This window comes from Microcoleus sp. BROC3, from assembly GCF_036702515.1.
Taxonomy (GTDB): Bacteria; Cyanobacteriota; Cyanobacteriia; order Cyanobacteriales; family Microcoleaceae; genus Microcoleus.
Map to the genome: position 1 here is coordinate 211,873 of NZ_JAUBTQ010000001.1, position 57,671 is coordinate 269,543.

Genomic DNA, 57,671 nt, shown 5'->3' on the forward strand with positions numbered 1-57,671 from the left:
CGGAGTCGGAGTCGGAGTTTCTGTTGGAGTTGGTGTCGGTGTCGGAGTTGGCGTCGGCGTCGGAGTTGGCGTCGGCGTCGGCGTCGGTGTCGGAGTTGGCGTCGGCGTCGGCGTCGGTGTCGGAGTTGGTGACTCCAAGTCGTCATTTACGATCGTACCTATGCCCGTCGCTTTAGTAATAGTCGCATTGACAGCGGTGCTGAGGTTGACGTTAAATGTTTCGTCAGTTTCAAACTTAGAATCGCCGTTGACAGCAACAGTAATAGTTTTTGTCGTGTCCCCGGCATTGAAGGTGACGCTGCCTGCGGCCGCCGCGTAATCGCTATCAGCAGTGTTAGCAGTAACGTCTGACGTGGCGTAATTGACGGTGACGGGCAAGCTAGAAGCTGCTGATAGGGAGACGGCAAAGTTGGCGCTAACAGTGCCGGTATTTCCTTCGGTAACAACTACATCACCGATCGAGATAGGAGTATCATCATTGGTGATGGTAGCAGTGGCGGTGCTGGTGGTGACAGTCGAACTTTCCGGCGCTGGGGTCAAATTTGGGTTGCTGAGGGTGACGGTAATTGTCTCGTCAGGTTCAACTGCGGTTTCGCCCAAGACATCCACAGCAATAGTTTTAGTTGTTTCGTTGGCGGCAAAGGCGATCGTCCCGGAGGCGCTAGTAGCCCCCGCAGCATTGATAATATTGTAGTCTTCGCTGTTGGTCGCGGTACCAGCGATCGCATAATTTACTGTACTCGCTACCCCCGTGCCGCCGCTGCGAGTGACGGTGAAAGTGACGGGTTGAGTGCCGGAGTTGCCTTCTGTTAAGGAACCTGTGGCTGGATTTGTGAGTGCGATCGCATAAGAAATCGGGTCGTTGGCGGGTATAGTTAGGGTAGTTTGGTTAGTAGTTCCAGCAACGGCATTAATAATAGTACCGAAGTTGAAAACGGCTGTTTCATCATTTTCTGGGATGTCATCAGGATTGATAGTAACAGTGAGATTTTGGGTAAGGGCTGCACCACTGCTACCAGCATTAAAAGTGATAGAGCCAGGGGTAAAAGTGTAGTCAGAACCTGCGCCTTGGGTAGCCGTACCTGTGTTAACTAATGGTACGGTGACATTGGCAAGGGGAGTAGCGCTGAGAGTGACTGGGATAGTAACAGTATTAGCAGCAATTCCTTCTGTACCTGAGAAAGTGGGAGCACCAAAGTTAACTAGAATGTCGGGATATTCATAAGCACCAATGTCAACGATGCCGTTGCCGATGCGGGCAAAACCAGCACCTCGTTGATCGTTAGTTGAAACACCAGTGTTGTTGCCTGCGTTGAATGCTGGACTACCTGAGAGTAAGGCGCGAGTAAACGTGAGGCCGCCGTTATTAGCTAAAGCATCAAGTAATGGATCGATCTGGCTGCCAGCAGTGCCTACTTTATCGTTATTCGTGCCATTGGTAAACCCTGTACTGCCAGTGCTGTTGCCAATTAAGTTATTGCCTTGACTGACGAATTGCCCTGAAACGTCGGGATGTATGGTTCCGGCTGCTGTGTTATCAATGTTGGCAGCGATGATGGTATTTTTGACGTTAACTGTGCCGGCTTGCCTGAAGATTCCGCCGCCATTGTCATTAGCTTGGTTGTTATTATCGGCATCGGCGGTGTTGTTAGCGATCGTGCTATTGTTAATAGTTAATATGCTGCCACCGGGTTTGAAAATGGCACCGCCTTCAGCGTTTGCTGTGTTGCCAGAAAAGGTGCTGTTGGTGATGTTTGTGTTGGACGGGCTGCCGTCATAAATGGCACCCCCGCCTGCGAAAACGTTGGTGTCGCTAGCTTTATTAGCGGAGAAAGTGCTGCCCGAAATATCTAGATTGCCCTCTGTATAAATAGCGCCGCCGCCTTGGGATGTCACTTCGTTGTTGGTGAAGTTGCTGTTAGTGACTGTCATGGTGGCTTGGTTTCTGATCGCACCGCCGCCAAATCCGGTTGCTTTGTTGTTAGTGAGGGTGCTGTTGCTGACTGTCACCGTGCCATTATTGTTATAGATAGCGCCGCCACTCAGGGCCGTGTTTGTAGTAAATGTACTGTTGGTGACAGTTACGGTTCCACCTTCGGTTCTGATACCGCCGCCGCTGTTAGCTGCTACGTTAGTGTCGAAAGTGACATTGTTAACATTAACTGTGCCGCCGTTGTTAAAGATGCCGCCGCCTTGGTCGTCACCAGCGATTATCCCGTTAGCGTTACCATTTTTAATTGATAAATCGGAGATGTTGAAGGTGATGCCTGCGGCTGTGACGTGGAAAGCGCGATCGATTGTAGCGGCGTTAATTGTTGTGGCTTGACTTGCGCCTGTAATGGTGAGGTTTTTAGTGATGTCGAGGTCGCCTGTAGCACCTAAGTTTTCGCCTGTCCCCGCGATCGCTAGGTTATAGTTGCCAACAGGCAGAATGATGCTGTCGCCAGCCGCAGAGTAACGAATGGCTTCGCGCAAAGAGATGCCGCTACCTCCGCCTAAGATGCCATTATCTTCGTCGGTAGTGGTGGTGACGTTGATGGTAGGTAAAACACGATCGTAACTTGCCATCGCCTCTTGGGTGAATGCCAAAGGTGTCTCAATCGAACCAATTGTTACTTCTAAATCCCAGTCACCGCCTAATGCAGCACTTCCTGTCAGGTTTTTGGAAGCGGCGATGTCTGCACCTGTGAGTTGATTGAGGCGTTGCAAAAACGATCGCCCCGCTATCGGTGGGGCGATTTCTGCCGCCACGTTGCAACCGTACAGGAGGATATCGGCGTTAGGGGCTAATGCCTTTTTCCACTGCCCAAGTCGATCGCCATATTCGTCTAGGTTGTCAGAATTTAGCTGAATTGACCCCAGTTGCAAATTTCCAGGCCCGCCGTGAGAAACAATGTGAACGGCGGAAATATCCGTGTAGCTAGCTAATAACTCTGTAATTTGCTCGACTCCATCCCCCGCCCGATCGAGTATAAAAATCTCTTTCCTTGGTTCGGCGCTTGGTGCAAGGCTTTGATAATCTTCAACGGTTGGGTCAATGACAACTATTTGCGTAATTTTTTCCATGATCGATTTTCCTCGTAGATGCAAGGGAAATGGAGCTTAAAAGCCGCGATCGTCTTGCCAAAAGAATTCAAATTAATATTGACAAATAATCATTTGAATCCACTAGCTACGTTTGGGAAAGCTTGTAAAAGGCAAGATATAATATTTAAGTCATAAGCAGCTTAGAGTCTTACTAAGACAACACTTAGAGCAAATTTGTTCCCCATCGTAAAAAGTAGTCAGTAAATAGAGCGATCGACCCGATCGCGCATTCGAGCCCCGACTTCTTTAAGAAATCGGGGCTCTGGGCGTTCTGTTTTTTCAGGTGGGCTTACTTATTTGGAGATACTAGCGAGAATGCTTTCCATCTCAGAAAGCTCGATCGCCCCGGAGAAAGTTTTACCGTTCATAATAAAGAAGGGAGTCCCTTGAATGCCCAGTTGTTGAGCGAGTTGCACGTCTTTGGCAATGGCGGCTTCGGCAGCGGGGCTGTTGCGATCGGTGTTGAATTTATCTAATTTTAGATTGAGCTTTTGGGCGATGGATGCGTACAATGGTTCGCCTAACTGTTTCTGCCCTTCAAACAAAGCGCTGTAATATTCCCAGAATTTGCCCTGCTGCCCAGCAGCCCAAGCTGCTTTAGCTGCTGGCAGCGCTTGAGGGTGAATTGAAGTCAAGGGTAAATGCTTGTAAGCTAAAGTAACTTTGTCCTGGTGTTTTGCCATAAACTGCTTGACAGTATCGTGAGCGCGCGCGCAAAACGGACATTGAAAGTCAGAGAATTCTAAAAGTACAATCTGCTGCGAAGCTGAACCCGTGCTGGGAGAATCCCCAATCGCAGATTTGGGATTAGTTTTCATCTCCTGCAAAAATGATTCCTGCGCTGCTTTGAGAGACTGCTGCTGCTGTTGCTGGTACGCTTGTACCGAATCTAAAATTGCTTGCGGATTTTCGCGGATAATCTGCAAGACTTGCTCTTTCAACTTGGGATCGACTGAATTGCCAGCCGCTGACTGTGCGGGGGAACAACCGATAAATACCAGGCAACCTGCCAGGAGTGCAGCCAAGCAGAAGGCTTGCTGGCTGCGGAGTTTTCGCCAAATAGTGGATACGTTCATCTTTTTTTCTCATTCACGGCAACACTTAATCGTACATTTAATTTTGCGGAGTGTCAGGTATACCGCACTTTACTGTTGTGCAGCTATTTTTAGCTTTAAGCAATAATTAGTAATTCGTAATCGGTAATTGGCAAGGTTTTTTACTTACCCGAACAGCTAAGATCCCAATAATTAAGATTTAAACACTCTGGATTTAGTATTATAATCTTATGTTCCGTCGAAGGACTGCCATCAAAGATGTTTGTAGTGAGGACTAAAGTTTGAGTGAGTTTTATGATGACTAAAATCCTTCCTAAAAACGCGATCGCGGTTATTTTACTACAGGACTACATATAAAAGATAAAAGGGCGATCGCCCGGGCGATCGTCCTTTTATTTGCTGCACGTAGTATCAGCTTTGAAACTTGTGTGAGTCCGAGACTATTTGCGGTTGTTGAGCCATTTAGCAGCAACTATTCCCAAAATACCCGCCACAATTGGATTTCCCAAAAACTTCATCAAACTCGGCTGTTCTGCCAGCACTTCTCGGAAAATATCCGGGTGATTGTGATAGGTAAACGAGGCAAGCTTGGTAACATCGTCAGCATTCATCCGGCTGGCGTGGTGGGTAGAAAGTCCTAGCTGCTTTTCTAATTGCCGATCGTCCAATCCTCTCTTGCCTAAATGCTTGAAGAATTCCCGGGCCACGTCGTCGCGTTCGTTTGGCTTAATTTGGGCGATCGCCTTTTGCAATTCCGGTTCCAACTGCGCCGGCGGGAGGGAGTCGTGATTCAGAGAACGCCCGAATAATTGTTTGCGCTGATCGGGCGAAGTTCTCTGAGCAAAATCGTCAAAATTTTCGTACTCTTCACCGGTTGTCTCCGGCATTATTTCTCGATTTCCTTGGGCCAAATCGCTCATGATTTGACGCTTGTAATTATCGCTGCTACTCATGATAAATCTCTTCCTATCTACACAACTGTTCTGTGTCTACTTGAGATTGTTTCGGCTTCAAAAAACTGCGAAATATTAAACCGCCGCGCCCCTACCATTCAAGCTGGCTAACCAGGTCAAGACTTGTATTCAATTTGATTTGATTGCTGGTCGTACTTAGCCGTCAAAATCAGTTTTTTGTCAGGAGCATAAACCAAAACACTTACATCCTGATTTGGGAAATTGCGGTGAAAACCTTGTGCTAAAGATTTCGCCAAATCTTTCACTTCAGTCGGGCGGACTTGCGGAGTAATTACAACGCCCAATTTGTTATTGTCGCGAACGTAAGCATCCTGAACCAGGCCCTTAGCCGTTTTTGTTACCCATTGACCAAAATCTTGACCTGCGGCGGTATTGCCACGTTCTAGCTGCGCGTAATAACCCTGACTGCCGCCAATTGCTACAGGTACATCAGTCGGTTTTTGGGTTGAAACGCTGGGCGCGCAGGCAGTCGTAATAGCCAGCATTAAAACCAAGAGTAAGCCCGCAATTATTTTGCGACTCTGCTGCAATAAACTCACCTTTTTTTCCTCCGTTCAAAAAACATTTGGAATACTTGAAAGGGTCAGGTTGCTCGACCCTTTCAATTAGTATTAGGCTTAGTCTAGTTTCTTTTTGAGCTCATCTTTTACATCTTCGATCGCGTGACCAGCTTCAGCTTTTGCCTGCTTGGCTTTGCCTTCTGCTTTATCCTTCGGGTCGCCAGTAACATTGCCTAGGGCTTCTTGAGCTTTGCCTGCGATGTTGTCGCCAGTAGCCTTTGCTCTATCTTCAGTGCTCATTGGTTTCTCCCTATCTGTATCTAATTTGACGTTTTTTACTTAATAAACTCATCATAGGTAACTAGGAGCTGCGTTGCACTCTACCTCTAGGAAGAAAGAATGAATAAAAGATGAAGAGGGAAGATGGAAGAGTTATTTTTCAGTCTTGGACAGACTGCCACTTTCATACTTACCGGTTTTTTTTACCGTTGTTGCTGGCTGCAATGAAGTATTTATGTGAAAAAAAAATTTTTTAAATTATAATTTTTTTATTTAATTCTGCCTTCAAAAAGCGGGTGTGGACAAGACCGCATCTTACCCACACCCTAAAAAAATTCGTATTAGTTTTAATCAACCTTGTGATGACATTCTGTATCTATTTTGTGCTGAAGTTCTTCTTTCAACTGATCCACAGCCCGCATAGTTTGAGCATCTTTTTGTTTGTGTTCACAGAGGGCTTTTTCTGTTTCTTCGCCCAGCAATGTTTCCTTTGATTTTGGTAGCGTTACTTGAGTATCGCTGCCAGTGTGGGTCGCGTTTTCTTCAATACTCATTTGTCTTGACCCTATTGTTGGTAAAAGTTATTTTTAACAAGGCTAGTTACAACTTAACCTTATATTTAAGATAACGCTAATCACGAAGCCTTCCCTCTGCCTGAAGATAGATAGGGACTGGGTAATATTTTGTAACTTTAAACTAAGAGAAATTAAGGAGACTTCCATCTGCCGGAAGAAAGATATGGGAAAGGGATGAGTTCGTGAGTGTGTGAAATTCTTGATGACTCACAAGGCTATCCCGTGAATGAGTTGGGGAGAGGGGAGGAGCGGGAGGGCGGGGGATGGGGAGAATTTTTCTGCGGCGCGATCGCATTAAGTGGCAAATTTTGTTGGATGAGGCTCTTTCGACATCCGTAAAAGATGAAGAGAGAAATAGGCGACAGGTTAGTGCAGACTTAAGTCAGATGTAGCAGTTTGACCGTTAAAATCAACAGGGTGCAGCAATTGGCAAGTATGGTGGCGATCGGGTTAAATAATCTGCTAAACAAGAGTTAGCATCAAGGCTAATTTTCTGCGGAATCGAACTAAAATTTCTGTTATTAGTAATAAATTATCTAAAAACTTATGGGAGCAACGAGCAGTAACCCCCTCGAAACAGCCGGCCCGACTCGTGAGCCGATCAAAATAGGCGTTTTGCATTCGCTGACGGGCACGATGTCCATCAGCGAAATTTCTGTGAAAGACGCAACGCTGTTGGCTGTTGAGGAAATTAATGCGGCGGGAGGGGTACTCGGACGCCCCTTGGCAGCGGTTATAGAAGATGGAGCCAGCGATTTGCAGACTTTTGCTCAAAAAGCTAAGCAATTGCTCTTAGAAGCTCAGGTGGCGGTGGTATTTGGCTGTTGGACTTCGGCGAGCCGCAAGGCTGTACTGCCGATTTTTGAGCACGGCAGAGGGTTGCTGTTCTATCCGGTGCAGTATGAAGGGCTAGAACAGTGTCCGAATATTTTCTACACTGGTGCTGCCCCGAACCAACAGATTGTGCCTGGGGTGAATTACTTGCTGGCACAGGGGAAGCGGAAAATTTTCCTGTTGGGTTCGGACTATATCTTTCCCCGGACGGCAAATCGGATTGTGAAAGCTCAACTGGCGGCACTGGGGGGAGAGTTGGCGGGAGAAGTGTATCTGCCGCTGGGTTCTAAGGAAGTGGGCGAGGCGATCGCACATATTTTAGCAGTGAAACCTGATGCTATTGTCAACACTCTCAACGGCGACAGCAATGTGGCATTTTTCCAAAAGCTGCGGGAAGCTGGCTTGAAACCTGAGGATTTTCCGGTGATGTCGGTCAGCATAGCAGAAGAGGAAGTGCGGGCGATCGGGCCGTCCAATATTGCCGGACATTTGGTGGTTTGGAACTATTTTCAAACGGTGGATACACCGGAAAACCGTAAATTTGTCAAGGCTTATAAAGCCCGATACGGGGAAAATCGAGTCACGGATGACCCGATCGAAGCGGCTTATTTGGGCGTTTACCTGTGGAAGCAAGCAGTAGAAAAAGCTGGTTCGACAGATGTGCTTAAAGTCAGGGCGGCAGCTAAAAATATCGAGTTTGCAGCGCCGTCGGGCAAGGTAAAAATAGATGCCCAAACGCAGCATATCTGGAAAACAGTGCGGATTGGTAAGGTGAGGTTGGACGGTCAAATTGAGGAGATTTGGAATTCGGGTGTACCGGTGCAGCCAGATCCTTTTCTCAAGGGCTGTGCTTGGGCGGCGGCACTTGCTCCGAGGCCGATTTCTCTGGGAACTCGGGCGTCTTTGAGCGGGCTGTTTGTCATCTTGGTACTGATAACTTGGATGGCGGTGGGAGTGGGGTGGATGGGTTCTGTGGAGATGAAGAACTATTTGCTGACAATAGAGGCTGCCTCAGGTTCGGCGGCGGGGGTTTCCGAGGCAGCAATGGTGGTGCTGGTGCAGCAAACTCTCTTTGTGGCGAGCCGCACTCAGCACTGGCTGATGGGGGCTTTGGTTTTGAGTTTGATCGCGGGGATAGTGGCTTTTGTGTCGGTGTCGGCAATTATTCGGAATCTCGGCTTGCTGCGGGAAACTGCCGAACAGATGGCCAGCGGTGATTTGACGGCTCGATCGCCGGTGGTTTCTAATGACGCGATCGGCGTGCTATCTTCTACTCTCAATACAATGGCTCAGCAAATTAGCAGTTTGCTCAACGGTTTGGAAGTGCGACAGCGGCAGCTAGAGGAACGATCTCGCGAATTGGAAGTTGCTAAGAACGCTGCTGAAGCTGCCAACCGGGCGAAAAGCACTTTTTTGGCAAATATGACTCATGAGTTGCGGACGCCCTTGAATGCGATTATCGGCTACAGCGAGCTGCTGCAAGAAGAGGCTCTGGAACTCGGCGAAGAAGAGTTTGTGATGGATTTGGCAAGCATTAATATGGCAGGCAAGCAGTTGCTCACCATTATTAGTGACATCCTGGATATTTCTAAAATTGAAGCAGGAAAGGTGACTCTTTTCTTGGAGACTTTTGAGGTGTGGGATTTGATCGAGGAGGTTGTCACTACTGTTCAACCGACGCTAGGGAAAAATGGCAATACTTTGATCGTCAATTGCGATCGCAATATTGGCACGATCTACTCCGATTCGTCGAAGCTGCGGCAAGCGCTGTTGAATTTGGCGAGCAATGCTGCTAAGTTTACCGAGCGAGGCAAAATTACGATTAATGTTTGGAAAGAAGAAGGAGAAGTTTTGCCGATCGACAATTCCGAAGAACTCTCGGCAGATCCTTCTCGGTGTCAAAAGCCTTCGATCGTGTTTCAAGTCACCGATACCGGCATAGGCATGACTGAGGATCAGGTGTCAAGGCTGTTCGGAGCTTTCACCCAAGCGGACGATTCTACTACCCGCAGGTATGGCGGCACCGGTTTGGGGCTGACAATTAGCCGGAAGTTTTGCCAGATGATGGGCGGGGATATTACGCTTGAGAGCAAGTTTGATTGCGGTTCTACTTTTACGATCCGCTTGCCGATTGAGGTTAAAAGCCAGAAAGAAGTTGCGCCCGATCGAGAAATCGCAGAAATCCAGGCCGAGTCTTCTCTAGAGTTAGAGACGCGTGCAGCGGCGACAGCAGTGAAGCAAAAAGAAGTGCGATCCCCAGCGCTGGATCTGCCCGATGCTGCTACTGTGCTAGTGATTGACGACGATCCGGACGCCCGGGATTTGATCGCCCGGTGCTTGTCGAAACAGGGATTTCGGGTGCGATCGTCGGCTAGCGGTCAAGCGGGGCTTCTGTTGGCTAAGGAGTTGCTGCCGGATGCGATTACTCTGGACGTGATGATGCCGAGTATGAACGGCTGGGCGGTGCTGTCGGCGTTGAAAGCCGATCCGGATTTGACTGATATTCCGGTGATTATGTTGACTTTTTTGGACGACAAAAATCAGGGTTTGGAATTGGGAGCTGCGGAATATTTGGAGAAGCCTTTAGATTACAAGCGCTTTGCTGCTTTATTGAGCAAATATCAGGGTCTGGGGAAGTAGTTATTAGTCCATAGTCAATAGTCCTTAGAACTCTGAAATCTCAAAGGTGAACTGTTAAATTTTGTGAACTATTAACATTTATAGCAACTGCGAAGACGCTGAGGACGTTATTAATTGTTGAAATTATTGCTTGGATAGTTTTCTGCAGAAGGCCTTCTGCTATAAGTATTACCACTTACAAAAAAAAAATCAATAATATTTAATCGAGATCCTGCCAACGGCTCAGATACTGTTGTTGTAACTAAAAAGTGAGATTTTGTGGATTGAGTAGTTCGCTTTGGCAGCGAACTCAAATTCTTTGGCTAACCTGTGACCGCATTAGGAATAGAGATTTGCAGCGCTTTTGCGATCGTGCTTTTCCTGACCCAGTTGAGCTATTTAACAATGGCGAAAGGATTCTTGGCGTTGCTGAATCACGGTATGAAAATAGATAAGTTGGAAATTCCGAAGATGTTCTGACGCGCTTGTTTCATTTTTTGCAGATTGAGTCGTTCATACCATAAATCAGCAACGCCACTCTGGCGTTGGTTGAGCCATGGTTCCAGTGAAGGTAGGTTACGAAGGTCGATCGCCTGCATCGCTCGCCACAGTTGCATCGGGTGCTGCCGATTCTAGCTCCGGTGGCAGATGATTGGTAATGAAGGAACTCCAATGAGCTATCCCACCTGAATCAAATTGCATCTGCAAAATTGACGCATTCGGTACTCGAAATCCTCGCGAAAATCCCAAAAGCCGATTCATCGCAACGGCATCAATTACCGTTGGGTTAGCCAAAATCTGCCACAGCATTGCTTTGATAAAAAATCCATGTGAAAAGACAACTACAAAACCGGATTGTTGTTGTAACTGGTTCAGGGTACTTCGGACTCGTTCCATCAGTTGAACCAACGATTCGGCGTTGGTTCCATCGACATATTCAGGGTCGCAGCGGTCCCAGTAAGCTTTGCTCAGAGGTTTGCGATCCATGATTGTGGTTGGTTGGTCGAACTGTAGGCCCAGATAGGTAAATTCCTGAACTTGCCAAACCTCAACGGGTGTATGTGGAAATTGTTCAATCAATGGTTGAGCAGTGAGTTGTGTTCTCAGATAAGGTGAAGTCACAATCAAGTCTGGAGTTTGTTTAACGGCGGTTGGAATACATCTTGATTGTCGGTAGCCCAATTCACTTAAGGCATTTTCATGGGATCCAATAGTTGCAAACCCTGCATTGGATTGACTTTGACCATGACGAATAATCCAGATAGACACCGTTTGATATTCCCTCTCATTTAATGGGTAAAAATCTCTTCGCGTTGCTGAATCACGGTAGGAAAATATATAAGTTGGAAATTCCGAAGATGTTCTGACGCGCTTGTTTCATTTTTTGCAGATTGAGTCATTCATACCATAAACCAGCAACGCCGATTGTTAAAAATTGCAGGATTAAATAAATCACTTTAGACGATTCAATTGCTCGATCGCCTTTGTCAAGAACTTCTCTAAAAAAGCTTAATTAGTCATTAGTTAACAGCGAAAAACTAATAACTAATGACCAATGACTAACTAATCTAAGAAGCCCATTAATGTCGAGCTATCGTCAATTTCATTTGAGGCAATGGGGCGGTTTCCTCCCATTGTGGAGTAAACTTCATCAATGTGAAGAGTGCTGATTGCAATAGGGCGAGCACCGGACATACTGAACATTTCACTGACTTGCATGGCGCTGGAGCCGATCGGGCGATTGCCGAGTGTAGCAACCACTTCAAAGTCGCTGGATTCGACCGGGCGATTGCCTACAGTGCCGTAGGTTTCGCTGAGGTGCAGGGTGCTAGTGCCGATCGGGCGGTTCCCCGAAATCGAGACGGTCTCGCTGATGGTAAAATCGTCCGGGCCGACGGGGCGGTTGTCATGCATGAGTTGCGGCCGATAAAGTTGGATTCCTGTTGCTTTGGCATCCGTGGGTTCTGTCGCTTGGCTTTTGGAACCGCCTTTGCCGCGGCGGGCGATCGCTTTGCTTTTGCTTGTACCTGTACTGCTGGTATCCATAATTCTTTTCCTCGCTTATTTTGGGACGTTGATTGCTGGGTGCGGACAACTGCTTTTCTTGGCTTTCTGCTTGCTATTTCGGCCGATGATTAAAATAATATTACAAAGTCTAACTATTTTTTTAACGAAATTGCAGAATCTCTGCATTTTTGTTAAGATTTATGGGTAATAGCTACATTTTCCTATGGTAACTGCGGCAGCATCTTTTCAATTGCAAGCGCCCTTCCAGCCCACAGGCGACCAACCGCTAGCGATCGAGCAACTTGTCAAAGGCATCGAAGCTGGGGATCGATTTCAAACCTTACTCGGTGCCACAGGTACGGGCAAAACCTTCTCCATTGCCTCGGTGATTGAAAAAGTCGGCAGACCCACCTTAGTCTTAGCACACAACAAAACCCTGGCAGCTCAACTGTGTAACGAACTGCGAAATTTTTTCCCGAACAATGCAGTCGAATACTTTGTCAGTTATTACGACTACTACCAACCTGAAGCATACATCGCCGTAACCGATACTTTCATTGAGAAGACGGCAGCAATTAACGACGAGATCGATATGTTGCGGCACTCAGCCACGCGATCGCTCTTTGAACGCCGCGACGTAATTGTAGTTGCTTCAATTAGCTGCATCTACGGTTTGGGAATGCCTGCAGAATACCTGAAAGCGGCTATTCCTTTGCGAGTAGGAATGGAAGTCAACCAGCGACAAGTTTTGCGAGATTTAGTCAACGTTCAATACAGCCGCAACGACATAGATTTAGGCAGAGGTAAATTTCGCGTCAAAGGCGATGTTTTGGAAATTGGCCCCGCTTACGAAGATAGAATTATTCGCGTCGAATTCTTCGGCGACGAAATTGATGCCATTCGCTACGTTGACCCCGTAACAGGTAAAATTCTGCAAAGTTCAACGGCTTTAAATATCTATCCAGCGCGCCACTTTGTCACGGCCGAAGATAAATTAGAGGCTGCTTGCCAAGGAATAGAACTCGAATTAGAAGACCGACTGGCAGAATTTGAAAAACAGGGGAAACTATTAGAAGCTCAGCGGTTGGAACAGCGCACGCGCTACGATTTGGAAATGCTGCGCGAGGTAGGTTACTGCAACGGAGTCGAGAATTATTCGCGGCATTTAGCAGGGAGAAATGCGGGGGAACCGCCAGAATGTTTGATTGATTATTTCCCGAAAGATTGGATGTTGGTGATAGATGAATCTCACGTCACCGTGCCGCAAATTCGGGGAATGTACAACGGCGACCAAGCGCGCAAAAAAGTATTGATCGAACACGGTTTCCGCTTGCCCAGCGCGGCAGATAACCGCCCTTTAAAAGCAGAGGAATTCTGGGCGAAAGAAAATCAGTGCATCTTTGTTTCTGCTACGCCTGGGGATTGGGAAATGGAAATATCCGAAGGTAGAGTTGCAGAGCAAGTAATTCGCCCTACCGGAGTAGTAGATCCGACAATTTTTGTGCGCCCGACGGAAGGACAAATTGATGATTTGTTGGGGGAAATCAAGGAGAGAGTAAGTCGGGACGAGCGAGTTTTGGTGACGACTTTAACGAAGCGGATGGCGGAAGATTTAACCGAATATTTGCAGGAGAGGGCGATTAAAGTCCGGTATTTGCACTCGGAAATTCAGTCGATTCAACGCATCGAAATTATCCAAGATTTGCAGGATGGTAAGTTTGATGTATTGATTGGTGTTAACTTGCTGCGGGAAGGTTTGGATTTGCCGGAAGTTTCGCTGGTGGTAATTTTGGATGCGGATAAAGAGGGGTTTTTGCGATCGGGACGTTCGTTGATTCAAACGATTGGAAGGGCGGCGCGGCACGTTCAAGGACAGGCTATTTTGTACGCGGATAATTTGACGGATAGTATGGTTAAGGCGATCGACGAAACCGATCGCCGCCGGGGGATTCAGCTAGCGTACAATAAGATGCACGGGATTACGCCGCAGCCGATCGCCAAAAAGCGATCGAGTAATGCGATTTTGGCATTTTTGGACGTGTCGCGCAAGCTGAATTCTCAGCAGTTGGAGGAGGTTTACGAACAGGTAAACGAGTTATCTTTGGATGAGATTCCTCAGTTAATCGGGCGGTTGGAAGCGCAGATGAAGGCGGCGGCTAAGAAGCTGGAGTTTGAGGAGGCGGGTAAATTGCGCGATCGGATTAAGCATTTGCGGGATAAGCTATTGGGACATTAGACTTCTGATGAAAAGCAGAGTCTTGAGCAGGCAAGATGCCTGCTCCACAAGAATTATGCGAGACATAAATGAGCAAATTTCAATTATTTGATACAGTTAATTTAACCGAAGCAGTCGCCCTCGCTGATGGCGAGATTGCACCGCCAGAAACAGCCGGGGCAATTGTTGAGGTTTTCAAGAACGGTGAAGCTTATTTAGTAGAATTATTTGGCGGATGGGTGAAAGCGGAAGTTGACGGAGATTTTGTGCCTGCAACTCAGGATGAACCGGGCGCATTTATGGAAACGATTGGTGTTGAAACAGTTTATCCGCATCAGTTGCAATTAATAAAATCGGCCGACGAAATGATGGGGATTCGAGAGCATTTACTGTCGGTTTTAAATAATTTACCTGACGAGTTAGTGGCTGAAGTCTGCGATTTTGCGGAGTTTTTGCAGGAAAAACAGCAAAACGTGCGATCGCATTAAGCATTTAGGTGAAGTGCGATCGCCTTTTACCATTCTCCTATTTTATGGATGGAAAGGGCGATCGTACTTTCTATCAGCTTCCTAGTCTTTCGGCTGAATATTTGCGTTCCAACGAGTCGGCTTTTGATGAACCATTGTTATCCCAGGAATCTGACTCGTACTCCCATCCACGGTTTTTATCTTTCCGATCCTCATCTTCCGAGTGTAACCGTTCTAAGGTAGTCACTCTGTCTTTGAGTTTTTGCAGATCGCGGTGAATGTCCGATGATGTAAGCTCTTGACTGTTTGGGTGCGACCCATAAACCATACGGGCTATCTCCAAACCATGAGGATGAGCGAGCAGCTTTTCGAGTAGCGTTCGCGCGTGATTTTGTGGTATCATTGTTTTGCATAAATTAAATAACATCCAGAATCCTGAGAACGGCTTAATGCAGTTCAAGGCTACCCTTCTCGAATTCATGGTTTGCATAGAGCGTCCCTAACACCTCCAAGTAGTAGGGACGTTCTTTATTTATTATTAGCACATTAGCTGGCTAGTAGTCAACAAAATTTTGTGATAAGTTATGCTTTTTTTTTTGTTTATCCTGTGTTACCAGTACAGCAAAACGGGATAGAGAAAAACGAAACAGGATAGGAAATGAGATAGTAATTGAATGTGAGGTATTAATTAACTTAATTAAGAATTGAAACCGCAAAGCGGGTATTTAGCGTTAAATCCTGCATAGCCACAATTAACCTAAATCCCCATTAGGGATTGAAACAGCTTTATTCTCTGTCAAAAGCGCACAGGGATGCGTTTTTGAGTGGCAATTAACCTAAATCTCTATTAGGGACTGAAACCGATACATTTAGCAAGATGTGGGACGGAACTTTTAAAAATGCAGTTAACCTAAATATTTATTAGGGATTGAAACTTGTCCGTCATTATATTAAAAAAGGTCGCTCGCCCAAAACACCACCCGAACCAACTACTTACTCAATACCGCAGCATCCGTACTGCTAGCAAAAGCTGGACGAATAAATTCCTCCTTCTCTTCCAACGTGATGAAACCCTTATCTACAGCTAGCTGCATCACTTCCTGAAGAAAACCTCTGAGCACATCTAATACTTGAGTGCGATCGAACTCAAAATGCTTTTCCCAGCACGAAGTCCCACACTTGATCCAAGTGCAGTTAATCTTATTGTTGATCTGTACCAACATAATAGTGAACCAACTCTCACCAAAGTCTATTTCTATTGGTTTACCTTGCGATAGCTTCGCAATTTCCTGGGGAAAGTAATTGTCAATCATCATACAGATATCTGGATCTAAAAATACCTCTTTTTGAGCATCACCTATTTCTATGAAAACTTTATGGTTGTATTCAAAACAGAAACATCGCCATCCCATTTCAAAATGAGAAAGCTCTCCCAATGGATCTTCAGGAGGATCTGCGTAGTTTTCTAAGAAAAGCTCGGATAATTTAAAATTAAATTTTTGACTGCTATTCATCGCTGTTCATCCTAAACGATATAAAAACTTAATAAGTTGGGTTTCGTTTCGTGACCTCAACCCAACCTACTAATACCAAATTCGCGGTAAATTTTGCCTCTATTTCTTAGTCCGCGAAGGCGGAGTTTGTTGGTGTAGAAGCGGTTTCAACCGCCGAGAGAGCGAGGAATAAACTTACGGTGTCGGATTCGGATACTTAGCGTGCACCGCATCGATTTCCGCTATGATCTCCCGATCCAAATTCACCTCCAAACTACCGATATTTTCCTCCAACTGTTCGAGACTTGTTGCACCGATAATGGTGCTAGTTACAAACCAGCGCGATCGCACATACGCCAAAGCCATCTGCGCCGGACTTATCCCATGTTTCCCCGCAATCTCAACATACGCTTTCACCGCATCATTCAGATTAGTTTTATCGTAACGCTGCCCGAATCCCGCGAATAAAGCCAACCTAGAATTTTCGGGAATTCCATCCAAGTATTTACCCGTTAACAGCCCAAATCCCAAAGGACTGTAAGCCATCAATCCCACATTCTTAAAACGGCAAGTTTCTGCTAAATTTAGGTGAAATGTCCGATTGCTCAAACTGAAAGCATTCTGAATCGAAACAACTTTCGGCAATCCGTGTTTTTCCGCCAAGGTGCAAAACTCGCAAACTCCCCAAGGCGTCTCGTTACTCAAACCCAAATAGCGGATTTTGCCAGCTTTAATCAAGTCAGCAAATACCTCTAATTGTTCCAAAATCGGTACTGTTTCGTGCTCTTGGGCGATGTCGTAATCCGGCGCGCCAAATAGCGGGACGTAGCGATCGGGCCAGTGGATTTGATACAGGTCGATGTAGTCAGTTTGCAAGCGCTTCAGGCTGTCATTCAGGGCTTTTTCGACATTTGGGCGATCGATCTGATTTTTCCCTTCGCGAATCCACTTTAATCGAGAACTTCGACCCGCCACTTTAGTCGCTATAATGACTTTATCCCGTTGTTGTTTGACCAACCATTCCCCGATATATTCCTCTGTTTTGCCCTGAGTTTCCGCCTTTCCAGGGACGGGATACATTTCTGCCGTATCGATAAAGTTGATGCCTCTATCGATCGCAAAATCGAGCTGTTGGGCCGCTTCCTCAACGGTATTCTGCTGGCCGTAAGTCATCGTGCCCAAACAGATTTCAGATACTGATAAGTCGCTGTCGCCGAGTTTTTTGTATTCCATAATTGCGATTGCTTGCTGCAAAATTATCTGCTTCTATATTACCGAAAAAAAATCATTTATTTGCTGAGTCAAAAAAAGTACGTGAGGCGCAGCTCTTCCGTAAAAAATCTCCATTTCCCCTCTGCTACTGTGCGCCCTCTGCGGTTAAAATATTTTAAAAGCTATTTGCCCTTAAATGTTAATATAAATAATTAGGTTCCGATAGTTTATGAGTAAGCGCCCGCCAAAAGTTCCGTTTGTAAATCTCTCCCTGCAACACCAGCCAATCCACTCCCAAATAGCAGAAGCTATTGGAAAAATTATCCAGGAAGGAGACTTTATTTTAGGTCAATCACTGACAGAATTTGAAACAGCATTTGCAGCAGCTTCAGGAGTAAAATACGGCGTAGGAGTGGCTTGTGGAACAGATGCGATCGCTCTGGGACTCCAAGCTTGCGGCATTAATCCGGGCGACGAAATTATCATACCCGCTAACACTTTTATCGCCACCGCGATCGCCGTCCTCCAAGCTAAAGCTGTACCTATTCTTGTAGATTGCGACCCGGAAACTGCCCTGATTGACCTCACAGCAGCCGAAACAGCAGTTACCTCCAAAACTAAAGCAATTATTCCCGTACACCTCTACGGTCAAATGGTATCACCTGGGCAGCTTTTAGATTTTGCGAACCGCCACGATTTGATCGTATTTGAAGATGCCGCCCAAGCACACTTAGCCGAAAGAGAAGGATACCGCGCGGGTTCCATTGGGAAAGCAGCAGCATTCAGCTTTTATCCCAGCAAAAACCTCGGTGCTTTTGGCGACGGCGGGATGTTAATTACTAACGATGCAGAGCTCGCAGAAAAAATGCGAACTCTCCGCAATTACGGAGCACAAAGCAAATATTTACACACAGAAATTGGCACCAACAGCCGCCTCGACAATTTGCAAGCGGCCGTGCTCAATGTTAAATTACCTTACTTAGAAAAATGGAATCGCGATCGCACCGACGCTGCTCAACACTACAATACTCTACTAGAACCCCTGAAACACAAAGGCATTGTACCGATCGCCAACCACAGTAACAGCGGTCATATTTATCACCTCTATGTTATCCAAATTACTGAGGAAAGCTCGATCGACCGCAACACCCTTCAGGAAAAACTCGCCCAAGACGGCATCCAAACAGGTATACACTATCCCGTACCTTGTCACCTGCAACCCGCCTACCAAAACTTAGGCAATCGGGGCGACTTCCCCCGCGCAGAAACCCTGTGCCAACAAATTTTATCATTGCCAATGTATCCTGGATTGAGCAATACTCAGATCGAGCAAGTTGTTCGGGCGATCGTACTATCATTGAATTGCTAATTGTTCGTAAAAACTTATGCTGCAGGTGTTTCAAGCAGTAAGGTGCGGTTCTCAAAGCGTTTTTGTGGGGAATTAACAATTCTTTAACTGACAGTTCCAAACCGCACACCGTTGCGAATCCAGCGCGGCAACCTCAAAACTTCTCAAACCATGCACATCCAGCGCAGAATTCGCATTGTTTTCAAGCGATACCTCCTGGGGGAAGGTATCACCGTACTCCTAGTGCTGCTGTACGCCCCCCTGCTAGTACACTGGTACGACGGTTGGTTCAACAAAAACATCAGCATCGAACACGAATATTTCAGCCACGGACTAATTGGTTTGCCTTACGCTGCTTATATTGCTTGGATGAACAGAAAGTCCTGGCGCAGCTTGCCCAACTCACCGCATCCTTTGGGAAGCTTTTTGCTGGTACTAGCCACGCTTTTTTATCTGAGTCGCTTGAGCGATTTAGTAAATTTATCATTGCTAGTAATGTTGGTGAGCATTTGCTTATCTTTAAAAGGAATTCCCGGCTTGAAATTGCACGCGATGCCGCTTTTATTCGTATTTCTGGCCTCGCCAAACCACATTCCTTACCTCATAGAACCCTACGCATTGCCGTTACAGCACTTCATTGCTGAAACATCAGGCTTGATATTAATTAAGGTTGGTCTCAACGTGAGAGTGGAACAAATTTATCTGTACGTAAACGATCGCATTGTAGAAGTTGCTCCCCACTGTGCAGGCTTGAAAATGCTGTTTACCAGTCTTTACGTCAGCTTAATTCTGCTGGATTGGACAGGAGTTTGGCACGACCAAAAAAGAAGCCTTTTGTTTTTAGCAAGTACATCCATTATTAGCATCACTTCCAACATTTTCCGCAACACTTTGCTAACTTACTTTCACGGAACTGAGAGAGAGACGCTTTTTACTTGGCTGCACGCCGGATGGGGCGGAGACTTGTATTCTGCTTGTATACTAGGCTTATTGGTACTTATCCTCAACGGGATGGAAAAGTATTTCCCAAGCCAGTCTGTAAATTAGTGAAACAAATGATTTCAGCACGCAAACTACTGCGACGGTACCAATTATCTAAAATTTTGGTACTGGTGTTTTTGCTGGTACTGGTTGGGACAGTAGCAATTCCGGGCTACGGCACAGGAAGGTGGCCTTGGACAAACCCGCCAACCGTTGCCAACCTCAAGCAATTGAAAAGTTTGCGCCAAAACGGGATGACACTTCCCGGCTGGGAGGTGATCCGCATCCAGAATAACGTCCAAATTGGCGGTCACAGGTGGTTAGTTGAAGAAATTAAAAACGATCGAACAATTGCCCTTTTATTGCTGTTGCCTCAAAATGACCCCAAAAACCAGCCGCAGGTAGAATGGCTCGATATCGATGGATTTCATCAGTGGCAAACAGATTCTCATCGCATTTTGAGGTTTACAGTTAAATTAGCGCCAATACCCGACAAGCCACCGACTAATGTTGAGGCCCGGTTTTTCCGAAGCTGGACTCCCCAACAAACTTTTGCTGTCGTGCAGTGGTACGCTTGGCCTAACGGGGGTTCTCCAACAACCAGCCGCTGGTTTTGGGAAGACAGCATTGCTAGACTGTCGAACCGCCGCGCCTCTTGGGTTGCTGTCAGTATCATCCTTCCCATTCAACCGCAGGGCAGCATTAAGATAGCTCAACCCTTGCTCGAATCTCTCGGCGAAATTGTCCAGGCTAAATTAATAGCAGAAACTTTCTGAGTATAGTATAGTTTTGACGGCAATTTTATGCGGGGGATATTTGAATATTATAGGGAAGTTATCATACCCAATACCACGATTAAAACCCCTCTCCTCGGCAATTAAAATCCGTCTTATACTATTTTATATAGTCCTGGACGCATCAATACCAAAGAAACCGAGTTTTGACCATTTTTCAATGTCTGGATGCAGTATTTTCGCAATAAAAACCCGGTTTCTGACCGCCCGTGCGTCCAGGAATATTATACTAACAAAGCCCGCCCGCGCAGGTCAGAAAAATCAAGGGGGAAAATTCAACCGATTTCAGTTAATACCTGTTGAAAAAAACTCTGCAATTACAGGGAATATCCAAACCATTATTTCAGCAGTCATTTCCTATTGTAAAATCTCAAGGATCAAATGCTATAATTTGGGATCTCGAATAGAGATTTTCAGTTGAGATTTGCGGAGAGGAAACTTAAAAATCAACGAATCATTCAAAATAATACTCTTTTTAATCATCTCAAAATGCCGGAAAAATTCACAATTAAAAATCGCGTCGCTTTTTCCTTGGCAGGCCTGTATTCAACGGCTTGGACTATATCTTTTGCTGTTGTATTCTGGGGCTTTAACGGCAAAGTTTTTCCAGAAACGGCTTTAGCCCAATCTGTTGTTCCTAGTTCCGAACAGTTCGTGCCGCCACCGCCACTGCGCGTACCGCCACTGCCGCCTGCCAACTTCAACCGGGAAATTAACCCCGCTTTTCGGAATCGACCCTACCGCCTGGGCCCGGCAGACCAGATTTCTGTTCAAGTTCAGCGCTTCCCAGAGCTAGGTTTTACAGGTGCAATCAGCCCTGAAGGGGTAATTGTACTGCCGCTAATCGGAACAGTAAATGTGCGCGGTCTTACCGTGGAACAAGCGCAGCAGCGCCTCCGGGAGCGCTTTGGCCAATTTATCAAAAATCCTCAAGTCTCGGCTGCTTTGCTGGTTCAGCGCCCCGTAGTGGTGACGGTGACGGGGGAAGTCGCCAGACCGGGTTTTTATCCGCTGCAAACCCCCCAACTTCCGGCGGCTCTGGCTGCTGCTGCTGGGACTACTCCTACGGCGGAACTGCGCGCAGTGCGGGTACGGCGGACTTTGCCTGAGGGTGGTGTCGCGGAGCAAATTGTGGATATTTTGACACCGCTGCAAACTGGTATTGCTCCGCCGGATTTGCGTTTGGAAGATGGAGATGCGATCGTCGTACCGTATAAACAGGTTACGCCCGATCGCAAATCGGATCAAGATTTAGCATCCAGGTACAGCCTCGCTGCGGCCGCTGTCCCCATCCAAATCACTGTCACCGGAGAAGTCAGCAAACCCGGTTTTTACACGCTTCCGGCCGGTTCTGGTCGAATTTCGGCTGCTTTGGTGATTGCAGGTGGAGTCACGGGAAAAGCCGATTTACGGGCGGTGCGAGTGCGGCGCACCCTCGTGGACGGCTCGTCGGTGGAGGAACCCATCGACCTCTACACTCCCCTAGCAAAGGCTAACGATTTGTTCGATTTTCCTTTGGCCTCGGGAGATGTGATTGTCATCCCGGAATTGGACGCTAGTACCAAAAACCTAGACTATGACAAAGCTCTAGTTTCGCGGTCTACTTTGATTAAGCCCAGGATCTACGTTCGAGTTTTGAGTTACGCTAGTGGTGGTTTGACCTCGTTCTACCTAGAAAATGGCAGCAAGTTTTTGGATGCTATCAACAACTTGCCTGTTAATCTTGCTGACTTGCGGAAAATAGCCCTGATTCGGTTCGACCAAAAGCAAGGTAGAGCTATCAACCGTTCCCTAGATGCTAAAGCTGCGTTGGAGGGCAATGTTTCTCAGAACCCGATGCTCGAAGATAATGATGTGATTGTTATTGGTAGAAATTTGGTAGAGCGCATTGGTTATGTAATCAATACTTTTACTCGACCATTCCGCGATACTTTGGGATTTATTCTGTTCTTTGAGCAGTTGAGAAATGGGGTGACAAATCTGTTCGGGCCATCACGTAATGATAGGTAGTCATACTATTTTCGATTTTCGATTTTCGATTTTCGATTGGGAATGACTTATGCGATATGGGTTTAAATCACGGGCCGAAAGTTTTAAGGTTTTGGGGAATGGGTATCATTTGTCAGGAATCATTAGTTATCGTTAACAATTAGCCATCTAAAATCTAAAATCTAAAATCTAAAATCGTCATGACTTTATCCGTTGTTAAACGTTATTTAATTGCTTTCGACCAATACAAGTGGGTGGGACTGGCTACTCTCGCGGTGAGTGTGGGCGTGTCGGGAGTAGTGGCCCTGCAGCCAACTCCGCCGCCAGTTTACGTTGCTGCTGGTACGCTGGCCTACCGCAGGCCGAGCGTGATTTTTTCATCGACTACTACTAAAATTCAACAGGAAGGACAAGAAATAACGAAAGATATGCTGCTGGATAAAAGGGTGGTTGAAGCAGCAGCGAAAAAAGTAAATGTTTCTGCTAAAAAGCTGGCAGATAACGTGCAGGTAAAGATGCCGAGTAAGAATAATGACCCCAGCGCTTTGATTCAAGTATTGTACAAAAATGCCGATCGCAAAAAAGCAGAAGCGGTAGTAGAGGCGCTGATGAAGGAAATGGTGGCTCGCAGCCAAACTATTAATACTTCTAGACTGCGAGAAACCATCGCCCAAATTAACAACCGTTTGCCGAAAGTCACTCAGGATCTCAGAGAGACGGAACAAAAATTAGAAACCTACGAAAAACGACAAGGAGTCTCGATTTTAGCAGCTCAGAGCGGTGCCCTGCCGCAAGCGATTACCAGCAGCCAACAGCAGCAGCGGCAACTGCGAGTGCAGTTGGGAGGAATAGAAGCTCAAATTAACAGTTTGCAGGAGCGCTTGGGATTGAATGTGGAGCAAGCTTACGTCGCTCAAGCACTCTCTGCCGATCCAATTATTGCGCAACTGCGAGTGCAATTGTTTTCGATCGAATCTCAGCTCAAAATTCTCCGCACCGACTTGCAGGAGGAACACCCGAAAATTGTAGAATTGGTCAAACAAAAACAAGTTTTTGAGCAGCAGTTGCAGCAGCGCCAGTCTGAGGTGCTCGGCGGTAACGGGGTGGCCGCTCCGCTCAGAAGTGCCGATCGAATTCGGGTAGACTCTTCTTTAGACCCGGCCAGACAGCAGTTAGCTCAAAGTTTGATTGCTTTGCAAACGCAGCGCGATATGCTGCAACAGCAACTCCAAGGAATCGAGAAAACTGAACAGCTATTACGCCGGGAACACGCGACAATCCCCAACAAGCAGTTAGAACAAGCGCGGTTGGCCCAGCAAGTAGCCCTGAAAAAATCTCTCTACGATAAGATGCAGTCGGCTTTGGTAGATGCTGAGGCTGCGGTAGTTGAGACAACCGGGAGTTTGACAATCGCCCAACTTCCCAAAACTGATGACGTTGAGTCAAACAAGAGAGGTTTGCCGGTGATGCTGGCGGTGGGGGGATTTGTGGGATTGCTGCTGGGCGGCGGGTTGATATTTTTGTTGGGGATGCTCAACGGCAAGTTTTACAGTTGGGAAGAAGTGCGGGCGGCTTTGGTGGAAAAAGAGGTGCCGATACTGGCAGTTTTGCCTGAAGTGACGGTGTTTGATTCCTACGCCGATGAAATGCCTCTGGCCCTGGAGGCAAATTCTCCCTATTTGGAATTTTACGAGCGATTGCGCACTAATTTGCGGCGGATCGGGGACAAACCGGTGAAGGTGGTGCTGCTGACTTCGGCGGCCGGTTTGGAGGGGAAAAGTTTTAGCGCTTACAATTTGGCAATTGCGTCGGCTCGATCGGGTAAGCGGACTTTGTTAATTGAAGCAGATTTGCGATCGGCTTCTAACGTTGAATCTTTGAAAATCGCTGCCGATCCTCTGGCGGCGGTGGAACCTTTGCACTATTACGGCAATATTAGCGAGTGCGTTTTTTTGGTTCCCGAGGTAGAGAACCTATATGTGGTACCGAGTCCGGGCTTTTTGCGGCAGGCCTCTGCTGTACTTGAATCGAGCGAAATGCGGAGATTGTTCGACGATGTTCGCAACCGCTTTGATTTTGTGGTTGTGGATTCTCCGGCCTTGAGCGAGTGCAACGACGCGCTGACGCTGGAACCGTACACGGACGGTATGATTTTGGTGGCGCGGCCTGGTTACACTCTGTCTAGTATGTTGTCTGAAGCTGCCGAGCAGTTGCTGGAATCTGAGGAGGAGGAGTCGCATAAATCCGGGCCGCGGCTGTTGGGAGCGATTATTAACGGTGCTGATATTGCGGTGAAGTTCCGCAACGATATGGATGAATTCGAGTTGCCTTTAAGTGCGATCGGCGATCGGGCTATTGAAGTGCGATCGAGGCAATTACCGCAGCAGTCAAAGCCCAAAAACAAAGCTATTAATAGTAAATTGAGCTAATTTATGTGGCTCGATTCTGGTAAAGCAATCCTCAAGGAAATTTGAATATTTGAATATATTGTAGGGTGCGCCATCAGCAGCTTAAGCCGAAACCACCGCTAACAGTCAGTCGATTTTAGATTTTAGATTTTAGATTTTAGATTGAAGAATCTACTCCACAGATGAATCTGGGAGGTTGAACTTCGGTCTAAAATTTTGCGCCCTGGGCAACTCCGGTCTTCAAGCAAGTATCGGTTTTTGCGCGAGTTCAACAGTCAACAGTCAACAGTCAACAGTTAACAGTCATTACTTGAAAATGTGTCGATCGCACTATTGATTGGATTCCGGGCGTTTCTGGTGTTTGCTCTGGATAAACTGTTCCAAATCGGCGATCGCATCTTCAAAATCCGACAAATTAATTTTCGCAGGTCTAGTCTTCTTCGGCGGACTCGAAGACTGACTCGCAGACTTAGCCTGAGGCGGTGGAGATATAGGTTGTGCAGCTTGACTGCTGTTCGATTCTATAGAATCGAACAATTCATCAAGGGACTCAAAAAATGATTGAGCCGAGGCCCGGCGTAAATCTTTCTGGTAGTCGTCATCCGTCATAAGCCACTCCATAGACTCTAAAAGTTGCCAAAAAACTCTGCCCGCCCCGGCACGTGCAGACATCAAAACCCGACTAAAACAAGCAGGCGGACACAATTGAACCGGACGGTGCAATGCCTGCTGCTGAACTTGCTGCCCCAATATAAAATTCACAGCGAGCATTGTCAGCCTTCAAACTATATTTAACTCTACACCCGCCTACTGAGTGATTTGAGACTTGTGCAGACCCAGCTCAAAATCATCGACCCTGAAAAAATCTCAGTTACTGCTGTTTCGTTGTCTAATTAACCCTAGTCTAGTCGAGAATAAGGAGACAGGACTTATGCAACTATTACCGCTGTTCAAGGGTTGCGATGGCAACGCGCCACCTCGAAAGGACGGAGAGACGGTATTTTTTGCTTGAGTCCTAAGATTTCAAAGGCATTAGGAGATTTTAAGGTGACTCAGGGATTTGATTACGATTTAGCAATTATCGGCGCTGGCGTGGGCGGACACGGCGCGGCCATACACGCGGTTAGCTGCGGGTTGAAAGTGGCAATTATCGAAGCGGGGGACATGGGGGGGACTTGCGTCAACCGCGGCTGCATTCCATCGAAGGCGCTGTTGGCGGCTTCGGGGCGAGTGCGAGATTTGCGGAATGCCCACCACCTGAAGAATTTGGGAATTCAATTGGGAAGTGTGGATTTCGATCGCGGGGCGATCGCAAATCACGCTAACACTATTGTTAGCAAACTTCGCGGCGACTTGACCAACAGCCTCAAACGTTTGAACGTCGATATTATCCAAGGTTGGGGCAAAATCGCCGGTTCTCAAAAAATTACCGTCGAAACGGATAAAGGCGAGAAAACTATTACTGCCAAGGATATTATTCTCGCTCCAGGTTCGGTTCCCTTCGTCCCCCCCGGGATAGAAATTGACGGCAAAACTGTATTTACCAGCGACGATGCTGTCAGGTTGGAATCGCTGCCGAAGTGGATCGCAATTATTGGCAGTGGCTATATCGGTTTGGAGTTTTCGGATATTTACACGGCCCTGGGCTGCGAAATTACGATGATTGAAGCTCTAGATCAATTGATGCCGACTTTTGACCCGGATATTGCTAAGTTGGCAGAACGAGTGTTAATTGCACCCCGCGATATTGAAACAAAAGTTGGGTTGTTGGCGAAAAAGATTATTCCTGGTTCGCCGGTAATTATTGAATTAGCTGATTTCAAAACTAAAGAAGTTGTGGAAGTTTTGGAAGTTGATGCTTGTTTGGTAGCAACTGGTCGGGTGCCGGTGAGCAAGAATTTGGGGTTAGAAACTGTTGGCGTGGAAACGATGCGCGGTTATATCCCAGTTAACGATCTGATGCAGGTTTTGGCGGCGGGAGAACCGGTGCAAAATTTGTGGGCGATCGGCGATGTTAATGGCAAGATGATGTTAGCGCATTCTGCGTCTGCTCAGGGAATTGCTGCAGTGGAAAATATTTGTGGCCGTGCCCGCGAAGTTGACTATTTGAGTATCCCGGCGGCGGCGTTTACTCACCCGGAAATTAGCTATGTGGGAATGACTGAACCTGCGGCCAAAGAGTTAGGAAAAGCTGAAGGGTTTGAGGTCGGTTCTGTCAAGAGTTATTTTAAGGGAAATTCTAAGGCTATTGCGGAGGGTGAAACCGACGGTATGGCTAAGGTGATTTACCGGAAAGATACTGGGGAGTTGTTGGGAGTTCACATTTTCGGTTTGCACGCTTCAGATTTGATTCAGGAGGCGGCAAATGCGATCGCCCAGCGCGATTCTGTTAACAATTTAGCATTCCGAGTTCACACTCACCCGACGCTTTCGGAAGTGCTGGATGAGGCGTTTAAACGGGCGGCTGGAGCGGGTAGTCATTAATATGTAGGGGCTGTTTTCTTGTTTTATATCCCCGACTTGTTGAATAAGTCGGGGATTTCGGTATACTGTTTTAGGGCGGTGGTAGAGGAAGTTAAAGGTGATGAAAGTGCTCGCAATTGCATCTTTTAGCATTCTCCAGAACAGGCAAGATGCCTGTTCCACAAAGAGTAAGTTTTTTTGTTGGTGGGCATCCTGCGCGCCCGTCAAAGGCTTATTGAGGAATGACATTCCCTCTTTGCGAATGTTCCGCAATAAAGGCCCGTTATAGTGCGTAAATCGCTGTTCGTCCATAAACAGACAGCTAATGACTTCATCATTTTGGAGCGACAAATCGGCTCGAATGTGGCTGGTTCTTTTAATTTCTTCGCCTGGGTTTACTTGCCCTTTGAGGACGACTAAAATATCAATGTCAGAGTCGGGGCGTGCATCGCCTCTGGCTTGGGAACCGTAGAGCACCATTTGGGTGAGGCGATCGCCGTAGAGTTGCTCGAAGTGCGATCGTAATTGCGTCAGTATGTTTTTAAGTTTATCGTTAATGCTCATATTTTTTGTTTTAAATGATTGGAGGGCGATCGGACTTTGACTAATTCACTTAAGATTAGATATTTTTCAGGAACCACTGTTAAGAATTACCTCAGCAATGTCTTGGCGTGTAGCACCGAAGATAAGCAAGGTGCGAATCAGGAGATCCAGGGAAGTGGAAGGATCGCCAGCTTCCATTTTAGCAACTCTTGACTGGCTAGACTTAATTTTCTGGGCAAGCTCATGCTGAGTCATCTGTTGGCTAATCCGGTTTTGTTTGATGGCTTTACTCAGTGCAAGTTTCATTTCTATGAAAGCAATTTCTTCTGATGAAAGTCCGAGAAATTCCTCTACTGTCCCGATAGTCCATCCTGCTGCTTCTAAGCGTTGGCGTTTAGCTATGTCCATAAAATACCTTCTAGATTTAACTTGAAATTTCGTCGTATTGCTTCAAGCGCTTTTTACATTTTTCAATTATCGAATCCGGTGTTTTGTTCGTGGTTTTGTTAAATACATCCACTATAATAATAGCATCTACATCAATTCGATAAATGATGCGCCAATCCTTGCTTGTCTGTGAATCGGCTAGACGGATTTCGTGACAATGAGATCCGATGCTTGGCATAGGGCGAGAGAATGGCATGGATAGGCTTTCACCATCCTGTAGCTTTCGCAGCAGAAATCCCGCTTGAATACGCGCATCAGTAGAAAATGGCGGTGTTTTTACTTCCCCACTAAGCCAGACAAGGGGTTTGCTTTCCGAATCTACCATCTATATTTTGGGTTTTTTTAGATTTTATGTCAAATCAGACATATTGGCAAGGCAGCTTGCCTTATAAAGAGAAGGTCGATCGTACTTCAATCAGAATGTTGCAAATTTGGCTGACTTTTAGCAATAATAAAAGGAGATTCTAGGTCGATCGACCAGTTTTCATCAATAACTTTGAGATTGGGATCTAAAATTAGAGTCAGTTCGCCAATTTCATCATCTCCATGATCGCTAACTAAGTTGTTTTCGCCAGCCGATAAATTGGCTTTAAGTAAAAATTCAAGTTTAATCCAGTTAGAAGTGGAAGGGTTGTTGATGATATTCGTGCCGATCGATCGGGCGATTAACTCAGCCTGACTATAGTTTGTCTTATGAATGGTTGTCAAAGCGGTAAAAATTCCCTATGGTGTTGAATAAACAGAATTAGTGATACTCAAAAAAAGAGCGATCGCACTCTCAGTAAGGAAAGGGCGATCGCTCCTATTATATTACAAGCACTTTAGCCACCAGATGATGCACACATAAACAAGGTTTCTTTACTACCTCCCTTTTCCCCAGCCATACAACAAGCGAATGTTTGATTACCGTCTTCAGGCTTGGTGGGAGGAAATATATCTACTTTGAAAATATAATTGTTGGTTTCCTTTGGCAATCCCAGTAGTTCTAGGGAGTCGGTAAACTGAGTATTTTCAGCATAGTAAGCTAGTTGTTTTTTCTGACAAGTATTAACGTAAGTAATGCCCTCTACTTGTTTAGCTTTATTTATAAATTTCAACATTGCCCCCATAGATATAGTAGCGAGAATACCTATAATTATGATAACGACTAACAACTCTACTAGAGTAAAACCTGAGTTTTGCTTACGATAAAGCCGATAAAAAATTATTAAAATATATTCCATTTTACCTTAATTAAACAGTAAAATTAACTAGGCACAAAGAGTTCCTACTGGAAGCCCAGGTTCGTAGTAGGAACTTTTTCAGCCTTATAGATATTGGTATTTACCCTGATTGACTAACAATCATAAGAATGTTAACCGCGACAAGATGACGGTAAAATTACTGCCAAAACCATCGCCAACTGTAACATTTTGTGTCAAAGCTAAACCAAACAGACTGGCCCCATACATTGCTGACACCACGATGTTTCCATTGACAGAGCTTGTTCCTATCAGGAGGAGGTGAAGGTTTATCTTGGCTTCCCTGTGCTCGCCAATAATTACTATTGTCATTTTCCGTAAGGCGACCCAGATAAGTGTCTTTTCTAAACCAGGCAGCATCGGCTGGCTGAGTGTGAGAAAAAAGAACTACACTACCAACTAAGGTAGCCATCGCTATTTTACTAAGTTGCGCTGGTTTTATCATCAATTATGGTCTCCTATTTAAAGAATTAACCTTTGAACACTTTCTAATAATATTATTCAACTAAACTGTTAGAAATGCAAATTACAATATGTCAGAATAAGTAACTAATTTAGTCAGCCCAAATATCAGCCAATGTCATCTACTATTGCTAATGTCATAAAATGTAAGATATTTGTGATAATATGATATAAATCATTGACAAATCAAAGCAATGGACGTAAAAGATATATTGCAGTTTACAGATAGTCTATTTTTTTCCGAGACGGGTAAACATATAGATCGTCTGCAAGAGACAATTTTGAAAGGAACCTGGGAGGGGCAGAAATATAGCGAGATTGCAGAAGAAGAACATTGTACAGAAGGTCATGTAAGAAATGTCGCCTCGGAATTATGGCAAATTATTTCTAATGCTTTAGGTCAAGAAGTTAATAAATCTAATTGTAAACGTATATTACAAAGGTCTTATTTATCTATTCGTTCATCACCTTTTACAAATATTAGTAATGTTAATTTTTGCAATAATAGTAATATAAAAGACTCAGAAGTTATGAATAATGGCTCGCCTACCTCTCTCCAAGACACCCAACAAACCCCCAAACAGCCCCATATAGACTTAAGCAACGCACCCAAAATCTTCACCTTTTACGATCGCACATCCGAACTCGCCACCCTCAAACAGTGGATTCTCCACGAAAACACCCGCCTACTCGCCATACTAGGCATAGTCGGCATTGGCAAAACCGCACTCGCCGCACACCTAGTAGAACAAATCAAACATGAATTTGATTTCGTCATCTGGCGAAGTCTCGCCACATCTCCACCACAGCCAATACTTCAAACAAGTATCATTCAATGTTTCAGTAGGGGCGGTGCCCCCGTGCCCGCCCCAAATTCCGATGGCGTGGTTGTCCCAGAGAATGGGGCAACCACGGGGGGATTGCCCCTACTGGATTACTTGCAAAAATATCGCTGTCTGCTGATACTCGATGACGTACAAATGGTAAATAGCAGCGGACAACTCGCTGGCAATTACCAACTTGGATATGAAGATTACGGCACACTATTCAGACAGGTAGGAGAATTATCTCACAATAGTTGTTTAGTGTTGCTCAGTTCGGAAAAGCCTAGAGAAATTGCCGCATTAGAAGGCAAAAACCAGCCAGTGCGCTCATTACAACTCAATGGCTTAGGTGCGGTCGCGGGGGAAATTCTCAGAGAAAAAGGTTTAGCTGAACATGAAAAATGGTCTGAACTAATTGAACAATACAGAGGCAATCCCTTGTGGTTAAAAATAGTTGCGACAATGATTCAAGATTTATTTAACGGCAGCCTATCGGAATTTTTGTCTGACGATCCACTATTTTTAGGTGATTTAGAATCTTTACTGCATCAGCAATTTAATCGCTTATCCGAGTCAGAAAAACAGGTAATGTCATGGCTAGCGAGTGAAACCGCGCCAGTTTCCCTCTCAAAAGTGCCAGATAATCTGCAATTATCTCGATCGCAATTTTTGAAAGTTATGCAATCCTTGGGACGGCGTTCATTAGTTGAAAAAATCCCGGAGGGCGATCGCACATTTTTCACCCTTTGCCCGATACTAAAAGAGTATGTCAAAACTAACTATTCCCGCCCAAACATAGAAAAAGAAGCCCGATCGCCCTTTTAGTAAAATTGGGGTTTTAGCCGTTCGCACTTAAATTTGATAGAATTAGGTATCTGCAAAACATCTGAACGATCGCTAAATGCACGTTATCAGTCGCAAAAAATTAAGAGACTACTGCCAAAATCATGCTGATTCCTGCGAAGCCCTCGATGATTGGTACAAGATTGCTAGTCAAGCCAACTAAACTAAACTTATTGAAGTTCAAACTATTTATCCTCAAGCTGAAGCAGTTGGAAATTTTACAATTTTCAACATCCAAGGAAATAAATATCGCTTAATCGTAAGTCTTAACTATCAAAAGCAGATTGTTTATATCAAGTACATTTTGACTCATGCAGAATATGACAAAGACAACTGGAAAAATGACCCTTACTTTTGACTCCGACAGGTACAGCAGCCTGCTATCTCAATATCAACCTCGAATCATCAAAAATAAAGATGAAAACGCGACTTTTTTAGGAATAGTTGAAAACTTGCTCTCTCGGAAAAATCTAACTCCCGAAGAAGATACTCTGTTAGAACTTTTAGTCAAACTAATTGAGGATTATGAAGAAACTCACTATCAACTGAATGCTTCAACTCCCCACTCAAGACTTCTTCATTTGATGGATGCTAGAAGTTTAGAAATAGCAGATTTAGTAGAAATTATTGGCACAGTTGAGACGGTAACTGAAATCGTTAAGGGTCAGCTAGAAATTAGCAAAAAACAAGCGGAGGCTTTGGGAAAATTTTTTCATGTAAATCCGGGTTTGTTTCTGTTTGATTAATCGTAATAGAAACTTCTATCATAATAATAGATTGACACTTGTGACGATCGCCCTTTATCCCCATATCATGCTTCAAATCCGCCACCGTCCCCCCAGCACATCCGTCTTCGTAGTCTACTTAGGCCGATCGCACCGCAGCAGATTCAGCAACAATTTCTTCATCTTTGTCGCTCAAACCAGTTCCAAATTCAGTATATTGTCGCACTTGAGGATGCCTAAAACCGAGTACAATATCTTCTTTAGGAACACCTGCCGCCAGTAAATCAGTCGCCACTCCTTCTTCAGTATCATCATATTGAATCCAGATTTTATCGCCGATTAAATCAAGGTGGATTGGTGTGGCGTGAAGGTACTGGTTCTCATTCCAACCAATATCCAAAACTAAATAGCCTCCTCGTTCATCATCAAATAACATTTGAGAATGATAGCCATCAGGTATAGTATTGCGGAAGTTAGCGTGTTCCTGAAGTATGGTTTTGATAATTTCTTGGTATCTCAATCGGGTATCCATTGAATTATTGCCTCACTTTTTTTATCAAAAACAATCAGTTTAACTGTCTGATTTTTCAATAACACTTCCCCTAATTCTATAGTAAATACACTATTAAAAACCTCTTCATAAATAGCAAGATAGAGTTTTCTATCGCTCTGCATTTCATTAAGCACATGGCGGTAAAGAACGTACTGTCCCAAAGCCTGTTCCAAATCTTTTACATCCGAGCGTCCCACAAAACTCTTAACCTCAACAACAATTTTTTTGGTTCCTTTTTCCGCATTAATTAGACGCTCTGCACCCAAGTCTGCTGATAAACGCTTGCGACCAATCTGCATGGGAAATGGATCGTGAGTAATCGTCCAGCCATCCTTTTGTAGGGCACGCTTAACTGTATCGTGATAAATATCTTTAGCTGACACGCATTAGCACTCTGATTAGGAGGATTTACTGTAACCATTATATAATACGTTGAAACTTGTTACGATCGCCCTTTATCCCCCTATCATGCTTCAAATCCGCCGCCGTCCCCCCAGCACATCCGTCTCCGTACTCTACCTCAGCTACCAAATCGCCGTACCCGACGCCGAACCCCAGCACATCCTCGAAGAAATCGTCTGGCAAAAAGAAGCTGAAGTGGCCCAAAAGCGCGATCGCACTCCCTTATCCGAACTTCACAAAAAACTCCCCTTCGCACCGCCAACTCGCGACTTTCTTGCCTCCCTCAAAAACGGCAAAACCACACCCGCTATCATCGCCGAAGTTAAAAAAGCTTCCCCCAGCAAAGGCGTAATTCGCGAAGATTTCGACCCAGTGGCGATCGCCCTAGCTTACCAACAAAACGGCGCTAGCTGCATCTCCGTACTCACCGATGAAAAGTTCTTTCAAGGCAGCTTTGAAAACCTAGCTAAAATCCGTGCCGCCGTCGATTTACCCCTGCTTTGCAAAGAGTTTATTATTTATCCCTACCAAATCTATCTAGCCCGCATTCACGGCGCTGATGCTGTTTTGTTAATCGCCGCCATTTTATCTGACAAAGACTTACAATACTTTGTCAAAATTGTCAAGACTTTGGGCATGACAGCTTTAATAGAAGTTCACACTCTCGAAGAACTCGATCGAGTATTAACCCTAGAAGGCGTCAACCTGATCGGTATCAACAACCGCAACCTAGCAGACTTTTCCGTCAGCCTAGAAACTACCACTCAACTATTAGCCGATCGACAAACCGAAATCCAAGCAAAAGGCATCCTCATCGTCAGCGAGTCAGGAATCCACACTCCCGACGACTTAACTCAAGTTGCCAGCGCCGGAGCCCAGGCCGTCCTCATCGGCGAATCTCTAGTCAAACAGCCCGATCCGGGTGCAGCTTTAGCCTCGCTGGCCGATCGCCCTCCCAGCCTGTGAAAGGCGAGACCGCTTGACAAACCACCCTTAATTCTGATAAAAAATGATTAAGTAGGTAAATAATGAGAATTTCTAGCCTGCATCGACTCAAGCGCTTGACTGTAAAAAAATAGCACTCCAAGCTATATTGCAGAGAAACATTTTGCCAGAAAGCAATTAAATCTATTCTGTAAGCCTGTCGATCGCCAAATTAGCGCGTCCAACGCACCCAGCCCCGAATATTCGATCGGCAAAGCAGGGGTTGCTGTACGGTTAGAAAACAAATAAAAAATCGGGCATCTAATGTTCACCTGTGATGCCTCATGCAATTGCAGTGGGGTGTCGGTTCGCTGAGGTATATTAGCTTTCATGGAGCCAATCCCCCTTCCTTCGTACATTCATTATGAATTGCTACTTCAATTGTTAGAACGCAAAACGATGTTTGCTGTCAGTCCACAATCGCCGCAGCAGCAACAAGTTCACCAACTTATTATTACACTGCGTAAAGCCCTGGCCATTCAAAAGCAATTAGAACAAAGCTGCGAGCGATCGAACTTAGCGGTAGAACACCGCTGGTCTCTAAATGAAATTAACCACAAGGGAGTTAAAAGTTAAAAAAGTTAGAGTAGCGACGTGACGTATCGTATTTGATTTATTCTATATAACTCCCACAGAAAAACTTAGGACAATATCATGGACAACAAATTAATGCTGATGATTCCCGGCCCGACGCCGGTACCTGAAGCGGCCTTGTTAGCGATGGCAAAACACCCGATGGGCCACCGCAGCAAGGAATTTGACGCGATTTTTGCAGAATGTACCGAAAACTTGAAATGGCTGCACCAAACAAAAAGTGACGTGCTGAGTTTAACGGTTTCTGGTACCGGCGCGATGGAAGCTGGGATAATTAATTTCTTGAGTGGGGGCGATCGAGTTTTAGTCGGCACTAACGGCAAATTTGGCGAACGTTGGGCTGAAGTTGCCGAAGCTTACGGTTTAAATGCCGAAATTATTAAAGCCGAGTGGGGCCAACCTTTAGACCCCGAACACTTCCGCGAAAAACTCGAAGCAGATACAGAGAAGCAAATCAAAGCTGTCATCATCACCCACTCAGAAACCTCTACCGGCGTCCTCAACGACCTCGAAACCATCAACCGCCACGTTAAAGCCCACGGTGAAGCTTTAATTATGGTCGATGCCGTCACTAGCTTAGGCGCTGTCAATATTCCGATGGACGCTTGGGGAATCGATGTCATTGCTTCGGGTTCTCAGAAAGCTTACATGATTCCTCCAGGTTTGGGTTTTGTGGCCGTCAGTCCCAAAGCTTGGGAAGCTTACAAAACTGCGAAACTGCCCCGCTATTATTTGGATTTGGGTAAATATAGCAAAGACGCTGCCAAAAATACCACTCCTTTTACTCCCCCTGTCAATATGTTTTTCGCCCTGCAAGCATCACTGCAGATGATGAAAACAGAAGGGTTGGAAAATGTTTTCGCACGACACCAACGCTTAATGAAAACTACTCGCGCTGCTGTCAAAGCTTTAGGTTTGCCGTTGTTTGCTGCTGACGATGCCGCCAGCCCTGCGATTACTTCGGTTATGCCGCCAGCATCCGTAGATGCTCAAAAAGTGCGGACTTTGATGAGAAAGAGATTTGACATTGCTCTGGCCGACGGACAAGACCATTTGAAAGGTAAAATCTTCCGAATCGGTCATTTGGGCTTTGTGTGCGATCGCGATATTCTAGCAGCAATTTCCTCTTTAGAAGTGGTACTGCGAGAATTGGGTCATGAAGGCTACACTCCTGGTGCAGGCGTTGCCGCTGCTGCCAAGTTCTTGGCTGAATCCTAAACTCAGTTGTTAAAGGATTTTGGATTTTTGATACTCTCTAAAATCTAAAATCCTTTTAATATGCTTCGGATAACCAATCAAAGATTTTATCCAACTGTTCGAGAGTGACTAAACCGTATTGCCACAGAACCATCGGCAAGGAATTCGGGTCTTGATCGCGCTGCCGCTGTTTGTTATCGCCGACACGTTCGGCGACAGCAATTGACGCGGGCGAAATTGCCAAATCTTCTTGTAAAAATCGAATTAATCGAGTGTATGTAGCGGGTGCCATGTGATTTCACCTCTAAGTATAGGACACCATTTTCTGATGTGAACCTGATGTTTTTGATGAGTAATAAGCCAGTTTTAAATTTGTCTTGTTACGGTCGATAGCTTTTAAAACGCTATCAGCGGTTGAACTGCCAAACGTAATGCTGAGTGCGAGCGCACAAACTAACCTTTCCCAAAAAGTGAAAGGTTTTGCAATTTTGCTGATGTCGGCCCGATCGACTTGCGATCGCGATCGAACCTAAACTGAATACCTCGGCATCTTTGCAGCGCGAATCAGAATAAATTCTGCTACCTAAAACTACTAAACCAAGTTCAGAGTTTAACTTCATCTGCCAAAATGCAGAATCCGCAAATCTACTTCGGGAAAATTAGTTAGATATTTCGATCAAACCCGAAACTGCTACCAGAAGTTAAGTTTGCCAATTACCGCCAATTAAGTTGGCTCGTAGCATATTACTTTAGATAGGTTTAGTAGATTTAGCTCGATCGCCAGAACTTCCAGAGAATTTCTTTTCGTGTTGCTACACCTTGAGGCTGAGTATCGTCTCTCAGGATTGGTAACGAGTCGCTGACTCGTCTCATACCTGCGACCAACCATCTACAGCTTCCGGAAACAAGCTCAAGTCCTGACTGACTGAGATCGACATCGTAGCAAATCTTTGGGTGTTTGTACTGAATGTTACATTAATATCTTAACAAATTTAATCAATTTTTGTAAAGTTTCTAAATTTTCGCCGGTATTCCGAAGGTAGGGGGAGCTCTGGGCGATGCAAACCGGGGGATTGTGTCTGTCTCCAGGTTTTACTTACTGAAACAGTCCGAAGTTTTACTGGAAAAACTCGATTTCAATACGATCGCCCACTTTGACACCGAGTTCAGCAGCTCGCCCGCCCCGGAGTTCAATCACTCGATCGACAACTGTATCGGGCCCGTAGGTAGGACAAGGATCTTCAGTACAAGGAGGTGCAGAAACTTCGATCGCCTCAACCACCCCATCCCGCAGAAAAATCATATCCAGAGAAATCTTGCAATTTTTCATCCAAAAATTGACCCGCCGCGCCGCTTTAAACTCAAACAGCATTCCTCTGTCATCCGGCAAAGAAGTTCTGTACATTAAACCCATAGCCTGCTGTTCCACTGTTTTCGCCACTTCGAGTTCGATTGGGCGATCGGCTATCCGAGCTCTAGCAGAAACAGGCAGCACTTGACCCGATGTTGTCGCCGTCGGAGACTCAGCCGCCAAAATACCAGTAGCACCAGCATTCGCGACAGGTAAAGTCGGCGAACATCCCAGCAAAAATATACTTACTCCAATACCGAGCAAAGTAGCTAAATAATTCATATTGATTTTAGATTTTAGATTTTAGATTGGTAATTGACCATTGGACATTGGAACTAGCCAACAGTCAACAGTCAACTGACTGCTTCAAGCTTCTCGCATCACATAGCCAACACCGCGCACCGTCTGAATCAAACGCTTTTCGCCCTCATCTTCAATTTTGAGCCGCAGATAGCGGATGTAAACCTCAATTACATTCGACTCGCCCAAAAAGTCGTAACCCCAAACATTTTCCAGAATTTGTTCGCGAGTCAAAACCTCGCGGGGATGTTCCATCAAATACTTTAGCAGCTCAAATTCCTTCATCGTCAGGTCGATCGCCCGTCCATTGCGTAGGGCCCGCCTAGAGGCCAAATCCAAAACTAAATCGCCAAACCTCAATTGTTCGTTGCTGCTGTTATCCGGCTGCAAATACAGGCGCACCAACTGCAAAAACTCCTCAGTGCGGTAAGGTTTAAGAAAATAATCATCCGCCCCAGCTTCCAGACAAGCTACGCGATCGTCAACTGTATCGCGACCGACCAGTAGCAGCACCGGCACCCGATTGCCAATACTTCTGAGGTAAGAACACAGTGACAGCCCCGACTCAGCGCCAAGTATCCGGTCAATTACAATCAAAGCAGGCTGCAATTCACGGGCTAAATTTTGGCCGGTGGCGGTGTTAGAAGCTACTACGGGTTCATAGCCGGAGGATTTTAAGTCGAGACTCAAGTGTCCGGCGAGAACTTCGTCTGTTTCAACTAGCAGGACACAGGGATTGCGATCGAGAGTAATTGCAGCCATTGAATTGACCGGTGAAGACCATAACTGTTCTAGCACGTTTGAGGGTTGTTGACTGTTGACCGTGGTCAGTTGACTGTTGACTGTTGTCAGTTGACTGTTGTTTGTTGGCTGTTGACTGTTGTCAGTTGACAGTTGTTTTTTATTAGACTTCTCCTAAAAAGCAGATTTTGAACAGGCAGGATGCCTGTTCCACGATAATTATGGAAGATGTCTATTTGTTATGGGTTATTTGCGAGTTGCTACACATTATCAATTCCCAATTCTATAATGCCCCATGCCCCATGCCCAATTCCCCATGCCCAATTCCCAATTTAAATTATGACCATCATCGTATTCGGCAGTATCAACATCGACCTAGCAGCAAAAACTCCCCGGTTGCCACAGCCAGGGGAAACTATCATCGGTAGCAATTTTTTCACAGCAGGCGGCGGCAAAGGAGCAAATCAAGCCGTCGCCGCCGCCCGTCTCGGCACTTCCACCCACATCATCGGTCGCGTCGGCAACGATAAATTTGCTGAAGAATTATTGACAAATTTACAATCTTATGGTTTAAATACAGACAATGTATTAATAGACCAAAACACTCATTCAGGTGTGGCAATTATCGCCGTAGACGAGACAGGTCAAAATAATATTATTGTGATTCCGGGCGCGAACAATAATGTCGGTGAAGCAGATATCGAACGTCTCCAAAAACTGTTAACAGCAGCTACATCTTTGCTGTTACAGTTAGAAATTCCCCTGGAAGTTGTCCAAAAAGCTGCGAAAGCTGCTCGTCAAGCGGGGGTGCGAGTTATTCTCGATCCAGCACCGGCTAGGGCGGATTTGCCACTGGAACTTTATCCGCTAATTGACATTATCACGCCGAATGAAGTGGAAGCAAGCCAGTTAGTCGGTTTTCGGGTGAATGACACCGAAACAGCGATTGTAGCTGCCAAACAGTTGCAGGAGCGCGGCGTCAAGAATGTTATTGTCAAATTGGGCGATCGCGGGGCTGTTGCTGTTACTGCAGATGAAACGTTTTTTGTACCGGCTTTTGCTGTGGAGGCGATCGACACTGTGGCCGCTGGCGATGCTTTTAACGGCGGGTTGGCCTCCGCCTTAGATGCCGGTCTGTCCTTGTCAGAGGCGGTGCGGTGGGGCGCAGCAGCGGGCGCTCTGTGCACAACTAAAGTGGGTGCTCAAGGTGCTATGCCCGATCGGGCAACTTTTGATAAATTTTTGCAGAATTTAATTTGAATTTGTAAGGTGCGCCGCAGAGCACCCTACTTTAACTATTTTTATTTAATCGTCGTCTTTGAACTCTTTGGCTAAGCGATCGAGTCTGTCGTTCGTTTCTTTTGTAAACTTGAGTAACTGAACGCTGACAATCTCTGATGCTAACCCGCCAGCCGTGGTAACTGTTCCTTCTGGGATTTTTCCCGAAAACAACATTCCGATACCTAAAATACTCATAGAAGCACTTAACATTGTTAACCCAAGAGTCGCATTAAAACTGGATTTAGCTTGACGTAAACGTTCTCCAATGACATCACGCTCGATTTTGTCGGAATTATCAGAGGGCGATGGTTGGTTGTTTTTTAATTTCTTGTTAGGCATTGGTTTTATTTGAACTCTATAATCCTATGGAAATGCAAGGAAAGTTGAGTTCAAGGTTAAGATCAGTTGAGAAAGAAGGTTGAGGGAGTTGACTTTTGGTTGACTTGTAGTTGAGATTGGATTTATAATCACATTAATTTTCTCTGGAGGCATCATGGGGCGCTCGCTAAAAGTTTCTCCAGGGTACATAGAAAAAGTCAAATCGGCTGTAGGGCGCAACGGCTTCCCCAGTCAGAAGCTTTTGGCTGAGGAATTGGGATTATCCCTATCGACTGTCAAGAGCTTTCTGAGGGGAGATCCTGTTGATTATATAAATTTTGTTGAAATTAGCCAGAAATTGGGGTTTGAGTGGAAAACCATTGCGGATCAAGAAGTAACAGACTCCCAGTCCCCTCAGCCGAGATCACAACAAACCTGTGAGGACATTTCCCCCTTCATCACGGGCACTCCCATCACCCATCCGCGCTACTTTTTCGGGCGACAGAAGGAACTAAAACGCCTATTCGACTTACTGAAACGCCGTCCCCTGCAAAATGCTGCCATTATCGGCAAGAGGCGCACTGGCAAGACTTCTTTACTGCACTACTTGAAAAATATTACCACCACCCCAACAGAACAGTTGCGCCCCGGTCAAAAATCTGACTGGTTGCCCCATCCAGAAAACTATCGTTGGATTTTCGTAGATTTTCAAGATGTGCGACGGCAAAATCGGGAAGGGCTGCTGCGCTACATTTTAGAATCCCTGAAAATGTCAATTCCCAGCCCTTGCGACTTAGATAGATTTATGGATGTGGTTAGTAGTAATTTACGTCAGCCTACAGTCATCCTATTAGATGAAATTGGCGCAGGATTGCAGCGCTGTCCCGAATTAGATGATGGGTTTTGGGAGAGTTTGCGCTCTTTGCCAAGAGAAACCAATGGAAATTTAGGGTTTGTCTTGGCAACTCCAGAATCGCCGATCGACTTAGCACGTCGCACCGGACATAGTTCGCCTTTTTTCACTATCTTTGGATATACCGCAAATCTGGGTGCTTTGACTGAATCTGAAGCGCGCGAGTTCATAGCCAGTTTGCCCATGCCTTTTGCGGCTGAGGATGTCGAGTGGATTTTGAGTCAAAGTATATGCTGGCCTCTGCTGCTGCAAATCCTTTGTCGAGAACGATTATTTAGTCTGGAAGATGGGGAAATGGGGGATGATTGGCAGGAAGAAGGGTTAAAACAGATGCAGCCCTTCGATCATTTATTTAATCCTTTATTTGATCTACTTTTCTAGCGATCGTTATATTTATGAAACTACTCAAAATTAAGTAAGTAAAGCAATTTGATCGCAAGCCCTGCAATCAAGCAGATGCAGCAGGATTAGCTATTTTGCAGTTTTTGGCAGCACGAGGAGAAGGGGCAACAGTCAGCAGACTAACTATTTTGCAACACTTTCCCGATAAATACGATGCTCTCAATTTACTTCTGCAACGCGAATTGATTGAGGAAGTTAGTGAGGGCTACCGTTTCCAAGTTGAATTAATTCGCCGCTGGTTTGCATCATCTCTGTCTGTCCAGTAGTCTACGGCGAGATGAAGATATTGCCTGTAGGGACACAACAGTGTTGTGTCCTTCATAACTTTAACTACTTTAGCTTTAACCCTGCGGCCGCTGAATAATTGTTTCAACTACTCGCCGCTTGACTTTTGGATCGATACCAATCAGCCGCACGTATTCGCCGCCGTGTTCGGCTAAACAAGTTTCTAAAGATGCAACCACATCTTTTTCCTGTGCAGTTTTAATCGTCGCGCAACTTTGCCAAGAACCAGTCTTAAATCGGCGATTATCTGCATATTCCATGCCAATTTTGCAGCCTCTTGCTAATAACTGTTTTACTTGTTCCAATACCTCGGAACTCAGCCGCGCCGCATGACCGTTACCGACTTCAGAACTTGGCTCGACGTAAGCCTTATAATATTTGGATGACGGGTCGTTTAATTCACTTTGCGTTGGCCCAGCAGCAGGAGCATTGGGGGTTCCTTGAACGTTAAACAGGCGCGATTGGTTGTATTCATCTACTAAGCGCATTTCCTGAATCCGCTTTTGTTGGCCCACCATCAAACTGCCCATTTCTAATAAATGAGCGAGGCTGAAATTCGGGTTCTGGAAATCGGGCGCTGCTTCCAAAGTGTTTACCAAACGCTTGGAAACTCGCTCAATTCCTATTTTGTGAATGAATTCGCGGATTTGTTCGTCATAAATGCGCGATCGCAAAGCGCTAAAAAAGTCGATCGCCTGATCGGGAAAATGATCGACTAACCCCACAATCTCGGTTTTTGACAATTTGTCCGACTCAAAAATTCCCCCAACAATCCCAATTTTATCATCCCGGCTGGGTTCCCAATAAAACTTTTCCATCCGCCCGTCGCGAATCAGCGGCGCGTACAGCGTAGAAAAATCATTTCCGGTGACAATAATCGGCACTCGATCCAGAGGCGTACTGTCATAACTTCCCGGTAACTGCACATTAGTTGGATTATCAGCAATATTCATCAGAGTGGCATTGACCATCTGAGTATTGACAGTATATTGAGTAGTCGAATCGAACCTGCCAGCACCAGCATCCAAATCGTTAATAAAGATGGCGCACATCTCGCCGCGCACACGAATTTGCTCCGCAGCTTCCCGGTAGCGCAAGCGAATTAAACGCGCCGGATCTCCGGCATCCGGGCTTTCTAATTCCCCGCCAGATATCATCACCGGTTCAAAGCCCATCCGCCGAAAAACCAGTTCGGTTTGAAAAGTTTTGCCTTCTCCTTTGCGGCCATGAATTCCCAAAATTAGGGGGACTCTTACTCCGGGCAAATTTAAAAAGTTTTTAGTGATGTGCACCGCAACTTTATCGAGAAAGTTAGGAGAAATGTAATAACTCATCAGTAGATTTGTGAGGGATTAATTGAGGTTACTGTTATGATTTTATGACAAAACTAACAGCCTGCACCGCTAACCGGGATTTTTACCGTACAATCGAGGTCTACATATTATCTGTTAAGGAGCCATTCGTGAGTCCAGAAACTTTACTAAAAGAACCAATCGTGCAAGCCGAAGCCAGTCCCTTCAGTTCTGAGAGCTTCGACAACTATGTAATGTCAACTTACGGGCGTTTTGCGATCGCCCTAGAACGGGGCCTGGGCTGCCGCGTTTGGGATACCGAGGGCCGCGAATATCTCGATTTTGTGGCTGGTATTGCTACCTGCACTCTGGGACACGCCCACCCGGCAATGATTGCAGCGGTAACTCAGCAAATTCAGACCCTGCACCACGTTTCTAATCTTTATTACATCCCCGTACAGGGCGAGCTGGCAAAGTGGCTTGTAGACCATTCTTGCGCTGACAGAGCCTTCTTTTGCAACTCCGGTGCGGAAGCTAATGAAGCGGCAATTAAACTCGCCCGCAAGTACGCCCACGAAAAATTAAATATCTCGAATCCGACGATCGTTACCGCTGTTGCGAGTTTCCACGGGCGGACTTTGGCGACAATTACGGCAACGGGACAGCCTAAATACCAGAAGGGTTTTAGCCCTTTGGTTCCCGGATTTCACTACGTGCCCTACAACGATATTAGTGCGATCGAAAGTGCGATCGAGCAACTCGACAAAGACGAACGCCAAGTAGCAGCAATTATGCTGGAAGCGCTGCAAGGCGAAGGCGGAGTTCGCCCCGGAGATATCGCCTACTTCCAGCGCATTCGGGAAATTTGCGACGAAAAAGGCATTTTGCTGATTCTCGACGAAGTGCAAGTCGGGATGGGACGCAGCGGCAAATACTGGGGCTACGAAAACCTCGGCATTGAACCGGATATCTTTACGTCTGCCAAAGGATTGGGCGGCGGTATCCCGATCGGCGCTATGCTGTGCAAATCTTTCTGCGATGTATTTGAACCGGGAAGTCACGCCAGCACTTTCGGCGGCAATCCTTTTGCTTGCGCTGTAGCTTTGTGCGTGTGCCAAACTTTAGAACGGGAAAACCTTCTGGAAAACGTGCAGCAGCGCGGGGAACAGTTGAAAGCAGGCCTTAACAAGTTGGCGGCAGCATATCCGCATTTAATTGCCGAGGTGCGCGGCTGGGGTTTGATTGTGGGGATGGAATTGCAAGCTGACATCGAACTGACATCGGGCGATATTGTCAAATCTGCGATCGCCGCAGGAGTTCTGTTGGTTCCTGCAGGGCCGAAAGTGCTGAGATTTGTCCCGCCGCTGATTGTCACTGCCGCTGAAGTCGATCGAGCTCTGCTGGCAGTGGAATCAGCGTTGCGTTCTCAAGCGGTACAGTAAATCTAGTTAGTTGATTTTTGTTAGCTGTAGCGCTGAACCGGGCGATTGCCATATCTAGACGCACTGTTGCGACTAAACCCGGTTTCTTTCCAGATTTCTCGTTACCAAACCCAATAGTTTCCCAAAAACCGGGACTCTTAGCATAAGTCCGACCCGGGTAAGAGTAAACCTGCCCCTCCTGCAAGTCTGTCGGGGGTGTTGATGTGGAAAAACCCGGTTTCTTTAATCCCTGTACCTAAGTCTTAAAGTTAATAGACTCCGGGTTTGGGATTTTTAACGGCTGCGGAACGCCGATCGAGGCAAATACATCAAGATAAAATAGACTTGTGTCATCGACTCGAATATTCTCTGTGAAACCCGCCCCGAAACAGTGACGGCTCGTTAAACCGGGATTTTACCAAAGATTAACGCGAAAATATTATTAGCGATTGTAGGTGCTAGTCTCGCTATCTGCCTGTCTGTTGCGACTTTTGAATCCTGGTTTAACTGATGCCATCCTTTAATCTACAATCTCTCGGAGACTCGTACCTCCGGTTAGGGATTGAAATTTAAATCAGGAAGTGATTTAATTGCTGCACGGAAGCAGCTATCGGCTAAACACTCGACCGTGCTGGATAACCAGTACATTCGGTGAGAGATAGGCCCAGCAGGGCCACTGTTTGCCTCCGTTATTCCGGTCATCAGACCAAAGAGTCCTCTGGTCTCTGTCGCTCAATTTTAAACATCAGTATTTAGCTGTATGGAAGTGAGTTGAGCATTACAAGCCTGATTAACCTTGACTGCAAAAAAAATCACCTGAGAAATTCAGAGGGAGAGAAATCTCTACAATCAAAGGCCCTACCCGAAAGCGGGTCATCCCCGCAACAATATCGACAGCCCCTATCCTGTAATGCCAGCAGGTATGCCAGAAAAAATTATCACTTGTGGGGCCGGGAAGGTTTTTATTTGTATTCTTAGTCCGTTTGTGTCCAGTGAATTAGTGATTAGAGGCGTAGCGATCCTATCGTTAATAGTTCGGCGGAATGCACGATGGACGAACAGCGTCGCAAAACTGATGTTAATATGCTCCAAGCGCTGCTGGAAAATCCTGTGGACTCAGGAATAGATTTGATTTTGAGGACTGACTCAAAGTCGATCGACTGTGGGTTCGTAAAAACGCTTTATTTGGAAGATCTGGCACTGACGCGAGAAAGTTTGCTGAAAGCTGCAAAATTTTTCCAAAGGGCGATCGCACCCTTAGAAGCTGCAAAGGGCAATTCTCAATTGCCCGCAACCGGGACAGCATATCTGGCTTTTTTAGCAGAAGTCTTGCAGGCAGTGGCGCGCGGCGCTGATTCGCAGCACGTGTACCCGTTGCTGAGAAGCAATTTAGACAAACTCGACCAGAATTTCGCACAACTGCTGCGCTGCTGGGCAACTTTGGTGCTCCCTGCTGCCAAAGAATCGGAAACCAGGCGCATTGCAGCCCTAATCGGCAATCTGAGCAACAAAATTGGGCGGTTTCCCCTCGGCAGCAAGGCTAATAACTTGGAAATCGAAATTGCCGGTTACGAAACAGTTGCTAAGGTGTTTACCCGCAAAGATTTTCCGCAAGAATGGGCGGTGATGCAAAACAATCTGGGCAACGCTTACAGCGATCGCCCCAAGGGTGATAAGGCTCAAAATATCGAACAGGCGATCGCTTGCTTTGAAAATGCCCTGCAAGTGCGCACTCCCGAACAGTACCCGGAACAGTGGGCGACGCTGCAAAACAATCTAGGCAACGCTTACAGCGAGCGCCTCAGGGGAGATCCGGCAGACAATCTAGAACAGGCGATCGCCTGCTATGAAAAGGCGCTGCGAGTTCGCAGCCGCGAGGCTTTCGGGCAAGAGTGGGCGAGCACTCAAAACAATCTCGGCCGCGCTTACAGCCGCCGGCTGCAGGGGGACAAAGCCCAAAATCTGGAACAGGCGGTCGCTTGCTACCACAATGCTTTGCAAGTCTACAATCGCAAGGTGTTTCCCCGGCGTTGGGCCACGACTCAAAATAATTTGGCAAATGCTTACTGCGAGTTGCTGCGGGGCAACCGAGCTGAAAATCTCGAATACGCAGTTACCTGCTATCAGAGAGCTTTGCAAGTGCGGACTCGGGAAGCTTTTCCGCTGCAGTGGGCGACGACTCAAAGAAATTTGGGCCGGGTGTTTGTCGATCGCATCAAAGGCGATCCGGTGGAAAATGTGGAAATGGCGATCGCCTGCTTTCAAAATGCTTTACAAGTCTACACCCGCATCAAATTTCCCGAAGCCTGGACTTCGATCCAAACCTACCTAGGCAGGATCTACAGCCTGCGGGTGAAAGGGGAAAAAGCCGAAAATATCGAAATGGCGATCGCCTGCTTTCAAAATGCTTTGCTCTTTTGCAACCGCCAAAAATCTCCCGAACGCTGGGCAATGCTGTGCGCCTACCTCGGCCGCGCTTTCAGCGAACACGTGAAAGGGGAAAAAAACCGCAACCTCAAAAGCGCGATCGCCTGCTATCAAAATGCCGGCCAAGTCTACACCAGACAGGGATCTCCCAAGCGCTGGGCAATGCTGCAAATTTATCTCGGTAGGGCTTTTTCCGAACTGACGAAGACGGAAAACTCGTCCCACCTGGAAAGTGCGATCGGCTGCTATCACCGTGCCGCCGAAGTCTACACTCGCGACACCTATCCTCACCGCTGGGCTGAAATTTTATTTTATTTGGGTCAAGCTTACCGAGTTCGAGGCGAGTTGCTTCGCGCCTACGGCGTTTTTACTGCTGCTGTCGATACTGTTGAATTCTTGCGATCCGAACCAGAGGTTGATGTGACCGATTTGGGCGATCGGGCCAGTACCGCAAAACTAAAATTAGCCGGCACCTGGACTGGACTCTATAAATGCCTGGTGCAAGTTTGCCTGGAACTCGGCCGCGCCCAACCTGAATATTGCGCTAAGGCCCTGGAATACACCGAACGCCACAAAAATCGGAATTTGGTAGAACTACTGGTTAAATGCCACTTGACTCCGAAAGCCGAAATTCCGGCAGCGGTGCTAAGCGAGTTGGAGTCGCTGCAACTTGAAATAGCCAGGGAACAGCGGCACCAAGAACAGCGAGAGATCGAGCCGAGCACTACCTTGATTTCTGAAGGGGACAGCCAAGGTTTAAACAGCGGTTCTCTGCTGCCGAACTCGGACTTCATGCACTTAAATCAATTGTGGCGGAAGTTTGATGGGTTGATTGCTCGGGAGGTGCAGGCAAACGACCCTTTCTTCAGCCTAGCTCGCAAAGTTGAACCGATCGCTTTCGAGCAAATTCGCCAATTGTTGCCTGATGCCAATTGCGCTGCTGTGGTGTGGGGGAGTTTGGGGGAGGTGCTAGTTGCTTTTGTGGTGGTCAAGAGTGCACGATATCCGGCCGTTCACCTGTGTTCGCCGGCAAATGCTTTGGCTGCCGAAAGTTGGGCCCAGGAGTACCTCAGCGCTTATTCCGAACAAAAAGGTCGCTGGATCAATCATCTCCCGGCTCGCCTCAAACGCTTGGCGGCGCTGCTGGAAATAGATCGAGTGGTGGCGCTGATTCCGGAGAATTGCGATCGGCTGATTTTTGTGCCGCACCGATTTTTGCACGCTTTGCCACTCCACGCTTTGCCTCTGGGGGTGAGAGACGGGTTTGAGGACGGCGGGGGAATTTTTAGGTCTGGGTGGAGCGATCGCAGCGGTTTTTCTCAGGATGCCCACAGCGTTTCGGATTTTTCTCAAGCTTCTGCTTTTGGCGAGGTTGCAGCGCCTGCTGCTTATTTGATCGATCGATTTGCTGGAGGGATTCGGTATGCTCCTAGCTGTCAGCTATTGCTGTTGAAACAAAGCGGGCGCGGAGCAGCTATTGGCCGATACAGACCGGGTTTGGATCACCTTTTCGCAGTTCCAAATTTCACCAGAGATGCGCTCTACAGCAATATTGAAATCGGCAATATTTCGCAGTATTTTTCCAGTGCAGAACTTGTGCGCCACAAGCCTGGAATTAAAGAGGCTTTTTCCCCAGCCATCTCTGCTAATAATGGGAAGTTACCCCAGCAAATAGGGCATTGGCAGCAGAAAAAATGCGCTCATTTTGCTTGTTTGAGTTTGCTTAATTTGGCTTGGTCTCTGAAATCCACAGTGTTTTTGAGAAATGATTCTCTGAGTTTAGAGGAAATTTTTAATCTCGATTTTCGGCAATATTTTTTAGTTACTTTATCGGCTTGCGAAATTGCGGCCGGCGGAGTCAGCGGTGCTGAAGATTTTGTCGGTTTGTCGGCGGGTTTGTTGTATGCTGGGACGCCTAGTGTTGTCAGCAGTCTTTGGAAGGTGAACGATGTTTCGACGGTGCTGCTGACGAGCAAGTTTTATGAAAATCTCGGACGGTTTTCTCGGTTGCAGGTGGGAGATGTGGCGATCGCGCTGGCGGACGCTCAAAGGTGGCTGCGGGATTTGACTAGCGAGGAATTGGAGGTGTTGTTGGCGGATTTTCAACCTCAAATTTCGCAAATGTTCGATCGGCTTTCTCAAAGTTCTCGCCTGATTGCTGAAGCTTCTTTGCAGCAAATTCGCAACCGCAAACCCTATCCTTTTGCTAATCCTTATTATTGGGCAGCTTTTACTGCGACTGGGGTTTAGTCATTAGTTATTAGTTATATCAAATCTGTTAACCTCGAAATTATTCCTATCTCTCCGATCTTCATCTGCGTGAATCTGCGTGAATCCCTTATCATCTGCGGTTCAGAAATTCTTTTTTTTACCGCAGATGAGGGCAGATTAACACAGATTAACGCAGATGAATTAGCTCAATTCCGGTTGCACCATCCGTGTCTTTTGACCAATAATTTCTTGATGGTACCCGCCACGTGATTTATCCGTGTAATCAATCCCTAATCCAAAATCCTTGCATCCTCAAGCCCCCGGATTTATCCGTGGTGTCAATCTAAAATCTAAAATCTAAAATCTAAAATCGAATGACTGTTAACTGGATTTTACTATTCCGATGCTACCGGAATTAATATCATTAGTCATTAGTCATTTAAAAACCCAACACTAACAACTTATTTAAAGTTGTCAGTGTCGGGTAATAATTCAACAAATTACAGCAAAAGTTTAGGATTTTTTGCCTAAAATTTGTTCTTTCAAGGCTTGAATTTCTTGACCTAATTGTTGCCGGTTGGACGATCGCAGCAAATAGCGGTAGACAAACCACACGGCGTATCCGATACCAATTAGCTCAAATGTGGGTGCTAGCAGGGGGATGTCGTTGAGTTCGTCTACTATGCCCAAAAGCACTTTCAAAGAGATAATCGAGGCTAAAATTACACCGACAACAGTCAGGGGACTTTTGTACTGTTCGTAAAAGCTGCCGATGTAAGCGGGAAACTCGGACAAAATTGCGATAATTTGTTCTTTGATCTGCTGGGTCTGACTTGGCGGTTCTTCGGTAATTATGACTTTTGTTGTACCGATCGAACTGTCTGCTTCATTTCCGGCAGGAATGTCGGTGATGATAACGGTTGTTTCTGGTTCGTTTGATGAAGTCATTTCTCCACTCGCAATAGTTTTTTGCTGGTTGGCGGCAGGTATTTCAACTGCTGCTGCGACTGTTTCAAGAGCCGGTATTTCGACTGCTGCAACCTCCCCGTCGGTTGGTTCAAGAGCCGACACTTCGCCTGTTTCTGAAGTCGGTATTTCGACTGCTGTAACTTCCACTGCTTGTTCGACAGTCGGCGTTTCGACTGTTTCGATCGCAAGTTTTTCCACTTCTGAAACCTCTGCTGCTGATGGTTCAACAACCGGGGTTTCGACTGTTTCAAGAGTCGGTGTTTCGACTTTTGAAACCTCCACTGCTGACTGTTCTGTAGCAGAACTTTCGGCGACTGTTTCTGCGTGTGGTTGTTCTGGGGTAGGAGTTTCGTCCGCGACACCAACAGCAGGCCCATTCAAGTTGCTAATGGCATCAAGCAAACGGGTTTTAGCCGTTCCTCGCTGGTGAAGGATTACCCAAGATTCTATCAGGTCGGGGCCGTGCATTGCACCTGTCAGAGCGGCTCTGAGCGATCGCATAATTAGCCCTTTGTTAAGATTTTTCTCTTTACTGAGCTTTTTAGTGATTTTCTGAGCTTCCGCTGATGTCAGGGACGAATGACTTTCCATCGCTTCTACAACTGCTTGTAAAGCCTGTGCAGCCCCTGTTTGCTGCAATTGTGCGAGTGCTTCTTCTTCGTATTCCACCGTGGTGGAGAAGAATACCTTACACATATCCACAGCATCGGTTAAGCGAACGAGACTCGGGCCGATTAAAGCAGCTATTTGTTCGAGCCAGGGGCGGTCTGCCTCCAAGTCAAACTCATAACCGCCTTTCTGCCACCAATAAGGTATCAGCAAATCTGTCAATTGCGGCACTGGCATTTTGTGCAGGTATTGACTGTTTAGCCAATTGAGTTTATCCCAATCAAATTTTGCACCAGCTTTGTTGACTCGATAGAATGTAAATAATTCTGCTGCTTCCGACAGTGTAAATATTTCCTGCGTTGAATCCGGCGGAGTCCAACCGAGCAAAGTCATGTAATTAACTAAAGCTTCGGGGACGTAACCCATATCTTTGAAGTCAGAAATCGAGGTTACGCCGTCGCGTTTAGAAAGCTTTTGCCCTTGGGAGTTTAAAATCAGCGGCGTGTGGGCAAATTCTGGGATTGTCGCGCCCAAAGCTTCGTAGAGCAGTATTTGTTTCGGAGTATTGCCGATGTGATCTTCGCCGCGGATGACGTGGGTGATGCCCATGTCGATGTCATCGACAACTACGGCGAGGTTGTAGAGGGGTTGGCCGATAACGCCGCCGCTGGATGCCCTGGCAATTACCATGTCGCCGCCGAGGTCGCTACCTTTCCAGGTTACGGTGTCGCGTACCATGTCGTTCCAAGCGATCGTGCGATCGTCGTCGATGATAAACCGAATCACAGCTTGTCGCCCTTCGCCTTCAAAAGCTGCGCGCTGTTTGCTTGTCAAGTTGCGGTGCCGGTTGTCGTAGCGGGGGGCCTGTTTGTTGGCTTTTTGCGCTTCCCGCATTTCGTCGAGTTCTTCCGACGTGGTGTAGCAGCGGTAGGCGAGTCCATTGTCGAGAAGGGTTTGGACTGCTTGGCGGTATATTTCCAGACGTTGAGACTGAAAACTCGGGCCTTCGTCCCAGTTCATACCCAGCCAGGTGAGTCCTTCGAGGATGTTATCGGTGTATTCGCTTTTAGAACGTTCTACGTCTGTGTCTTCTACCCGCAGGATGAATTTGCCGCCTTGGTTGCGGGCAAACAGCCAGTTGAATACGGCGGTTCTGGCGGTACCGATGTGTAGGTTTCCGGTGGGACTGGGCGCTAGACGGACTCTGACATTCATGTAGATTTTTGCTTTTAGATTGGGGGCGATTTGCTGGTTGGGGGAATAGCTGATGTTTAAGACTTTAGATTTTATTATATTTTGTTGCCGAATTAACAGTTGTGCTTGGCAGGTGCTTTGCCTCGATTTGTTTGATATTCGACTATCGGGCGATCGGGCGAAAGTCTCCGGCATAGCAGGAGAGGGCATCTTGATGATAATAGCTTGCGGGTGGCCAAGACTGGATTCACCTTTGGGACTATTTTTCACAACGCAAATAACTGTCGTAGGAGTACCCAAGGCCCATCTGATAACTCTTGCTTGATGCTTGTAAAATGTTTGTGTGCGATCGACGACATTAAAATATATTTCCCTATGTCTGCTGCTAAAACTGAGTTTTCCGAATCTGTTGGGCCCTCACCCAAGTCTGTTCCGCCTGCTTGGCAGATTGAGTTGCTGTACGACGGTGAATGTCCTCTGTGCGTGCGGGAGGTTAATTTCTTGAAAAAACGCGACGCGGGGCGAGGTTTAGTGTCGTTTGTGGATATCGCGGATGATGGCTACAACCCGGAGGCCCACGGCGGAATCGACTACGAAACGGCGATGGGGCGAATTCACGCGGTGTTACCCGACGGTACGACAGTTAAAAATGTGGAGGTTTTTCGCCGCACCTACGAGATTTTAGGTATGGGCTGGGTTTATGCTGTGACTAAGTTACCAGTGCTCGGGGCGATCGCCAATTGGCTGTACGGAATTTGGGCCGACTGGCGGCTGAAGCTGACGGGAAGGCCGGATTTAGCAACAATTATGAGCGATCGAACTCAGCGGGTCGAGTGCGAAATTCAGGGCCGCTGCCAACCCAACTCAAAATGAGTCATATTTAATAAGTTCGATCGGTCTATCAGAAGAGGTCAGCAGAAACAGACTGCAACTAACCTTAAAGATGGACTACTATTAAAAGTGGGAAAAAAAAATGCAAGATGTAGGCTATACAGTCTTCATGGGCTTCGGCGGCCTCTGGGTACTCATGGGAATTGCCGCTGTGATTTTCCTGTTCAAATCGGACGGTCAAAAACTTAGGTTTGGCAAATGGGGATTGCTAGTTGCTATTCCGATCCTCGTGCCCATCGTCCTGGTTTTGACATATCAGATCGCCCGACCGTTTATTATTCCACACCTTTGAGCGCTGCTGGGAGTCGATCGTCCGTGGGAGAAAGGAATTAGTTAAATTAAGTTTAGTATTATTGCTCGCGATCGGGCGATCGCAACTGCTCGTTTGCCCATTGACGCAAAGACCGAATTATGGCATTGTCATCTTGAGTTTCTGCCATCTGCAAGAATTGATTGAGCATTGCTACAGAAAGGATGGGAAATGTCGGACTGCGATCGCAGGTAATATATTCCCGATTTTGCAATTGATAAATTTGTACAGTTTGTCCCCGATACCGCCAAACTTCAGGGATTTCTAGCTGTGTGTAAACTACAAATCGATTAGAAGAAGGACTGGTAATATCAACTTCAATTACCAAGTCTGGGGGAGGAGCGGTTGAGATGTCAAGTCTTCTCCCTAGAATGCGATCGACATTTTGGATATAAAAACATGAATCCGGTTCTGCACCTTGTTCTAAATCTTCACGGTTGAGAGTCGTAGAACCAAATCCCTTAATCTTCAACTCCAACTCCTCAGTCAAAGCTGTAACAATCCGTTTGAGCAAACAGTTAATAGTTTCATGCAAGTCCGATGGTATGAGAATTTCTAAGACTCCTTGAGAATATGAAAATCGCGAGGATCTCTTGTCTCCTGCTTCTGCTAATAAGCTTTCGTAAGTCTGCCAACTGATATTAGATAATACTACCCGTTGTGTAGTTTTTTCCGGTGAGGGGTTAATGGTTGTAACGGTCATATTTTCCCGCTCCTTAATCATGTCTGGCTATATAAATATCATAAGATTCGCAGTCAGGACTTTAGTCCTTTTTTCTCCGCATGAGGACTGAAGTCCTGACTACAAACGAACTCAATTTAGAAAGAGATTTATGAAAGGTTTAAACTTTCTATTTACGAGAGAACGGGACAGACGGGGCTCGAACCCGCAACTTCCGCCGTGACAGGGCGGTGCTCTAACCAATTGAACTACTGTCCCTCGTTTTGCCGTTTTTTCAGGCACAATTTCTATTATGCCTATAACTTCACCTTTTGTCAAGAGGTTTTTTGAACTTTTATTTGAAAGCCCAAAATTTGAGTCTCTTGCAGGGGACTGAAGTTGTTGTCGCTCACCAAAATCAGACCTCTGCTAGCATCCGCCAGGGCGGGGCCAAATGTCAACCCCTCAATGTTGTCTAGGGGAATTTTCAGCGTTTCCAAATCCAGCAGCAGGCGTTTTTGAGCGGGAGAAACCTCGCTGATACGGTTTTGGAGGCTTTCGAGTGCTTCAATACGATCGACCTTTTCCAAGGAAATCTCAAAGAGTTTAACAGTAATTCCGGTTTCCAGGGAGAAAGCACGCTCTAAACTCAGCAAGCGGTTATCGTCGATCGCCAACAAATCCACTAAACCGTTGCTAGTTAATTTTCCCACAGGATTCGCACCAGCGGGTAGCGGTTCGGTGATGTAGAGAAATGATGCTTCTGGATTGCCGCTCACCGCATCGTAGCGCAAAATCCGGCACGGACTCCCGGTTTCCAGGGAAGGTACGGCCCCATCTTGAACTGTAGCGTTTTCGGTAGCGGTGAATAGATATTTGCGATCGGGCGTTAAAGTTAAACTTTCAAAAGCGAAATTGTTGCGGATGCCTTTAGTGCCTTTGTCATCCGGCAAAAATAGTTCAGGAATTGCCAGCGTTTTCAGGAGTTTACCATCGAGGGAGAACTCTTTGATAAAAGGATTTATTTGGCGATCGACATCTCCCTCAGAAGAAACAAACACGCTATTGCCAGTAAAAGCTATCCCTTCCGAATCTAAACTTAATTCAGGAAAACCTTTGCCGTTTTCATCTAATAAAGTAGTGACACCAGTAAAAGTAATTTGCTCTTTTTCCAGTTTACCAGATTGCAAGTTAATTTTGAGAGTATAGAAGCGCGCCGGAGCCTTGCTGCTGCGGTCATCAGAAATGGCATAATAAACTTGTTTCTCGGCATCATAAGTAATGCCCGAAAGTCCGCCAATTTCCGTCCCCTGAAACGGAGAACCTGTAGGAAATATTGCTCTGCCAATAAAATCTATTTTCGTAACAGCGAAAGATTGAGCAGATTGGTGTACCCAAATAGCAACAGTTGCTGCCATCAAAAAACAGACAATAAATATAGTTACTTTTGCTAGCCTTCGCATTTTACCAATAAATACACAATTACCTACCTTCCTCTTCCCTTTCTTCCTTCGCGCCCTTCGCGTCTTCGCGGTTCGTTAAATCTAAAAATCACGGCTCATGATTCAGCAAAAAATTGGTCAACCAATCTTTAACCACATAAGTAGCACGACAGTCGTCCTCATTGTAGCGGACGATCGCCTCCAAGAGCGAGCGATCGCCAGTTTTGAGCCAATCGTCGTACCAGCAGACGCACTGAGCACCATTAGCCTTAGCATCTCGCCAGTCAAAACCCAGCCAGCGGGCAATTGGTTTGAGTGCGTAACTTTCCACCGGCATAATCGCCTTTTGCGTCACTTGTTTGTGAATATCTACAAACCGTTTCAGCACGGGTTTCCACAAATAAGCTGGAGTATTGTAAAGTTTAGCCAGCCGCTTAAAAGTCTTGACTTCGTAGTCGCAAAAGTGGAAAATCGGAGCAATGGGATAAGCCCACATTAATTCTAAAAATTGCTCCCAGATTGCACCTTCCTCTGCTGCTGATTCTGCTAAAAAGCCGTGGAATTTTTCCGTATTGTTGGATCTGTCAACAACTAAAACTCCGTGGAGGTAATCCAAGTTTAACTCGGGTTCTGCTTCAATGTCAAAGTAGAGTTCGATTGGGGCGATCGGCAAAAAGACAGATTGGGAATAGGGAATTGGTTTCTTGCGGAGAATTGGCGCAGGTATAGAAGATGTCGCAGGTTTATTTTCTCTAATTTTTACTTCCTCAACTTCGATGCCATTCAAGATATTGTCTACAATATCTGGTACGATTTCAGATGAGTTAAGTTCTTCTGAATTCTCACTTCTACCTTCTTCTCGATCATTAATCCGTGTATCCGTGTCAAAATCCGTGTCGTGCCTTCCTTCTTCCTTCTTCCTGACATCCGTTACACAATCCGTTGCCGAACTTCCTTCTTCCTTCTTCCTTCTTCCTTCTTCCCGCAACAGCGGTTGATTTAGCAAGTGCGATTGAGCTTGCTGCACCACATCAAAAGCAACTCTGTCGGGGAATTCGGGATACTCAGCAAGCAGTTTGGAACTAGCATTAGCGAGAGCTTCTACATCAGTAATTTCGAGAGTTTTTAGTCTAGCATAGCGGCTGGCAGTAACTCCCGGCAATAACGAAAGATGTTTAATAGATTCGGCTTCGGCGTGACAGATAGTATACCAACCGCAAAGATTGCACTTTTGCCGGGAAATGAACACCTCTGGTTTATCCCGATTTTCTATCATCTGAATGCAATCATCTAAAATCTCGAACATCTGAGGAGTTCGCTGGTCGAGATGCACCGCCCACAGCCCTTTTTTTCGCAGCATCAGCCACGCAGTCTCTGGCATTGTTTCTTGCACGGAAGCTAAAACTTGGGCGTGAAAAGCTGCGATAATTTGATACTCTTGTTTTGGTCGCTTGCTAAGCCAAATATCCGCAGTAATATAACTCCAATTGCCAAATTTTGATTGTCCCGGCTGTTTGATTAATAAATGGGGGCGGCTGATCAGGGTAATGTTTGAAGAGGGAAGATTCGAGGATGAAAGATGAACGGGAGTTTCGGGGATTTCGCCAAATTCTGGGAAATATTGACTGTCAATTCCTACCAGAGAAGTTGTTGTGGCGTTGGTTTTGCCGAATTCGCCCTGGATCAGAACTCCTCGGTAAATGCGATCGACCCCTTGCTGCATTAAACTCAATGTAGCGGCCGCGCCAGCTTCCCAATCCCCTCTAGGATAATATGGTTGTTGGTAAGTCTCGTGTTCCAAAGCTTGCTGCTGGTATGCCGCGCTGTCGCGCATCAGTTTCAGCAAAAAGTCGCTGGGGGGATCTAGTTGTTTCCAGTCTCCGCAGGTGTCTAAAAATGCTCGGAGATGGCATCGCTGATAGGAAAGTAGCAGTTTGTCAGTTATTAACATTTAGTATTCGCAAGGCATAGAATAATTAGAAGGAAAGCATGACAGGGATTTTGACAGGGGTACACGGATTGATTATTTAGCTTGAGGCACAAGTCAAAGGATAGAAAGTTCACACCATCAGTTATTCAATTTTAACGCTATGAATAATTCCCCAGAAAAAATGACAAAGGACAATCACCGGCAACAATTCCCAGCTTTGGCCAATAAAGCTTATTTTAACTACGGCGGACAAGGGCCGCTGCCTGAGCCTGCTTTAGACGCGATTTATCAGGCTTACAAAGGGCTGCAGCTTGGGGGGCCTTTTTCGGGGGAGATGGGGGCTTGGGTGGTTCAGGAGGCGATGCTGACGCGACGTGCGATCGCATCTGAGTTGACGGTACCTCCTGAAACCATCGCCCTGACTGAAGATGTTACCGTCGGCTGCAATATTGCGCTGTGGGGCATTGACTGGAAAGCAGGCGACCATTTGCTGATTTCTGACTGCGAACACCCCGGCGTTGTAGCTAGTGTAATGGAACTTCAGCGCCGTTTCAACATTGAGGTTTCGATTTGTCCGTTGGCGGCTACTTTGAATGAGGGCGATCCGG

Annotated in this window: 53 protein-coding genes, 1 tRNA gene and 1 pseudogene (1 of these 55 running past the window's edge); 24 read left to right on the plus strand and 31 right to left on the minus strand. The window is 46.2% G+C overall.

The window, feature by feature from the left end; genetic code table 11:
- The 6 genes from QUB30_RS00945 to QUB30_RS00970 all read right to left on the minus strand — a co-directional run.
- Window positions 1-3,066, minus strand: a 3,066-nt coding sequence (locus QUB30_RS00945; RefSeq protein WP_333327742.1) for a DUF4347 domain-containing protein, incomplete at its 3' end; no start/stop codon positions are given.
- Between the two features lie 314 nt (window positions 3,067-3,380).
- Window positions 3,381-4,163: a DsbA family protein gene (locus QUB30_RS00950; protein ID WP_333327745.1), complete on the minus strand. Its 783-nt coding sequence runs from the start codon at window positions 4,161-4,163 to the stop codon at window positions 3,381-3,383.
- A 419-nt stretch (window positions 4,164-4,582) separates the two neighbouring features.
- Window positions 4,583-5,095 (minus strand): hypothetical protein, encoded by a 513-nt coding sequence (locus QUB30_RS00955; protein WP_333327748.1) that lies wholly within the window; start codon window positions 5,093-5,095, stop codon window positions 4,583-4,585.
- Between the two features lie 116 nt (window positions 5,096-5,211).
- Window positions 5,212-5,655 carry a hypothetical protein gene (locus QUB30_RS00960; protein WP_333034603.1) on the minus strand — a complete coding sequence of 148 codons (444 nt, stop codon included), beginning with the start codon at window positions 5,653-5,655 and terminating at the stop codon, window positions 5,212-5,214.
- A gap of 78 nt (window positions 5,656-5,733) precedes the next feature.
- A complete protein-coding gene (locus QUB30_RS00965) occupies window positions 5,734-5,916 on the minus strand; it encodes a CsbD family protein (protein WP_333131066.1) in 183 nt (60 codons plus the stop codon).
- Between the two features lie 326 nt (window positions 5,917-6,242).
- Window positions 6,243-6,449, minus strand: a complete 207-nt coding sequence (locus tag QUB30_RS00970) for a hypothetical protein (RefSeq protein ID WP_333327751.1) — start codon at window positions 6,447-6,449, stop codon at window positions 6,243-6,245.
- Between the two features lie 284 nt (window positions 6,450-6,733).
- On the opposite strand from QUB30_RS00970, the gene QUB30_RS00975 reads away from it, so the two are divergent.
- The gene (locus QUB30_RS00975) at window positions 6,734-6,862 is read left to right on the plus strand and encodes a hypothetical protein (protein ID WP_333327754.1); all 129 of its coding nucleotides are present in this window, start codon (window positions 6,734-6,736) and stop codon (window positions 6,860-6,862) included.
- Between the two features lie 154 nt (window positions 6,863-7,016).
- The gene (urtA, locus tag QUB30_RS00980; protein WP_333327758.1) at window positions 7,017-9,944 is read left to right on the plus strand and encodes an urea ABC transporter substrate-binding protein; all 2,928 of its coding nucleotides are present in this window, start codon (window positions 7,017-7,019) and stop codon (window positions 9,942-9,944) included.
- A gap of 555 nt (window positions 9,945-10,499) precedes the next feature.
- On the opposite strand, the gene QUB30_RS00985 is transcribed toward urtA, so the two are convergent.
- Window positions 10,500-11,192 carry a histidine phosphatase family protein gene (locus QUB30_RS00985; protein WP_333327761.1) on the minus strand — a complete coding sequence of 231 codons (693 nt, stop codon included), beginning with the start codon at window positions 11,190-11,192 and terminating at the stop codon, window positions 10,500-10,502.
- A 294-nt stretch (window positions 11,193-11,486) separates the two neighbouring features.
- Window positions 11,487-11,969, minus strand: a complete 483-nt coding sequence (locus QUB30_RS00990) for a hypothetical protein (RefSeq protein ID WP_333327764.1) — start codon at window positions 11,967-11,969, stop codon at window positions 11,487-11,489.
- A gap of 184 nt (window positions 11,970-12,153) precedes the next feature.
- Here QUB30_RS00990 and uvrB point away from each other — a divergent pair, with 184 nt between their 5' ends.
- Window positions 12,154-14,166 carry an excinuclease ABC subunit UvrB gene (gene uvrB / locus QUB30_RS00995; RefSeq protein WP_333037910.1) on the plus strand — a complete coding sequence of 671 codons (2,013 nt, stop codon included), beginning with the start codon at window positions 12,154-12,156 and terminating at the stop codon, window positions 14,164-14,166.
- A gap of 68 nt (window positions 14,167-14,234) precedes the next feature.
- Window positions 14,235-14,633 carry a DUF2281 domain-containing protein gene (locus QUB30_RS01000; RefSeq protein WP_333327767.1) on the plus strand — a complete coding sequence of 133 codons (399 nt, stop codon included), beginning with the start codon at window positions 14,235-14,237 and terminating at the stop codon, window positions 14,631-14,633.
- Between the two features lie 73 nt (window positions 14,634-14,706).
- Here the strand turns inward: QUB30_RS01000 and QUB30_RS01005 are convergent, their stop codons facing one another.
- The 3 genes from QUB30_RS01005 to QUB30_RS01015 all read right to left on the minus strand — a co-directional run bounded on the left by QUB30_RS01005 (window position 14,707) and on the right by QUB30_RS01015 (window position 17,338).
- On the minus strand, window positions 14,707-15,015 hold the full coding sequence (locus tag QUB30_RS01005) for a hypothetical protein (RefSeq protein ID WP_333327770.1): 309 nt from the start codon (window positions 15,013-15,015) through the stop codon (window positions 14,707-14,709).
- A 586-nt stretch (window positions 15,016-15,601) separates the two neighbouring features.
- Window positions 15,602-16,126: a hypothetical protein gene (locus QUB30_RS01010; RefSeq protein ID WP_333327773.1), complete on the minus strand. Its 525-nt coding sequence runs from the start codon at window positions 16,124-16,126 to the stop codon at window positions 15,602-15,604.
- Window positions 16,127-16,300: 174 nt separating this feature from the next.
- Complete coding sequence (locus QUB30_RS01015) at window positions 16,301-17,338, minus strand: NADP(H)-dependent aldo-keto reductase (RefSeq protein ID WP_333327776.1); 1,038 nt, start codon at window positions 17,336-17,338, stop codon at window positions 16,301-16,303.
- Window positions 17,339-17,546: 208 nt separating this feature from the next.
- On the opposite strand from QUB30_RS01015, the gene QUB30_RS01020 reads away from it, so the two are divergent.
- The 5 genes from QUB30_RS01020 (at window position 17,547) to QUB30_RS01040 (ending at window position 24,858) form a co-directional block, all read left to right on the plus strand.
- Window positions 17,547-18,686, plus strand: coding sequence for a DegT/DnrJ/EryC1/StrS family aminotransferase (locus tag QUB30_RS01020; RefSeq protein WP_333327779.1), 1,140 nt, complete (start codon window positions 17,547-17,549; stop codon window positions 18,684-18,686).
- 150 nt (window positions 18,687-18,836) lie between these two features.
- Window positions 18,837-19,712, plus strand: coding sequence for a cyanoexosortase B (crtB, locus tag QUB30_RS01025; protein ID WP_333327963.1), 876 nt, complete (start codon window positions 18,837-18,839; stop codon window positions 19,710-19,712).
- A gap of 8 nt (window positions 19,713-19,720) precedes the next feature.
- Window positions 19,721-20,422, plus strand: a complete 702-nt coding sequence (locus tag QUB30_RS01030) for a cyanoexosortase B system-associated protein (protein ID WP_333327783.1) — start codon at window positions 19,721-19,723, stop codon at window positions 20,420-20,422.
- Between the two features lie 507 nt (window positions 20,423-20,929).
- On the plus strand, window positions 20,930-22,450 hold the full coding sequence (locus QUB30_RS01035; protein ID WP_333327785.1) for a polysaccharide biosynthesis/export family protein: 1,521 nt from the start codon (window positions 20,930-20,932) through the stop codon (window positions 22,448-22,450).
- Between the two features lie 179 nt (window positions 22,451-22,629).
- On the plus strand, window positions 22,630-24,858 hold the full coding sequence (locus tag QUB30_RS01040; RefSeq protein ID WP_333327788.1) for an AAA family ATPase: 2,229 nt from the start codon (window positions 22,630-22,632) through the stop codon (window positions 24,856-24,858).
- 309 nt (window positions 24,859-25,167) lie between these two features.
- On the opposite strand, the gene QUB30_RS01045 is transcribed toward QUB30_RS01040, so the two are convergent.
- Window positions 25,168-25,608 (minus strand): hypothetical protein, encoded by a 441-nt coding sequence (locus QUB30_RS01045; protein ID WP_333327791.1) that lies wholly within the window; start codon window positions 25,606-25,608, stop codon window positions 25,168-25,170.
- A gap of 276 nt (window positions 25,609-25,884) precedes the next feature.
- Here QUB30_RS01045 and lpdA point away from each other — a divergent pair, with 276 nt between their 5' ends.
- Window positions 25,885-27,321 (plus strand): dihydrolipoyl dehydrogenase, encoded by a 1,437-nt coding sequence (lpdA, locus tag QUB30_RS01050; protein WP_333327794.1) that lies wholly within the window; start codon window positions 25,885-25,887, stop codon window positions 27,319-27,321.
- On the opposite strand, the gene QUB30_RS01055 is transcribed toward lpdA, so the two are convergent.
- The 5 genes from QUB30_RS01055 to QUB30_RS01075 all read right to left on the minus strand — a co-directional run bounded on the left by QUB30_RS01055 (window position 27,235) and on the right by QUB30_RS01075 (window position 29,513).
- Window positions 27,235-27,864, minus strand: a complete 630-nt coding sequence (locus QUB30_RS01055) for a nucleotidyltransferase domain-containing protein (RefSeq protein ID WP_333327797.1) — start codon at window positions 27,862-27,864, stop codon at window positions 27,235-27,237. The genes lpdA and QUB30_RS01055 overlap by 87 nt on opposite strands.
- Window positions 27,865-27,930: 66 nt before the next feature.
- Window positions 27,931-28,251, minus strand: a complete 321-nt coding sequence (locus QUB30_RS01060) for a helix-turn-helix transcriptional regulator (RefSeq protein WP_332946007.1) — start codon at window positions 28,249-28,251, stop codon at window positions 27,931-27,933.
- A 16-nt stretch (window positions 28,252-28,267) separates the two neighbouring features.
- A complete protein-coding gene (locus QUB30_RS01065) occupies window positions 28,268-28,615 on the minus strand; it encodes a type II toxin-antitoxin system RelE/ParE family toxin (protein ID WP_333327800.1) in 348 nt (115 codons plus the stop codon).
- 86 nt (window positions 28,616-28,701) lie between these two features.
- Window positions 28,702-28,998 (minus strand): hypothetical protein, encoded by a 297-nt coding sequence (locus QUB30_RS01070; RefSeq protein WP_333327803.1) that lies wholly within the window; start codon window positions 28,996-28,998, stop codon window positions 28,702-28,704.
- A 113-nt stretch (window positions 28,999-29,111) separates the two neighbouring features.
- Window positions 29,112-29,513, minus strand: a complete 402-nt coding sequence (locus QUB30_RS01075) for a prepilin-type N-terminal cleavage/methylation domain-containing protein (protein ID WP_333327805.1) — start codon at window positions 29,511-29,513, stop codon at window positions 29,112-29,114.
- A 674-nt stretch (window positions 29,514-30,187) separates the two neighbouring features.
- Between QUB30_RS01075 and QUB30_RS01080 the strand changes: the two genes are divergently transcribed.
- From QUB30_RS01080 to QUB30_RS01090, 3 genes are all read left to right on the plus strand, one after another.
- Complete coding sequence (locus QUB30_RS01080; protein ID WP_333327808.1) at window positions 30,188-31,642, plus strand: NB-ARC domain-containing protein; 1,455 nt, start codon at window positions 30,188-30,190, stop codon at window positions 31,640-31,642.
- 190 nt (window positions 31,643-31,832) lie between these two features.
- The gene (locus QUB30_RS01085) at window positions 31,833-32,018 is read left to right on the plus strand and encodes a type II toxin-antitoxin system HigB family toxin (protein ID WP_333327965.1); all 186 of its coding nucleotides are present in this window, start codon (window positions 31,833-31,835) and stop codon (window positions 32,016-32,018) included.
- Window positions 32,002-32,406 (plus strand): transcriptional regulator, encoded by a 405-nt coding sequence (locus QUB30_RS01090; protein ID WP_333327810.1) that lies wholly within the window; start codon window positions 32,002-32,004, stop codon window positions 32,404-32,406. Before QUB30_RS01085 ends, QUB30_RS01090 begins: the two co-directional genes overlap by 17 nt.
- 118 nt (window positions 32,407-32,524) lie before the next feature.
- Here QUB30_RS01090 and QUB30_RS01095 read toward each other — a convergent pair whose 3' ends face one another.
- A complete protein-coding gene (locus QUB30_RS01095; RefSeq protein ID WP_333149803.1) occupies window positions 32,525-32,917 on the minus strand; it encodes a XisI protein in 393 nt (130 codons plus the stop codon).
- Window positions 32,902-33,321, minus strand: coding sequence for an element excision factor XisH family protein (locus QUB30_RS01100; protein WP_333327813.1), 420 nt, complete (start codon window positions 33,319-33,321; stop codon window positions 32,902-32,904). The genes QUB30_RS01095 and QUB30_RS01100 overlap by 16 nt, the downstream gene beginning before the upstream one ends.
- An 85-nt stretch (window positions 33,322-33,406) precedes the next feature.
- Between QUB30_RS01100 and trpC the strand changes: the two genes are divergently transcribed.
- The 3 genes from trpC to QUB30_RS01115 all read left to right on the plus strand — a co-directional run bounded on the left by trpC (window position 33,407) and on the right by QUB30_RS01115 (window position 36,136).
- Window positions 33,407-34,306 (plus strand): indole-3-glycerol phosphate synthase TrpC, encoded by a 900-nt coding sequence (gene trpC, locus QUB30_RS01105; RefSeq protein WP_333327968.1) that lies wholly within the window; start codon window positions 33,407-33,409, stop codon window positions 34,304-34,306.
- Window positions 34,307-34,654: 348 nt separating this feature from the next.
- On the plus strand, window positions 34,655-34,900 hold the full coding sequence (locus QUB30_RS01110; protein WP_041623669.1) for a DUF5340 domain-containing protein: 246 nt from the start codon (window positions 34,655-34,657) through the stop codon (window positions 34,898-34,900).
- Between the two features lie 78 nt (window positions 34,901-34,978).
- Window positions 34,979-36,136: an alanine--glyoxylate aminotransferase family protein gene (locus QUB30_RS01115; protein ID WP_333327816.1), complete on the plus strand. Its 1,158-nt coding sequence runs from the start codon at window positions 34,979-34,981 to the stop codon at window positions 36,134-36,136.
- Between the two features lie 55 nt (window positions 36,137-36,191).
- Here the strand turns inward: QUB30_RS01115 and QUB30_RS01120 are convergent, their stop codons facing one another.
- From QUB30_RS01120 to nblR, 4 genes are all read right to left on the minus strand, one after another.
- The gene (locus QUB30_RS01120; protein WP_333082378.1) at window positions 36,192-36,407 is read right to left on the minus strand and encodes a DUF2949 domain-containing protein; all 216 of its coding nucleotides are present in this window, start codon (window positions 36,405-36,407) and stop codon (window positions 36,192-36,194) included.
- Between the two features lie 115 nt (window positions 36,408-36,522).
- The gene (locus QUB30_RS01125) at window positions 36,523-36,735 is read right to left on the minus strand and encodes a hypothetical protein (protein ID WP_190737855.1); all 213 of its coding nucleotides are present in this window, start codon (window positions 36,733-36,735) and stop codon (window positions 36,523-36,525) included.
- Between the two features lie 497 nt (window positions 36,736-37,232).
- Window positions 37,233-37,748 (minus strand): DUF192 domain-containing protein, encoded by a 516-nt coding sequence (locus tag QUB30_RS01130; protein ID WP_333327821.1) that lies wholly within the window; start codon window positions 37,746-37,748, stop codon window positions 37,233-37,235.
- Window positions 37,749-37,832: 84 nt separating this feature from the next.
- Window positions 37,833-38,528 (minus strand): response regulator transcription factor NblR, encoded by a 696-nt coding sequence (gene nblR, locus QUB30_RS01135; protein ID WP_333037968.1) that lies wholly within the window; start codon window positions 38,526-38,528, stop codon window positions 37,833-37,835.
- A 318-nt stretch (window positions 38,529-38,846) separates the two neighbouring features.
- Here nblR and rbsK point away from each other — a divergent pair, with 318 nt between their 5' ends.
- A complete protein-coding gene (gene rbsK / locus QUB30_RS01140) occupies window positions 38,847-39,767 on the plus strand; it encodes a ribokinase (RefSeq protein ID WP_333327825.1) in 921 nt (306 codons plus the stop codon).
- Window positions 39,768-39,812: 45 nt separating this feature from the next.
- Here rbsK and QUB30_RS01145 read toward each other — a convergent pair whose 3' ends face one another.
- On the minus strand, window positions 39,813-40,127 hold the full coding sequence (locus QUB30_RS01145; RefSeq protein ID WP_333327827.1) for a TRADD-N-associated membrane domain-containing protein: 315 nt from the start codon (window positions 40,125-40,127) through the stop codon (window positions 39,813-39,815).
- A 154-nt stretch (window positions 40,128-40,281) separates the two neighbouring features.
- On the opposite strand from QUB30_RS01145, the gene QUB30_RS01150 reads away from it, so the two are divergent.
- On the plus strand, window positions 40,282-41,400 hold the full coding sequence (locus QUB30_RS01150; RefSeq protein WP_333327830.1) for an ATP-binding protein: 1,119 nt from the start codon (window positions 40,282-40,284) through the stop codon (window positions 41,398-41,400).
- A 104-nt stretch (window positions 41,401-41,504) separates the two neighbouring features.
- Complete coding sequence (locus QUB30_RS01155) at window positions 41,505-41,687, plus strand: hypothetical protein (protein WP_333327833.1); 183 nt, start codon at window positions 41,505-41,507, stop codon at window positions 41,685-41,687.
- Between the two features lie 75 nt (window positions 41,688-41,762).
- Here QUB30_RS01155 and QUB30_RS01160 read toward each other — a convergent pair whose 3' ends face one another.
- Window positions 41,763-43,040, minus strand: coding sequence for a ribulose bisphosphate carboxylase small subunit (locus QUB30_RS01160; protein WP_333327836.1), 1,278 nt, complete (start codon window positions 43,038-43,040; stop codon window positions 41,763-41,765).
- 128 nt (window positions 43,041-43,168) lie between these two features.
- Between QUB30_RS01160 and QUB30_RS01165 the strand changes: the two genes are divergently transcribed.
- Together QUB30_RS01165 and QUB30_RS01170 are read left to right on the plus strand one after the other, a co-directional pair.
- The gene (locus QUB30_RS01165; RefSeq protein WP_333327971.1) at window positions 43,169-44,440 is read left to right on the plus strand and encodes an aspartate aminotransferase family protein; all 1,272 of its coding nucleotides are present in this window, start codon (window positions 43,169-43,171) and stop codon (window positions 44,438-44,440) included.
- Window positions 44,441-45,469: 1,029 nt separating this feature from the next.
- Window positions 45,470-49,096: a CHAT domain-containing tetratricopeptide repeat protein gene (locus QUB30_RS01170; protein ID WP_333327839.1), complete on the plus strand. Its 3,627-nt coding sequence runs from the start codon at window positions 45,470-45,472 to the stop codon at window positions 49,094-49,096.
- Window positions 49,097-49,570: 474 nt separating this feature from the next.
- Here the strand turns inward: QUB30_RS01170 and QUB30_RS01175 are convergent, their stop codons facing one another.
- The gene (locus QUB30_RS01175; protein ID WP_333327974.1) at window positions 49,571-50,005 is read right to left on the minus strand and encodes a CAAD domain-containing protein; all 435 of its coding nucleotides are present in this window, start codon (window positions 50,003-50,005) and stop codon (window positions 49,571-49,573) included.
- A gap of 402 nt (window positions 50,006-50,407) precedes the next feature.
- Window positions 50,408-51,850 (minus strand): annotated as a pseudogene (gene gltX, locus QUB30_RS01180) (glutamate--tRNA ligase); the annotation flags it as partial.
- A 354-nt stretch (window positions 51,851-52,204) separates the two neighbouring features.
- On the opposite strand from gltX, the gene QUB30_RS01185 reads away from it, so the two are divergent.
- Both QUB30_RS01185 and QUB30_RS01190 read left to right on the plus strand, forming a co-directional pair.
- Window positions 52,205-52,702 (plus strand): DUF393 domain-containing protein, encoded by a 498-nt coding sequence (locus tag QUB30_RS01185; RefSeq protein WP_333327843.1) that lies wholly within the window; start codon window positions 52,205-52,207, stop codon window positions 52,700-52,702.
- A gap of 100 nt (window positions 52,703-52,802) precedes the next feature.
- A complete protein-coding gene (locus tag QUB30_RS01190) occupies window positions 52,803-53,012 on the plus strand; it encodes a hypothetical protein (protein ID WP_332954175.1) in 210 nt (69 codons plus the stop codon).
- Window positions 53,013-53,070: 58 nt separating this feature from the next.
- Here QUB30_RS01190 and QUB30_RS01195 read toward each other — a convergent pair whose 3' ends face one another.
- The 4 genes from QUB30_RS01195 to QUB30_RS01210 all read right to left on the minus strand — a co-directional run bounded on the left by QUB30_RS01195 (window position 53,071) and on the right by QUB30_RS01210 (window position 57,084).
- On the minus strand, window positions 53,071-53,733 hold the full coding sequence (locus QUB30_RS01195) for a Uma2 family endonuclease (RefSeq protein WP_333327846.1): 663 nt from the start codon (window positions 53,731-53,733) through the stop codon (window positions 53,071-53,073).
- Between the two features lie 163 nt (window positions 53,734-53,896).
- Window positions 53,897-53,970, minus strand: a tRNA-Asp gene (locus QUB30_RS01200).
- A 56-nt stretch (window positions 53,971-54,026) separates the two neighbouring features.
- Window positions 54,027-55,109 (minus strand): esterase-like activity of phytase family protein, encoded by a 1,083-nt coding sequence (locus tag QUB30_RS01205; RefSeq protein ID WP_333327849.1) that lies wholly within the window; start codon window positions 55,107-55,109, stop codon window positions 54,027-54,029.
- Between the two features lie 133 nt (window positions 55,110-55,242).
- Entirely contained in the window at window positions 55,243-57,084 is a 1,842-nt protein-coding gene (locus tag QUB30_RS01210) for a TM0106 family RecB-like putative nuclease (protein ID WP_333327852.1), read from the minus strand.
- A gap of 160 nt (window positions 57,085-57,244) precedes the next feature.
- On the opposite strand from QUB30_RS01210, the gene QUB30_RS01215 reads away from it, so the two are divergent.
- Window positions 57,245-57,671, plus strand: partial view of an aminotransferase class V-fold PLP-dependent enzyme gene (locus QUB30_RS01215; protein WP_333327855.1) — the beginning only. Its footprint extends 929 nt past the window's final position; only the first 427 of its 1,356 coding nucleotides appear in the window; it begins with the start codon at window positions 57,245-57,247; the stop codon falls past the right edge of the window.

Coding starts and splice junctions, on each gene's coding strand:
- QUB30_RS01145 (WP_333327827.1), bottom strand. CDS start 40,127: ATGCCTAACAAGAAATTAAAAAACAACCAACCATCGCCCTCTGATAAT.
- QUB30_RS01125 (WP_190737855.1), bottom strand. CDS start 36,735: ATGAAGTTAAACTCTGAACTTGGTTTAGTAGTTTTAGGTAGCAGAATT.
- QUB30_RS01065 (WP_333327800.1), bottom strand. CDS start 28,615: ATGGTAGATTCGGAAAGCAAACCCCTTGTCTGGCTTAGTGGGGAAGTA.
- QUB30_RS01170 (WP_333327839.1), top strand. CDS start 45,470: ATGGACGAACAGCGTCGCAAAACTGATGTTAATATGCTCCAAGCGCTG.
- QUB30_RS01005 (WP_333327770.1), bottom strand. CDS start 15,015: ATGATACCACAAAATCACGCGCGAACGCTACTCGAAAAGCTGCTCGCT.
- QUB30_RS00955 (WP_333327748.1), bottom strand. CDS start 5,095: ATGAGTAGCAGCGATAATTACAAGCGTCAAATCATGAGCGATTTGGCC.
- nblR (WP_333037968.1), bottom strand. CDS start 38,528: ATGGCTGCAATTACTCTCGATCGCAATCCCTGTGTCCTGCTAGTTGAA.
- QUB30_RS01110 (WP_041623669.1), top strand. CDS start 34,655: ATGGAGCCAATCCCCCTTCCTTCGTACATTCATTATGAATTGCTACTT.
- QUB30_RS01020 (WP_333327779.1), top strand. CDS start 17,547: ATGAGTAAGCGCCCGCCAAAAGTTCCGTTTGTAAATCTCTCCCTGCAA.
- QUB30_RS01115 (WP_333327816.1), top strand. CDS start 34,979: ATGGACAACAAATTAATGCTGATGATTCCCGGCCCGACGCCGGTACCT.
- QUB30_RS01185 (WP_333327843.1), top strand. CDS start 52,205: ATGTCTGCTGCTAAAACTGAGTTTTCCGAATCTGTTGGGCCCTCACCC.
- QUB30_RS00970 (WP_333327751.1), bottom strand. CDS start 6,449: ATGAGTATTGAAGAAAACGCGACCCACACTGGCAGCGATACTCAAGTA.
- QUB30_RS01150 (WP_333327830.1), top strand. CDS start 40,282: ATGGGGCGCTCGCTAAAAGTTTCTCCAGGGTACATAGAAAAAGTCAAA.
- QUB30_RS01040 (WP_333327788.1), top strand. CDS start 22,630: ATGACTTTATCCGTTGTTAAACGTTATTTAATTGCTTTCGACCAATAC.
- QUB30_RS01000 (WP_333327767.1), top strand. CDS start 14,235: ATGAGCAAATTTCAATTATTTGATACAGTTAATTTAACCGAAGCAGTC.
- QUB30_RS01160 (WP_333327836.1), bottom strand. CDS start 43,040: ATGAGTTATTACATTTCTCCTAACTTTCTCGATAAAGTTGCGGTGCAC.
- QUB30_RS01055 (WP_333327797.1), bottom strand. CDS start 27,864: ATGAGCATTAACGATAAACTTAAAAACATACTGACGCAATTACGATCG.
- QUB30_RS01210 (WP_333327852.1), bottom strand. CDS start 57,084: ATGTTAATAACTGACAAACTGCTACTTTCCTATCAGCGATGCCATCTC.
- QUB30_RS01080 (WP_333327808.1), top strand. CDS start 30,188: ATGGACGTAAAAGATATATTGCAGTTTACAGATAGTCTATTTTTTTCC.
- trpC (WP_333327968.1), top strand. CDS start 33,407: ATGCTTCAAATCCGCCGCCGTCCCCCCAGCACATCCGTCTCCGTACTC.
- QUB30_RS01010 (WP_333327773.1), bottom strand. CDS start 16,126: ATGAATAGCAGTCAAAAATTTAATTTTAAATTATCCGAGCTTTTCTTA.
- QUB30_RS01090 (WP_333327810.1), top strand. CDS start 32,002: ATGACCCTTACTTTTGACTCCGACAGGTACAGCAGCCTGCTATCTCAA.
- QUB30_RS01130 (WP_333327821.1), bottom strand. CDS start 37,748: ATGAATTATTTAGCTACTTTGCTCGGTATTGGAGTAAGTATATTTTTG.
- urtA (WP_333327758.1), top strand. CDS start 7,017: ATGGGAGCAACGAGCAGTAACCCCCTCGAAACAGCCGGCCCGACTCGT.
- uvrB (WP_333037910.1), top strand. CDS start 12,154: ATGGTAACTGCGGCAGCATCTTTTCAATTGCAAGCGCCCTTCCAGCCC.
- QUB30_RS00990 (WP_333327764.1), bottom strand. CDS start 11,969: ATGGATACCAGCAGTACAGGTACAAGCAAAAGCAAAGCGATCGCCCGC.
- QUB30_RS01195 (WP_333327846.1), bottom strand. CDS start 53,733: ATGACCGTTACAACCATTAACCCCTCACCGGAAAAAACTACACAACGG.
- crtB (WP_333327963.1), top strand. CDS start 18,837: ATGCACATCCAGCGCAGAATTCGCATTGTTTTCAAGCGATACCTCCTG.
- QUB30_RS01095 (WP_333149803.1), bottom strand. CDS start 32,917: ATGGATACCCGATTGAGATACCAAGAAATTATCAAAACCATACTTCAG.
- QUB30_RS01035 (WP_333327785.1), top strand. CDS start 20,930: ATGCCGGAAAAATTCACAATTAAAAATCGCGTCGCTTTTTCCTTGGCA.
- QUB30_RS01120 (WP_333082378.1), bottom strand. CDS start 36,407: ATGGCACCCGCTACATACACTCGATTAATTCGATTTTTACAAGAAGAT.
- QUB30_RS01205 (WP_333327849.1), bottom strand. CDS start 55,109: ATGGCAGCAACTGTTGCTATTTGGGTACACCAATCTGCTCAATCTTTC.
- QUB30_RS01190 (WP_332954175.1), top strand. CDS start 52,803: ATGCAAGATGTAGGCTATACAGTCTTCATGGGCTTCGGCGGCCTCTGG.
- QUB30_RS01030 (WP_333327783.1), top strand. CDS start 19,721: ATGATTTCAGCACGCAAACTACTGCGACGGTACCAATTATCTAAAATT.
- QUB30_RS00950 (WP_333327745.1), bottom strand. CDS start 4,163: ATGAACGTATCCACTATTTGGCGAAAACTCCGCAGCCAGCAAGCCTTC.
- QUB30_RS01015 (WP_333327776.1), bottom strand. CDS start 17,338: ATGGAATACAAAAAACTCGGCGACAGCGACTTATCAGTATCTGAAATC.
- QUB30_RS01060 (WP_332946007.1), bottom strand. CDS start 28,251: ATGGACATAGCTAAACGCCAACGCTTAGAAGCAGCAGGATGGACTATC.
- QUB30_RS00975 (WP_333327754.1), top strand. CDS start 6,734: ATGGGGAGAATTTTTCTGCGGCGCGATCGCATTAAGTGGCAAATTTTG.
- QUB30_RS01045 (WP_333327791.1), bottom strand. CDS start 25,608: ATGCTCGCTGTGAATTTTATATTGGGGCAGCAAGTTCAGCAGCAGGCA.
- QUB30_RS00965 (WP_333131066.1), bottom strand. CDS start 5,916: ATGAGCACTGAAGATAGAGCAAAGGCTACTGGCGACAACATCGCAGGC.
- rbsK (WP_333327825.1), top strand. CDS start 38,847: ATGACCATCATCGTATTCGGCAGTATCAACATCGACCTAGCAGCAAAA.
- QUB30_RS01075 (WP_333327805.1), bottom strand. CDS start 29,513: ATGGAATATATTTTAATAATTTTTTATCGGCTTTATCGTAAGCAAAAC.
- QUB30_RS01175 (WP_333327974.1), bottom strand. CDS start 50,005: ATGACTTCATCAAACGAACCAGAAACAACCGTTATCATCACCGACATT.